This is a genomic window from Streptomyces sp. NPDC046197 (assembly GCF_040646295.1).
Classification (GTDB): domain Bacteria; phylum Actinomycetota; class Actinomycetes; order Streptomycetales; family Streptomycetaceae; genus Streptomyces.
This window is the reverse complement of record NZ_JBEYZY010000001.1, coordinates 198780-254868: the sequence shown is the minus strand read 5'-3', so window position 1 is coordinate 254868 and position 56089 is coordinate 198780. Positions and strand designations below refer to the sequence as shown.

At 70.5% G+C, this 56089-nt stretch carries 55 protein-coding genes and 2 pseudogenes (2 of these 57 only partly in view); 27 read left to right on the top strand and 30 right to left on the bottom strand.

The annotated features are described in order from the left end of the window. The 4 genes and pseudogenes from AB0A61_RS01165 to AB0A61_RS01150 all read left to right on the top strand — a co-directional run. Positions 1–68, top strand: the end of a protein-coding gene (locus AB0A61_RS01165; protein ID WP_361284122.1) for a helix-turn-helix domain-containing protein. The gene continues 880 nt to the left of window position 1, outside the view; 68 of the gene's 948 nt are visible here — the last part of the coding sequence; the start codon falls outside the window, past its left edge; the stop codon is at positions 66–68. A 66-nt stretch (positions 69–134) separates the two neighbouring features. Further along, complete coding sequence (locus AB0A61_RS01160; RefSeq protein ID WP_361284119.1) at positions 135–719, top strand: hypothetical protein; 585 nt, start codon at positions 135–137, stop codon at positions 717–719. Then, entirely contained in the window at positions 716–1645 is a 930-nt protein-coding gene (locus AB0A61_RS01155) for a hypothetical protein (RefSeq protein ID WP_361284117.1), read from the top strand. The genes AB0A61_RS01160 and AB0A61_RS01155 overlap by 4 nt, the downstream gene beginning before the upstream one ends. A gap of 166 nt (positions 1646–1811) precedes the next feature. Next, positions 1812–2048, top strand: a pseudogene (locus AB0A61_RS01150) (hypothetical protein); the annotation flags it as partial. 183 nt (positions 2049–2231) lie between these two features. Here the strand turns inward: AB0A61_RS01150 and aspS are convergent. Further along, positions 2232–3995 carry an aspartate--tRNA ligase gene (gene aspS / locus AB0A61_RS01145; protein ID WP_361284114.1) on the bottom strand — a complete coding sequence of 588 codons (1764 nt, stop codon included), beginning with the start codon at positions 3993–3995 and terminating at the stop codon, positions 2232–2234. A gap of 197 nt (positions 3996–4192) precedes the next feature. Between aspS and AB0A61_RS01140 the strand changes: the two genes are divergently transcribed. After that, positions 4193–6364, top strand: a complete 2172-nt coding sequence (locus AB0A61_RS01140) for a SpoIIE family protein phosphatase (protein WP_361284111.1) — start codon at positions 4193–4195, stop codon at positions 6362–6364. Positions 6365–6439: 75 nt separating this feature from the next. Here AB0A61_RS01140 and AB0A61_RS01135 read toward each other — a convergent pair whose 3' ends face one another. The 5 genes from AB0A61_RS01135 to AB0A61_RS01115 all read right to left on the bottom strand — a co-directional run bounded on the left by AB0A61_RS01135 (position 6440) and on the right by AB0A61_RS01115 (position 12732). Further along, positions 6440–7492, bottom strand: coding sequence for an AI-2E family transporter (locus AB0A61_RS01135; RefSeq protein WP_361284108.1), 1053 nt, complete (start codon positions 7490–7492; stop codon positions 6440–6442). 99 nt (positions 7493–7591) lie between these two features. Beyond that, on the bottom strand, positions 7592–8365 hold the full coding sequence (locus AB0A61_RS01130; RefSeq protein WP_361284105.1) for a 2OG-Fe(II) oxygenase: 774 nt from the start codon (positions 8363–8365) through the stop codon (positions 7592–7594). An 81-nt stretch (positions 8366–8446) separates the two neighbouring features. Further along, positions 8447–9709 carry an amidohydrolase gene (locus tag AB0A61_RS01125; RefSeq protein ID WP_361284102.1) on the bottom strand — a complete coding sequence of 421 codons (1263 nt, stop codon included), beginning with the start codon at positions 9707–9709 and terminating at the stop codon, positions 8447–8449. 55 nt (positions 9710–9764) lie between these two features. Continuing rightward, entirely contained in the window at positions 9765–10556 is a 792-nt protein-coding gene (locus AB0A61_RS01120; RefSeq protein WP_361284099.1) for a PhzF family phenazine biosynthesis protein, read from the bottom strand. 148 nt (positions 10557–10704) lie between these two features. Then, complete coding sequence (locus tag AB0A61_RS01115) at positions 10705–12732, bottom strand: tetratricopeptide repeat protein (RefSeq protein WP_361284097.1); 2028 nt, start codon at positions 12730–12732, stop codon at positions 10705–10707. A 496-nt stretch (positions 12733–13228) separates the two neighbouring features. Between AB0A61_RS01115 and AB0A61_RS01110 the strand changes: the two genes are divergently transcribed. Further along, positions 13229–13672 carry a hypothetical protein gene (locus AB0A61_RS01110; RefSeq protein ID WP_361284094.1) on the top strand — a complete coding sequence of 148 codons (444 nt, stop codon included), beginning with the start codon at positions 13229–13231 and terminating at the stop codon, positions 13670–13672. Positions 13673–13835: 163 nt separating this feature from the next. On the opposite strand, the gene AB0A61_RS01105 is transcribed toward AB0A61_RS01110, so the two are convergent. Continuing rightward, positions 13836–14807 (bottom strand): pirin family protein, encoded by a 972-nt coding sequence (locus tag AB0A61_RS01105; RefSeq protein ID WP_361284091.1) that lies wholly within the window; start codon positions 14805–14807, stop codon positions 13836–13838. 112 nt (positions 14808–14919) lie between these two features. After that, the gene (locus AB0A61_RS01100) at positions 14920–15393 is read right to left on the bottom strand and encodes an SseB family protein (RefSeq protein WP_361284088.1); all 474 of its coding nucleotides are present in this window, start codon (positions 15391–15393) and stop codon (positions 14920–14922) included. 170 nt (positions 15394–15563) lie between these two features. On the opposite strand from AB0A61_RS01100, the gene AB0A61_RS01095 reads away from it, so the two are divergent. From AB0A61_RS01095 to AB0A61_RS01085, 3 genes are all read left to right on the top strand, one after another. Beyond that, positions 15564–17390: an acyl-CoA dehydrogenase gene (locus AB0A61_RS01095; RefSeq protein WP_361284085.1), complete on the top strand. Its 1827-nt coding sequence runs from the start codon at positions 15564–15566 to the stop codon at positions 17388–17390. Between the two features lie 139 nt (positions 17391–17529). Further along, positions 17530–18852: a M18 family aminopeptidase gene (locus AB0A61_RS01090; protein WP_361284082.1), complete on the top strand. Its 1323-nt coding sequence runs from the start codon at positions 17530–17532 to the stop codon at positions 18850–18852. 137 nt (positions 18853–18989) lie between these two features. Continuing rightward, positions 18990–19241: a DUF6458 family protein gene (locus AB0A61_RS01085; RefSeq protein ID WP_361284079.1), complete on the top strand. Its 252-nt coding sequence runs from the start codon at positions 18990–18992 to the stop codon at positions 19239–19241. A 66-nt stretch (positions 19242–19307) separates the two neighbouring features. Here the strand turns inward: AB0A61_RS01085 and AB0A61_RS01080 are convergent, their stop codons facing one another. Continuing rightward, on the bottom strand, positions 19308–19757 hold the full coding sequence (locus tag AB0A61_RS01080) for a cupin domain-containing protein (protein ID WP_361284076.1): 450 nt from the start codon (positions 19755–19757) through the stop codon (positions 19308–19310). A 52-nt stretch (positions 19758–19809) separates the two neighbouring features. Here AB0A61_RS01080 and AB0A61_RS01075 point away from each other — a divergent pair, with 52 nt between their 5' ends. Together AB0A61_RS01075 and AB0A61_RS01070 are read left to right on the top strand one after the other, a co-directional pair. Next, positions 19810–20826 (top strand): helix-turn-helix domain-containing protein, encoded by a 1017-nt coding sequence (locus AB0A61_RS01075; RefSeq protein ID WP_361284073.1) that lies wholly within the window; start codon positions 19810–19812, stop codon positions 20824–20826. After that, positions 20823–21323 carry an LURP-one-related family protein gene (locus tag AB0A61_RS01070; RefSeq protein ID WP_361284070.1) on the top strand — a complete coding sequence of 167 codons (501 nt, stop codon included), beginning with the start codon at positions 20823–20825 and terminating at the stop codon, positions 21321–21323. The genes AB0A61_RS01075 and AB0A61_RS01070 overlap by 4 nt, the downstream gene beginning before the upstream one ends. A 12-nt stretch (positions 21324–21335) precedes the next feature. Here the strand turns inward: AB0A61_RS01070 and AB0A61_RS01065 are convergent, their stop codons facing one another. Beyond that, entirely contained in the window at positions 21336–22139 is an 804-nt protein-coding gene (locus AB0A61_RS01065; RefSeq protein ID WP_361284067.1) for a carbon-nitrogen family hydrolase, read from the bottom strand. A 220-nt stretch (positions 22140–22359) separates the two neighbouring features. Between AB0A61_RS01065 and AB0A61_RS01060 the strand changes: the two genes are divergently transcribed. Then, complete coding sequence (locus AB0A61_RS01060) at positions 22360–23184, top strand: maleylpyruvate isomerase family mycothiol-dependent enzyme (RefSeq protein WP_361284065.1); 825 nt, start codon at positions 22360–22362, stop codon at positions 23182–23184. Between the two features lie 196 nt (positions 23185–23380). Here the strand turns inward: AB0A61_RS01060 and AB0A61_RS01055 are convergent, their stop codons facing one another. Continuing rightward, complete coding sequence (locus AB0A61_RS01055; RefSeq protein ID WP_361284063.1) at positions 23381–24697, bottom strand: MFS transporter; 1317 nt, start codon at positions 24695–24697, stop codon at positions 23381–23383. Then, positions 24694–25344 carry a GntR family transcriptional regulator gene (locus AB0A61_RS01050; protein ID WP_361284061.1) on the bottom strand — a complete coding sequence of 217 codons (651 nt, stop codon included), beginning with the start codon at positions 25342–25344 and terminating at the stop codon, positions 24694–24696. The genes AB0A61_RS01055 and AB0A61_RS01050 overlap by 4 nt, the downstream gene beginning before the upstream one ends. A 202-nt stretch (positions 25345–25546) precedes the next feature. Here AB0A61_RS01050 and AB0A61_RS01045 point away from each other — a divergent pair, with 202 nt between their 5' ends. Continuing rightward, positions 25547–26449: a D-alanyl-D-alanine carboxypeptidase gene (locus AB0A61_RS01045; RefSeq protein WP_361284058.1), complete on the top strand. Its 903-nt coding sequence runs from the start codon at positions 25547–25549 to the stop codon at positions 26447–26449. 309 nt (positions 26450–26758) lie between these two features. Here the strand turns inward: AB0A61_RS01045 and AB0A61_RS01040 are convergent. After that, positions 26759–26857, bottom strand: a pseudogene (locus tag AB0A61_RS01040) (TetR/AcrR family transcriptional regulator); the annotation flags it as partial. A 195-nt stretch (positions 26858–27052) separates the two neighbouring features. Between AB0A61_RS01040 and AB0A61_RS01035 the strand changes: the two are divergent. After that, a complete protein-coding gene (locus AB0A61_RS01035) occupies positions 27053–27553 on the top strand; it encodes a hypothetical protein (RefSeq protein WP_361284055.1) in 501 nt (166 codons plus the stop codon). 192 nt (positions 27554–27745) lie between these two features. On the opposite strand, the gene AB0A61_RS01030 is transcribed toward AB0A61_RS01035, so the two are convergent. Further along, the gene (locus AB0A61_RS01030) at positions 27746–28099 is read right to left on the bottom strand and encodes an alpha/beta fold hydrolase (RefSeq protein WP_361284052.1); all 354 of its coding nucleotides are present in this window, start codon (positions 28097–28099) and stop codon (positions 27746–27748) included. A gap of 145 nt (positions 28100–28244) precedes the next feature. Between AB0A61_RS01030 and AB0A61_RS01025 the strand changes: the two genes are divergently transcribed. Both AB0A61_RS01025 and AB0A61_RS01020 read left to right on the top strand, forming a co-directional pair. After that, complete coding sequence (locus AB0A61_RS01025) at positions 28245–28592, top strand: GntR family transcriptional regulator (protein WP_361284049.1); 348 nt, start codon at positions 28245–28247, stop codon at positions 28590–28592. After that, the gene (locus AB0A61_RS01020) at positions 28589–29596 is read left to right on the top strand and encodes a DUF1648 domain-containing protein (protein WP_361284046.1); all 1008 of its coding nucleotides are present in this window, start codon (positions 28589–28591) and stop codon (positions 29594–29596) included. The genes AB0A61_RS01025 and AB0A61_RS01020 overlap by 4 nt, the downstream gene beginning before the upstream one ends. Here AB0A61_RS01020 and AB0A61_RS01015 read toward each other — a convergent pair. Beyond that, positions 29529–29750 carry a DUF397 domain-containing protein gene (locus tag AB0A61_RS01015; protein ID WP_361284043.1) on the bottom strand — a complete coding sequence of 74 codons (222 nt, stop codon included), beginning with the start codon at positions 29748–29750 and terminating at the stop codon, positions 29529–29531. The genes AB0A61_RS01020 and AB0A61_RS01015 overlap by 68 nt on opposite strands. Positions 29751–29753: 3 nt before the next feature. After that, positions 29754–30635, bottom strand: a complete 882-nt coding sequence (locus AB0A61_RS01010; protein WP_361284040.1) for a helix-turn-helix transcriptional regulator — start codon at positions 30633–30635, stop codon at positions 29754–29756. A gap of 237 nt (positions 30636–30872) precedes the next feature. Between AB0A61_RS01010 and AB0A61_RS01005 the strand changes: the two genes are divergently transcribed. The 7 genes from AB0A61_RS01005 (at position 30873) to AB0A61_RS00975 (ending at position 35962) form a co-directional block, all read left to right on the top strand. Further along, complete coding sequence (locus AB0A61_RS01005) at positions 30873–31307, top strand: ATP-binding protein (RefSeq protein ID WP_361284037.1); 435 nt, start codon at positions 30873–30875, stop codon at positions 31305–31307. Positions 31308–31399: 92 nt separating this feature from the next. Then, on the top strand, positions 31400–31828 hold the full coding sequence (locus tag AB0A61_RS01000; protein ID WP_361284972.1) for a WXG100 family type VII secretion target: 429 nt from the start codon (positions 31400–31402) through the stop codon (positions 31826–31828). A 54-nt stretch (positions 31829–31882) separates the two neighbouring features. Further along, on the top strand, positions 31883–32197 hold the full coding sequence (locus AB0A61_RS00995) for a WXG100 family type VII secretion target (RefSeq protein ID WP_361284034.1): 315 nt from the start codon (positions 31883–31885) through the stop codon (positions 32195–32197). Positions 32198–32400: 203 nt separating this feature from the next. Then, positions 32401–34128: an RNase A-like domain-containing protein gene (locus tag AB0A61_RS00990; protein ID WP_361284032.1), complete on the top strand. Its 1728-nt coding sequence runs from the start codon at positions 32401–32403 to the stop codon at positions 34126–34128. Positions 34129–34138: 10 nt separating this feature from the next. Continuing rightward, positions 34139–34864: a hypothetical protein gene (locus AB0A61_RS00985; protein WP_361284030.1), complete on the top strand. Its 726-nt coding sequence runs from the start codon at positions 34139–34141 to the stop codon at positions 34862–34864. Positions 34865–34935: 71 nt separating this feature from the next. Then, positions 34936–35235, top strand: a complete 300-nt coding sequence (locus AB0A61_RS00980; protein WP_361284027.1) for an RNase A-like domain-containing protein — start codon at positions 34936–34938, stop codon at positions 35233–35235. Between the two features lie 37 nt (positions 35236–35272). Beyond that, the gene (locus tag AB0A61_RS00975) at positions 35273–35962 is read left to right on the top strand and encodes a contact-dependent growth inhibition system immunity protein (RefSeq protein WP_361284024.1); all 690 of its coding nucleotides are present in this window, start codon (positions 35273–35275) and stop codon (positions 35960–35962) included. A gap of 104 nt (positions 35963–36066) precedes the next feature. On the opposite strand, the gene AB0A61_RS00970 is transcribed toward AB0A61_RS00975, so the two are convergent. Genes AB0A61_RS00970 through pdhA (AB0A61_RS00960) form a run of 3 tightly spaced genes read right to left on the bottom strand, consistent with a single transcriptional unit; the run spans position 36067 to position 39656 of the window. Further along, entirely contained in the window at positions 36067–37482 is a 1416-nt protein-coding gene (locus AB0A61_RS00970; protein ID WP_361284021.1) for a dihydrolipoamide acetyltransferase family protein, read from the bottom strand. A gap of 9 nt (positions 37483–37491) precedes the next feature. Beyond that, positions 37492–38472: an alpha-ketoacid dehydrogenase subunit beta gene (locus AB0A61_RS00965; RefSeq protein ID WP_361284018.1), complete on the bottom strand. Its 981-nt coding sequence runs from the start codon at positions 38470–38472 to the stop codon at positions 37492–37494. Positions 38473–38474: 2 nt separating this feature from the next. Then, the gene (gene pdhA, locus AB0A61_RS00960; protein ID WP_361284015.1) at positions 38475–39656 is read right to left on the bottom strand and encodes a pyruvate dehydrogenase (acetyl-transferring) E1 component subunit alpha; all 1182 of its coding nucleotides are present in this window, start codon (positions 39654–39656) and stop codon (positions 38475–38477) included. A gap of 501 nt (positions 39657–40157) precedes the next feature. On the opposite strand from pdhA (AB0A61_RS00960), the gene AB0A61_RS00955 reads away from it, so the two are divergent. Further along, complete coding sequence (locus AB0A61_RS00955; protein WP_361284012.1) at positions 40158–41201, top strand: phosphotransferase; 1044 nt, start codon at positions 40158–40160, stop codon at positions 41199–41201. 259 nt (positions 41202–41460) lie between these two features. On the opposite strand, the gene AB0A61_RS00950 is transcribed toward AB0A61_RS00955, so the two are convergent. Then, entirely contained in the window at positions 41461–43071 is a 1611-nt protein-coding gene (locus tag AB0A61_RS00950; protein ID WP_361284009.1) for a protein kinase, read from the bottom strand. 364 nt (positions 43072–43435) lie between these two features. Here AB0A61_RS00950 and AB0A61_RS00945 point away from each other — a divergent pair, with 364 nt between their 5' ends. After that, a complete protein-coding gene (locus AB0A61_RS00945; protein WP_361284006.1) occupies positions 43436–45091 on the top strand; it encodes a protein kinase in 1656 nt (551 codons plus the stop codon). Positions 45092–45190: 99 nt separating this feature from the next. On the opposite strand, the gene AB0A61_RS00940 is transcribed toward AB0A61_RS00945, so the two are convergent. Together AB0A61_RS00940 and AB0A61_RS00935 are read right to left on the bottom strand one after the other, a co-directional pair. Further along, positions 45191–45730 carry a bacterial proteasome activator family protein gene (locus tag AB0A61_RS00940; protein ID WP_361284003.1) on the bottom strand — a complete coding sequence of 180 codons (540 nt, stop codon included), beginning with the start codon at positions 45728–45730 and terminating at the stop codon, positions 45191–45193. A 110-nt stretch (positions 45731–45840) separates the two neighbouring features. Further along, complete coding sequence (locus AB0A61_RS00935) at positions 45841–46398, bottom strand: helix-turn-helix transcriptional regulator (RefSeq protein WP_361284001.1); 558 nt, start codon at positions 46396–46398, stop codon at positions 45841–45843. Positions 46399–46560: 162 nt separating this feature from the next. On the opposite strand from AB0A61_RS00935, the gene AB0A61_RS00930 reads away from it, so the two are divergent. Further along, entirely contained in the window at positions 46561–47274 is a 714-nt protein-coding gene (locus AB0A61_RS00930) for a hypothetical protein (RefSeq protein ID WP_361283998.1), read from the top strand. Positions 47275–47281: 7 nt separating this feature from the next. Here AB0A61_RS00930 and AB0A61_RS00925 read toward each other — a convergent pair whose 3' ends face one another. The 6 genes from AB0A61_RS00925 to pdhA (AB0A61_RS00900) form a co-directional block, all read right to left on the bottom strand. Further along, on the bottom strand, positions 47282–48262 hold the full coding sequence (locus AB0A61_RS00925) for an NAD(P)H-quinone oxidoreductase (protein WP_361283995.1): 981 nt from the start codon (positions 48260–48262) through the stop codon (positions 47282–47284). Positions 48263–48421: 159 nt separating this feature from the next. Further along, entirely contained in the window at positions 48422–49915 is a 1494-nt protein-coding gene (locus tag AB0A61_RS00920) for a molybdopterin molybdotransferase MoeA (RefSeq protein WP_361283992.1), read from the bottom strand. Continuing rightward, positions 49912–50838, bottom strand: coding sequence for an NTP transferase domain-containing protein (locus AB0A61_RS00915; protein ID WP_361283989.1), 927 nt, complete (start codon positions 50836–50838; stop codon positions 49912–49914). The genes AB0A61_RS00920 and AB0A61_RS00915 overlap by 4 nt, the downstream gene beginning before the upstream one ends. A 65-nt stretch (positions 50839–50903) precedes the next feature. Further along, positions 50904–52472: a dihydrolipoamide acetyltransferase family protein gene (locus AB0A61_RS00910; RefSeq protein ID WP_361283986.1), complete on the bottom strand. Its 1569-nt coding sequence runs from the start codon at positions 52470–52472 to the stop codon at positions 50904–50906. Continuing rightward, entirely contained in the window at positions 52472–53476 is a 1005-nt protein-coding gene (locus tag AB0A61_RS00905; protein ID WP_361283983.1) for an alpha-ketoacid dehydrogenase subunit beta, read from the bottom strand. The genes AB0A61_RS00910 and AB0A61_RS00905 overlap by 1 nt, the downstream gene beginning before the upstream one ends. Beyond that, positions 53473–54618 carry a pyruvate dehydrogenase (acetyl-transferring) E1 component subunit alpha gene (gene pdhA / locus AB0A61_RS00900; RefSeq protein ID WP_361283980.1) on the bottom strand — a complete coding sequence of 382 codons (1146 nt, stop codon included), beginning with the start codon at positions 54616–54618 and terminating at the stop codon, positions 53473–53475. Before pdhA (AB0A61_RS00900) ends, AB0A61_RS00905 begins: the two co-directional genes overlap by 4 nt. Before the next feature lie 190 nt (positions 54619–54808). On the opposite strand from pdhA (AB0A61_RS00900), the gene AB0A61_RS00895 reads away from it, so the two are divergent. After that, complete coding sequence (locus tag AB0A61_RS00895) at positions 54809–55288, top strand: Lrp/AsnC family transcriptional regulator (RefSeq protein WP_361284969.1); 480 nt, start codon at positions 54809–54811, stop codon at positions 55286–55288. A 30-nt stretch (positions 55289–55318) separates the two neighbouring features. On the opposite strand, the gene AB0A61_RS00890 is transcribed toward AB0A61_RS00895, so the two are convergent. Further along, a complete protein-coding gene (locus AB0A61_RS00890) occupies positions 55319–55909 on the bottom strand; it encodes a TetR/AcrR family transcriptional regulator (RefSeq protein ID WP_361283977.1) in 591 nt (196 codons plus the stop codon). After that, positions 55906–56089: the end of a 3-hydroxyacyl-CoA dehydrogenase gene (locus AB0A61_RS00885; protein WP_361283974.1), read on the bottom strand. The gene runs 1331 nt beyond the window's last position; the window shows 184 of its 1515 coding nt (coding positions 1332–1515); the start codon falls outside the window, past its right edge; the stop codon is at positions 55906–55908. Before AB0A61_RS00885 ends, AB0A61_RS00890 begins: the two co-directional genes overlap by 4 nt.

Sequence of the window (56089 nt, the reverse complement as noted above, 5' to 3'; positions counted from 1 at the left end):
AGGGATGCGCGCCAAGGAAGCAGCTACCCGAAAGCGCTGACGACCCCGAAGCCACTCCGGCAGGATGACCCGTACCTCCCCGGCCCCGACCGATGCGACGACGCTCCGACACCTGGCACCCGACAGGACCTCATATGCCGCCCACCTTCGCCGCCAACGGATTCCTCCCCCTGGGCCGGTACTCGGTCTCCTTCGACGAAGCAGAGTCCATGCTGGTCAGCGCGCGGGAGTTTCAGGACTCCGCGACCCGCACAGCACTGTGGGACGGCTTACTCAGCTATGTCGATCGTTTCCTCACACTGGAGGACATGTACGCAAGCGTCCTTGCCGGCCTTCCGCTGATCCACCGGATATGGCTCGGTGGCAGCTTCGTCAGCACGAAAACCGACCCTGGGAACATCGACGCGACGCTTCTGATCGACACCCGGGCCGAGCGTGCGGTACGCGGCAGACCCGGCTCCAAATGGCTGACCACCGCCTTCCAGAGTCGGGACAGAATGAGGGAGAAGTTCGGCGTCTCCCCGCTCCGCATCGGGTACCAGCCGGTGGCCCACATTTTCGAGCCGGAGCGCTTCACGCCTGAAGAGCGGACATACTTCACGCAGCGGGGTGTGTGGGACGACTGGTGGCAGCGCTGCAGGCTGCCCGGCCAGGCCGACCGCTCACCATCGGAGCAGAGTGCCGCCCCGGCGCGCGGATACCTGGAGGTGCGACTGTGAACGGCGACAGCTGGCGCGAGCGCAGGCGCGCGCTCCTGGGTGACGATCCGGGCGCGGCGGACCACGCGGCCCGGCTCCTGGACGAGCTGGGCACCGAAGACAGGGACGACGAAGAGATCGAGGCCGAGCACCGGGCCAGTCGTCTCGCCGCCGCACGCGAGTACGCGCCCGGCGCCCGACTCGACGAGGAGCTCCTGCTGCGCCTGACCGGTCCCGACACCGAGGCGGGAGCTCTGCGCTTTCAATGGGGGGACGCCCTCCTGCACCCGGTGGAGGCAGCGATCTCCGCTGCCGCGGGCACGCCCGTCCTTCTGGAACTCACCGGCGTCTCGGCGGGCAGCACTGTGGTGCACGCCCGGCCTGTCACCACCGGTGGCTCCCCGGAGCCGGACGCCATTGAGGCCCCCACCACCTCTGCTGCCGGCACGGGCATGCGCACGCTCACCGAGTTGCTGACCGCGCTGGAGTCGGAGGGCGATGTCCGCGAGTGGGCCCGGCTCTTCGACGCCGTGGAGTCGCTGTCCCGCGCCCTGGGTAGGTACAGCCTCGACCTGGGGATGACCTGGTACGCCGCCGACGGAGGCATGCGCCGCGCGCAGCTGACCGAACGAGGCAGGCACTACGTGGAACGGTTGCGGGAGACCCGGGACCGCGACCAGGAGATCACGATCTCCGGTCGCATCACCGAACTCCGCGAGAGCGGCTGGGTGAAGGTCAAGACGGGGACCGCCAAGAATGCGTATGCCTACGACGTCCGGTTCGAAGAGCCGGAAGAGTTGCTGCGCATGCGCCCGGGGCTCGGCGACAACGTCCATTTCCGCGTCCGCTTCCGCCAGCGGCTGGACTCTGTGGGCATCGCACGATCGACCGAGTACACCTACATCGGCCCGGCGGCCGAACAGACATCCCTTCCGCTCGATCGGTAGACGCGTCCCGCCCGCCCACAGTGTGTATACGAGCGCTTTCCGGAGGCCTGCCATGAGCCACCCACGCTGGGACATCACCGACGCCGACCGGGCACAGGTGGGATACCAGGAGGCCCGCCGCGCGTACCTATTCGACAGAGCCGTCCGTGACACCTGTGGAGAAAGACTGGTGGCCGTGGACCTCTCCTTCTACAAGTCAGATCTCTCCGAAGAGATCCGGGACGAGGGCCGGGCTCAGCGCGCCGCCGAAGACGTCCTGGACATCCTGGAAGTGCGCGGCATCGACGTCCCCGAAGCGGTCCGGGAACGCGTCACCGGCTGTGGCGATCCCGAGATCCTCCGCCACTGGCTGCGGCGGGCCGTCACGGCCCCGACGGCCGAAGACGTCTTTGCGGACGAGTAGCCCCAGTCCACGCCGGGCGCCGGAAGAATGTGACAGGAGGCCGGAACGGCGTTCGCCGTGAAGCCGTCACCGGACCGGCGGCCGCAATCACACCCGCGCCCGCCAAGGGACGAAAAAAGTGGCCCGGAACCGATGTCGGTTCCGGGCCACTGCCGGTGCCGGCTGCCGTTCCGGTGCCGCGGCCTACTTCGGCTGCGGCTTGCGGATCGACAGGTGCAGCTCGCGCAGGCGGGCCTCGTCGAGCTCGGTCGGCGCGCCCATCATCAGGTCCTGGGCGTTGCCGTTGAGCGGGAAGGCGATGGTCTCGCGGATGTTGGGCTCGTCGGCCAGCAGCATGACGATGCGGTCCACGCCCGGCGCGATGCCACCGTGCGGCGGGGCACCGAAGCGGAAGGCGCGGAGCATGCCCGCGAACTTCTCCTCGACCGTCTCCCGGTCGTAGCCCGCGATCTCGAAGGCCTTGAGCATGATCTCCGGCTCGTGGTTCCGGATGGCACCGGAGGACAGCTCGACGCCGTTGCAGACGATGTCGTACTGCCAGCCCAGGATGTCCAGCGGGTCCTGGGTCTGCAGGGCCTCCAGGCCACCCTGCGGCATGGAGAAGGGGTTGTGCGAGAAGTCGATCGCGCCGGTCTCCTCGTCCTTCTCGTACATCGGGAAGTCGACGATCCAGCAGAAGCGGAAGACGCCCTCCTCGAAGTGGCCGGCGCGCTTGGCGGCCTCGACGCGGACCGCGCCCATGATCTTCGAGACCTCGTCGAACTCGCCGGCCCCGAAGAACACCGCGTGTCCGGGGGCGAGCGAGAGCCGCTTGGTCAGTTCGGCGACGTTCTCCTCGGTCAGGAACTTGGCGATCGGGCCCGAGAGCGAGCCGTCCTCACCGACGCGGACCCAGGCCAGGCCCTTGGCGCCCTGCGCGACGGCGTAGTCGCCGAGCTGGTCGAAGAACTTGCGCGGCTGGTCCTGCACGGCCGGCACGGGCAGCGCGCGCACGTGCTTGCCGGCGAACGCCTTGAACTCCGAGCCCTCGAAGACGTCGGTGATGTCGACGAGCTCCAGCTTGGCGCGCAGGTCCGGCTTGTCCGAGCCGTACTTCAGCATCGCCTCGCGGAACGGGATCCGCGGGAAGGGAGAGGTCACGTGGCGGCCGTTGCCGAACTCCTCGAAGAGCTCCGTCATCAGCTGCTCGATCGGCTGGAAGACGTCCTCCTGCTCGACGAAGCTCATCTCGACGTCGAGCTGGTAGAACTCGCCCGGCGAGCGGTCTGCGCGCGCGTCCTCGTCGCGGAAGCAGGGCGCGATCTGGAAGTAGCGGTCGAAGCCGGAGATCATCAGCAGCTGCTTGAACTGCTGCGGGGCCTGCGGGAGCGCGTAGAACCGGCCCGGGTGCACTCGCGAGGGGACCACGTAGTCGCGGGCGCCCTCGGGAGAGGTGGCGCTGAGGATCGGCGTCGCCATCTCGTTGAAGCCCATCGCGGCCATCTTCTGACGGATCGACGAGATCACCGCCGTACGCAGCATGATGTTGCGGTGCATGCGCTCCCGGCGCAGGTCCAGGAAGCGGTACTCCAGGCGCCGCTCCTCGTTGACCCCGTCCTCGCTGTTGATCGTGAAGGGGAGCGGGGCGGCCTCGCCGAGCACCTCGACCTCGCCGACCTCGATCTCGATCTCGCCGGTGGGCAGCTCCGGGTTGATGTTCTCGGCGCCACGGGAGACGACCTTGCCGTCGACGCGGACCACCGTCTCCTTGGACAGCTTGTCCAGCGCCTCGTACGCGGGCGTGCCGGGGCGGGCGACGAGCTGCGTGATGCCGTAGTGGTCCCGCAGATCGATGAAGAGGATGCCGCCCAGGTCGCGCCGATTGTGCAGCCAGCCACTGAGCCGGACGTCGGTACCGACGTCAGAGGCGCGGAGCTCGCCGCAGGTGTGGGACCTGTACCGGTGCATCGTCGTTCATCGTCCTTCGGTTCGGGTGGTGCCGAGGTGGCTGCCCTCGGCACGATCGGGCACGGCCCGGACCTACCAAGGGTACCGGCCACCCCAAGATCGGCTCCCCACCATTACCGGCGGCCCGGAACGGCGGGGGCCCCTCACTGCCGCGTCATCGGTGGCAGCGGTCGATCCCCTGTTCTTACAGTGGGGCAATGCGCACTGGTGAGCCCCTGCCCGCCCTGGGGGACGTCCTCGCCGCCCTCGCGACCGGGCTGTGGCACTGGGACACCGCCACCGGGCTGGTCTCGGTCGACGCCGAGGCTGCACGGCTGCTCGGGCTGCCCGCGGCGCAGGCCTCCCTCACGGAGGCCCAGGTGCGCGCCCGCATCCACCCCGTCGACTGGAACGAGATCACGGGCGTCATCCAGCTGGCCGCCACCGAGGGCACCCTCGCCGAGGTACGGGTCCGGATCATGGACGAGCGGGGCCGGATCATCCGGGTCGTGCGCAGCCGCTCCAAGCCCTCCTTCGACCCCCGCAAGAAGGCGTACGAGCTGACCGGCACCCTTCAGGAGGTGACCGAGCCGACGCCGGGCTCGCCGGCCGGGCGCAGCGCGGTCACCGGCGACTGGCGGCGCTCCCGGGAGGCCTTCCTGCTGGACGCCGGCCGGGCGCTCGCCGAGGCGCGGTCCACGGCGGAGGTGCTGCGGGTCGCGGCGGGACTGTCGATGCCCGGCTTCTCGCCCGACGGGCTGGCCGTCTTCGGGGTGGAGGGCGACCGGCTGACGATCATCGGTCACCACGGGCAGAAACCCGGCGACGAGGGCCCGTTCGTGCACATGTCCCTGGAGACCGACTACCCGGCCGCCGAGGTGGTCCGCACCGGCCGTGCCGTCTACCTCTCCTCCCCGTCGGAGTACAAGGAGCGCTATCCGCTCACCTGGCCGCTCGCCGAGCGCTTCGGCCGCCAGTCCTGGGCGTTCCTGCCACTGACCGTCGCGGGGCGCACGATGGGTGCCTGGATGGCCGCCTTCGCCTACCCGGTGACCTTCGCCCCCGACGAGCGCTCCGTGCTGACCACGGTGGCCCGCATGCTCGCCCAGGCCCTGTCCCGAGCCGGGACCGCCGAGTCCGAGCGGGAGCTGAGCGAAGGGCTCCAGCGCTCGATGCTGCCGGTGCTGGGCCCCGAGATGCCCGGCATGGACGTCGCCGCCCGCTACGTCCCCACCGGCGGCGGTCTCCAGGTCGGCGGCGACTGGTACGACATGATCCCGCTGCCCGCGGGCGCCTCCCGGACCAGGGCGGGGGGAGGCCGTACCGCCCTGGTCATCGGCGACGTCCAGGGCCACGACGTGCGCGCCGCGGGTCTGATGGGCCAGCTGCGCATCGCCCTGCGCGCCTACGCGTCCGAGGGGCACCGCCCGGACGCGGTCCTCTCCCGCGCCTCCCGCTTCCTGCACGGCATCCTCGACCGGGGCGGCGAGGGCGCCGACAACGACAACGACGACGCCGCCGCCGACCCGCGCTTCGCCACCTGTCTCTACGTCGAGGTGGATCCGCGCAGCGGCGTACTGGAGATCGCCCGCGCCGGGCACCCCGACCCGGTGATCCTCATGGCGGACGGAACGGTCCTGATGCGGCCGACGGCGGGCGGGCTGCCGCTCGGCATCGACCCGGACGCCGACTACCCGACCACCCGGTTCACCCTGGAGCCCGGCGAGACCCTGCTGCTGTGCACCGACGGCCTGATCGAGACCGGCGGCCACGACCTGGACACCGGCTGGCGGCGTATCCGTACGATCCTGGAGCAGCACCAGGGCGAGACGGAGGAGCTGGCCGACGCGCTCGTCCAGGCCGTGCACGGGCCCTCCTCTCACCACACCACGGGCCCGTTGGCCGACCGCCGTGAGGACGACATCGCCGTGCTGCTGCTGCACCGGCGCGCCCTGGGCCGTGGCGAGTCCGAGGCCGACGGCGGGGAGGCCCGGCGCACCCTGCTGACCGTGGCGCAGGCCGAGCCCGAAAGGATCGCGGTGGCCCGGCAGCAGTTGCGGCAGCTGCTGCACGACTGGTACTCGCCCGACCAGGTGGACTCGGCGGTGCTGCTGCTGTCCGAGCTGCTCACCAACGTCCTCGTGCACACCGACGCGGAGGCGCTGCTCGTCGCGGAGGTCAGGGGCGAGGGGGACGAGCGGCGGATGCGGGTGGAGGTCACGGACAACTGCGACGATCTGCCGCACCGGCGGCGGCCGGGGGAGCTGGCGTCCTCCGGGCGCGGGCTGTTGCTGATCGAGCTGCTCGCCGACGCCTGGGGCGTCGATCCGCAGGGCCGCGGCAAGAGCATCTGGTTCGAGCTGTACGAACCGACTGCCGCGAGACGGTGACCGGGGCCTCGGCCACGGCCCCGGGACAAGGCCCCGATCACGGGCCACAGCTCCGGCTTCGGTCCACAGCTGCGGCTACCCCTCCCCGGAGGCCTGTGCCTGGGGCGCGTACCGGGCGCGCAGCTCGTGTGCGACCCCGAAGGCGGCCGCCGTCAAGGGCACCGCGAGCAGCATGCCGACGATGCCGGCGACCGACGCCCCCGCGGTGATCGTCAGCATCACCACCGCCGGGTGCATCTGCACGGTCCGGCTCTGGATCACCGGCTGCAGCACGTGCCCCTCCAGCACCTGCACGGCGAGGACCACCCCCAGCGTCCACAGGGCGATGACGAATCCGCGGTCGGCGAGGGCGACCAGCACGGCCACGGCACCGGAGAGGAAGGCGCCGAGGTAGGGGATGTACGCCCCGACGAAGACCAGTGCGCCGAGTCCCACCGCTCCCGGCACGTCGAGGACGAGCAGGCCGACGGTGATGCAGGTGGCGTCGATCAGGGCGATGAGGGTGGTGCCGCGCATGAAGCCCTCGACGGCACGGAAGGCCCGCCGCGCGGTCGCCTCCAACGTCCCGGCGGCGCCGGGCGGTGCGAGGGAGCGCAGGGCCTCGGCGGCCCGGTGGGAGTCGCGAAGGAAGAAGAAGACCAGCAGCAGGGCCAGTACGGCCATGGCGATGGACTCGCCGACCACGCTGACCCCGCTGATCACGTTGGAGGCGGCCGTGCCGCCGAACCTGCTCAGCAGTTCCCTGGCGTGGGAGGCGAGGTCGTCCAGTGAGGTCCCGGCCGCGCCGAAGTGGTCGGCGAGCGACCGCGCGGCGGTCCTGAGCGAGGCGAGGATCTGGTCGCCGCTGTCGATCAGCGCGAGGACCACGATGTACACCGCCCCGCCGACCACGGCCACGACGGCGACACAGGTGAGTCCGGAGGCCAGCGACCGGTTGACCCCGGCCCGCACCAGCCGCTGGAAGAGGGGCCGCAGCAGGGCGGTTCCCAGCAGGGCCAGCAGTACCGGCGTCACCGCGGTCCGGAACACCACGCACAGCCGGATGCCGATCCAGACCACCCCCGAGGCCAGCAGCACGACGGCGCACCAGGCGGCAAGACGTCGAACGGGCTCGGGCAGCAGCTGCACCCCTCCACCCGAACACGCCACGGCCGGCCTGTCCTGTGCGAACGGCCCGGCCGGGTGACGGGGCGTCAGGCCGGTGGCTCCACCCCTGGCCCCTCGTCCTCAGGCGAAGAGGGCCAAGGGGTCCTCCGTGCCGCGCACTCCCAGGAAACACGCCATGGTGACGCGCCGGCCCCGTGACAGGGCGCGCACACCGTGCACCCGGGAGGCGTCGAAGATGAACAGGTCGCCGTCCGAGGGGTGGACGACCCAGTCCGGCGCGTCGAGGTCGGCACGGTTCAGGCCGTAGTCCCGGCGGCGCCGCGCCCGGTACTCCAGCTCGTCCTCGACCAGGGCGTCCCACAACTCCAGGTCGCCCCCGCCGCCCTCGGGGGGCACCTCCAGGTAGACGTTGACGCCGAGCCGCCTGCGGAACACGTAGTCGCCGAGGATCTCGGAGTTGCGCTGGTCGATGTGCGGGTTGGCCTGGCCGCCCGCCGTCCACCGGCGGATCACGTTGGGCAGGACCGGCTCGCCCCCGGACAGGGCGATACCGGCACCCCTCGGCCATACGTCATCGAGCTGAGCCAGTAGCCGGTCCATCGGCGACACGACTCCGGCGAACAGGGTCTCCCTGATGAGGGCCGTGGTGGCCGCCGCCTCGGCCACGTACTGCTTGGCCTTCTCCGCGCTCTCGTTCGCCTCGCCGATGGAGACCCCGACGCACTGCAGGTCCTGGGTCAGGGTGTAGGTGGACAGGTCGCAGGCGGCCTGGATGCGGGGCCGTGCCACCGCGTAGGTCTCGGGGGGACAGTAGGCCCGGCACCGGATCAGATCGAGCTCGCCGTCGATCAGCGATGTCAGCGAACCGAATGAAAGGTGCTCAGAAACACGCAACTCCCGCACACTCATCCCCCCTGCTGGTGCTGACCTGTGGTGCTGCCCTGTGTGTCTGAGCCCTTCAGCGCACGACGCGGGTCAGCGCAGCAGCGCGGCGGTGGCCAGCAGGCGGGTGGCCACGCCGATGGCCCGCTCGTCCACGTCGAACAGTCCCTGATGCAGATCGAGGGTCCGCTCCACCCCCGGGCTCCTGACGCCCAGGCGGGCCATCGCACCCGCTCTCTCCCGCACGAACCAGGCGAAGTCCTCGCCGCCGAGGCTCTGCTCCGTGCTCGTCACGCCGGGCTTGCCGAGCACCTCCTCGGTGGCACGGCGGAACAGGTCGATGCTCATCGCCTCGTTGACCACCGGCGGGATGCCCCGGGTGTACTCCAGCTCCGGGACGACTCCGTACAGGGCACAGATGCTGTCGACGGCGTTCCGGAAGAGCGGCTCGGCCAGTTCCCACGCACGCTCGTCGATGCACCGGATGGTGCACTGCAGGAAGCCGTCGCCGGCGGCACGCTCGTCCCCGCCGTCGGTGAGGGCGTTCGCCGTCACGTGCCCCCACACGATGGAGATCCCCGAACCCGTGGGAACCTGCTGGCTCACCGCGGACGGCACACCGGTGACGAGGGCGGAGACCGCGTTCACCACGTTGGGCGGTGCCGCGTCCATGACGCCCTCACCGGCCCGCACCGTGAGCTTGACCAGGTCGCAGGCGGAGGTCAACGGGCCCTCCTTGAGGCCCACCTGCCCTACGTCGATCTTGGGGTCGCAGTGCAGGGCGAGGATCCGGAACACCCCGTCGAGAACACCCTTGTCGATCATGTACAGGGCGCCGGCGATCTTCTCCTCAGCCGGCTGGAAGACCAGCCGTACGGGGGCGGGCAGTGCGTTGGCCGTCGCGAGGCGGGCGAGGACCAGGCCGGCTCCGAGAACACCGGCCGTATGAACGTCGTGGCCGCAGGCGTGGCTGAATCCCGGTACCGTCGAACGGTAGGGAACGGCCTTTTCGTCCTGCACCGGAAGGGCGTCGAGATCCGCTCGGAAGGCCGTCATCGGCGCGCCCGGTTCGAGGCCGGGAATATCGCAGAACAGGCCGGTGGAGTTCGGCATCAGCCGGGGCCGCAGTCCGGCCTTTTCCAGTCGCTCGGCGACCTTACGAGTGGTGCGGAATTCCTGATTCGACGCCTCGGGGTGCTGATGCAGATCGCGCCGGAACGCAATCATTTCCTGCTCGATTTCCAACGCATACTGATCGAGCAATGCTTTCGTACCGTCAGACGGTGCGGCACTCCAGGCCTTGACGTTGAGCGGCGTACCGACGGCAAGCTCAACACCCTTGGCGACAGCGTTCATTGGGCCAGACTAGAACAAGATCGCTTTTTGCGGAAACCGCCGTACCGATGGCCCTTCATGCCAGCAGCTCCCCCTTCAGCACCGACACTGCCTGGCCCCCCAGACGTACCCGGTCACCCTGATGACACAGCCGCACCCGGCCGCCTCTCGGCGAAGCCTGTTCCGCCATCATCTCGGTGACACCGAGAATGGGCGACCACCAACTGGCCAATGTGCAGTGGGCCGAACCAGTGACGGGATCTTCCGGAACTCCCACCCCCGGATAGAAGCAACGGCTGACGAACGAACGGTCCTCGTATCCACTGCCGGTGACGATGAGACCGCGCGCGGACATCCGTTCCGTGAGCTTCGCGATATTGGCGAAGTCCGGCTCCAGGTCCCTGACGTGCCGCTCCGTCGGCACCTGGACCAGAAGGTCGTCCTTGCCCCGCGCGACCGCCTCGAACGGCACGCCCGCGAAGCACGCGGCCAGACCGTCCGGGACGTCCAGCACGGACAACGGGTCCGCGGGGAAGTCCATGTCGACCCATCCGTCCTGGGCGACGCACGTCAGGCGACCACTCCTGTGGGTGATGAACTCGGTGGTGCCGCCCAGGACGTGGGCGGCGGCCAGCGTGGCGTGCCCGCACAGATCGACCTCGGCGACCGGCGTGAACCACCGCAGCGGCACCGCCTGCTCCCGCGACCGGTCATCCAGGACCAGAAAGGCCGTCTCCGAGTGCCGCATCTCCGCGGCGACACTCTGCATCCAGGGCTTGGACCGCTCCTCGGGCAGGATCACCACCGCGGCGGGATTCCCCTGGAAGGCCACGTCCGTGAAGGCGTCCACCACATGAATTTCGGTCACCGCTGTCCTCCGCGTCACCGCACGATCCATCCGACCTGACACCTCGTCAGGATGACGGAGCCTACCCCCGCCGCAGGCCACGACCCACTCTTGAACAGGACTGAATCCACTCCGCCGAGCAGGACCGACTCCACACCGCCGAACAGGACTAACTCCACTCCGCCAGAATTCCCCGGGTGAGGACGGTCTCGGCGTGCTCCGGGCCCATGTTGACCTCCTGCCAGGAGAGAACCTCCTGGAGTTCCCAGACCCCCTCCTCGATCCTCCCCACGGCGCACAGGCTCTGGCCGCGCAGGCGCCTGGCCTGTGCCACCTCCGCCCTCGCGCTCCAGTGCTTGCTGTCGTACTCCTTGAGCAGATCGGTGATCTCCAGCAGCGCGCCCTCGGGCTCTCCGCGCAGCAGCATGATCTTCGCGGCCGTGATCCGGGCGAACAGGTTCTCCGGGTGAGGGTGCGGCCGCCGACGCCACGCCTCCAGCACGGCTCCGATTTCCTCCGCCGCCTCGTCGAGCCGCAGATGGCCCTGCCCCACCACCGAGCGCACCAGGCTGTGCCAGACGGTCAGGGTGTCCGGGTCGTCGGGATTCCTCCGGCGCTCGTAGGCGAGAATTTCGCGCAGGTTCGCCTCGGCCCGCTTCCACTGTCGTTGTTCGAGCATGCAGCGGGCGAGTTTGTGCCGGGTCGCCATGGTGTCCGGGTGGTCGCCGCCCAGCTCCCTGTTCCGGTTCCGCTGGTCGAGCACCCAGGTCAGCTCCTGCGCCGCCTCCGTCAGTCTGCCCTGCTCCAGCAGGCAGCGTCCGTACTCATGGCGCAGGGCCACCACCTCACCGCGAGTCCGCCAGGCACGGGGGAGGGCGGCCAGGCAGTCCTCCAGGAAGAGCTGCGCCTGCCGGGGCAGGCTGCGGGCCAGCAGATACCTGCTGACCTTGCGGATCACCCCGAAGGCCGCGGAGACCAGGGGGTCCTCCGGCATCCCCTGCTTCTCGCACCAGCGCACGAAGTCGAGCACGGGACCCGCGCAGTGCGGAGCGAGTGCGGACCACCCGGTCCACGCGTCCGGGTCGTCCGGGTCCAGGTCCCGGACCGTGTCGTCGAGCAGGTCGATCATCATGCGGCGCAGTTGCAGCGCGTCCTGCCCGCCCTGCTTCTCCAGGACCACGTCCCGGACGAGGGGATGCAGGGTGAGCGTGTAGCCGTACACGGGGCCGGCCGAGGGATTGCGGCCCCGGCTGATGAGGGTGAGCCCGTCGAGCGCGTCCACCAGCAGGCGGATACGGCTTTCCGATATCTCCCCGAAAAGCGATGAGCGGGACATGAGTTCCCGATTGAGTACAGCCCCGTAGGGAATGGGCCGCGCCGCCATGAATGCCAGTACGACGAGCAGCGGCCGCGCATCGGACTGGCCTCGTTCGTCCAATAGGGAAAGGGACATCTCACAGGTGCTGTGCACAGCGGCCAGCCCCAGTTCCTCGGTCAGCCGGCGCTGGTTCACATACGGCCGTCCCTCGTCGAACCGGTGGACCAGCACATCGTGGTAGTCGCGGATACTGCGAATGGCCTGACTGCCGCGGAAGACGGGGCCGTGGTTCACCTTCTGCAGATATGCTCCGGCCGCCTGGAGCGCCACGGGAAGGCCGCCGAGCCGTCGGGAGAGTTCACTCGCGTCGGCCACCTCCTCGGGAGATGCCCCGTCGCCCCTGCCCGCGTAGTCGAGGAGAATGCTGGCGCCGTCGGCCGGATCCAGCGGACCGATGCGGTGCCGGGCCGGCCAGGCCCCCCAGACGGACCTTTCACCGACCCGCGAGGTCACCACGACCATGCCGCGCGGTGTCCGCGGCAACCGCAACCAGCCCACCCCGTCGGAGACCTGCCGGTCGGTGTCGGCCAGGAACTCCGGCCAGTCCGCGTTGTCCAGCACCAGCAGCCACGGCGCCGGCGCGTCGTTGAGCATCTCCCACACCAGGTCCGTGGCACTGGCCCGGCCCGCCCAGGCCTCGTCCACCCGGGGCTGCGGCGCCCCGAGCTGGGCCGCGACCTCGCGCATGCCGCCACCTATCGAGGCCTGTCCTCCCGCGTGCACCCACCACACGTGGACGCCCGACGCCCGCGCCGCCTGGCCGACCTCCCAGGCGATCTCGGTCTTCCCGCAACCGCTGAGGCCGTAGAGGATGTGCACGCCACCCTGGCCGCCGCCGTGTTCACGACCGGGCCCGGCGGCGCCCGGCAGGCAGTGGACGAGATGGCGGGTGACGGCGTCGCGGCCGTGCAGCCTCAGGTTCCCGCGTCGCGATTCCGGAATTCTGACGGAACTCCGGCCGGGACTCGCGTCTCCCCATCCGGTCGGCGCGGCTAAGGACAGGTCACGGCCGGCCACATAACTGACGGCATGCCCATTGGTATCGATATTCTGCTCTATTTTCGAACGAGCACCGTCGTGATTGCCATCGACCACTGCAGCGATCCTAGCCATAAAAGGACATTGTGCGACCGAGAGCGTTACAGGCTAGCACACTGCCGACCGGGACAATAGGGGTCGTTGCTTGTTGAACAAAAGTTGCTGGAGCGGCTTATGAGCCTGCAGTGGAAACGGTCCTGTTTATGCGCTCGCCGACGTATACGCAGAACCGCTCACACCCCCTAAAGTGCTGGACGCGCACTGAGCGGAGGTAAATGTGGACCCCATCATCCTGACCGCCGGCACCGCCCTGGTCTCGGCAATGGCCACGGACGCCTGGCAGCGCACCGCCGCGGCCATGGCGAACCTGTGGAAGAAGGCGCGCAACACCGAAGGCGATGCGGTGAATTCCGATCAAATCTCGAACGAACTGGAAACCTTGCACAACAGTGTCGTGCAGGCTCGGAGCCATTCCGATCCCCAGCGGGAGGAGGCGCTGGCGGTGCTGTGGCGCGTCCGGCTGCAGGCACTCGTCGAACAGAACCCCGAACTGGCTGCCGATCTGCGGACGCTGCTCCAGGAGCACCTGCTGCCGAACGCCGACAGCCGGGACCGCGCCCGCATCGAGACCCTCGTCAAGCAGAACGTGAAGACCACCGGAGGCACCGTCTACGTATCCGGCCGTGACATGCACGTCCAGCCAAGCAGGGACACGCCCTGACAACGTGCCCTGACAGCGCGCCCTGACACAGCACCACGGCGGAGCGCCCTGACGCACGGGTCTCCTCTCGTCGGGTTTCCGGCCCGGAGGTCCGGGCCGGAAACCTCTCGGTGAGCCCGTCCGTCTCCGGACGGGACTCGTCCGCATGTGGCCCTCGCGAGCCCTACAGTCCGCCCTCGGTCATCCCGTGCACGGCCGGGATGGTCCCCAGACGGCCCTTCTGGAAGTCCTCGAAGGCCTGCATGAGTTCATCGCGGGTGTTCATGACGAACGGGCCGTAGTGGGCCATGGGCTCACGGATCGGCTGCCCGCCCAGGAGTACGACCTCCAGGTCCGGCGTGTGCGAGTCCTGCTTGTCGTCCGCGCGGACGGTCAGCGAGGAGCCGGCGCCGAAGACGGCGGTCTGGCCCAGGTGGATCGGACGCCGCTCGGCGCCCACCGCGCCCCGGCCGGCCAGGACGTAGGCGAGACCGTTGAAGTCCTCCCGCCAGGGCAGGGTGATCTCCGCACCCGGCGCCAGCGTCGCGTGGATCATCGTGATCGGCGTGTGCGTGATACCGGGGCCCTGGTGGCCGTCCAGCTCACCGGCGATGACCCGCAGCAGCGCGCCGCCGTCGGGGGAGGTGAGCAGCTGGACGTTGCCGCCGCGGATGTCCTGGTACCGGGGCGCCATCATCTTGTCCTTGGCCGGAAGGTTCACCCACAGCTGCAGGCCGTGGAAGAGACCGCCCGACATGACCAGCGACTCCGGCGGCGCCTCGATGTGCAGCAGGCCCGCGCCGGCCGTCATCCACTGGGTGTCGCCGTTCGTGATGGTGCCGCCGCCACCGTTGGAGTCCTGGTGGTCGAAGACGCCGTCGATGATGTAGGTGACGGTCTCGAAGCCGCGGTGGGGGTGCCAGGGGGTGCCCTTGGGCTCGCCCGGCGCGTACTCCACCTCGCCCATCTGATCCATCATGATGAACGGATCGAGGTGGCGGTAATCGATCCCGGCGAACGCCCGGCGCACCGGGAAGCCCTCGCCCTCGAAACCGCTCGGCGCGGTCGTGACGGCGAGCACGGGGCGTGCCACGGCGTCGGCCGGCGCGGCCACACGGGGCAGCGCCAGCGGGTTCTCGACGGTCACTGCAGGCATCTCGGTACCTCCTTGGTGGGCCAACTTTAGTTGAGTATTGAACTTTCTGCCAGACCCAACAGAGAGAGCCCGGAGGGAATTCCCTCCGGGCCCGCTGCGAGGTCGGGGCGGCTCAGCCGTACATGCGCCGCATGGCGAAATCGACCATCTGTTCGACCGCCTTCGCGTCGAAGACGATGCGGTGCTCGCCCTCCATGTCGAGGACGAAGCCATAACCCGTGGGCAGCAGGTCGATCACCTCGACACCGGTGATCACGAAGTACTTCGACTCCTTGCCGGCGTACCGGCGCAGCTCCTTCAGCGAGGTGAACATCGGGATCACCGGCTGCTGGGTGTTGTGCAGGGCGAGGAAGCCGGGGGTGTCGCCGCGCGGGCAGTACACCTTGGACGTGGCGAAGGTCTGCTGGAAGTCCTCCGCGGTCATCTGCCCCGTGGTGAAGGCACGCACCGCGTCGGCGAGCGACGGCGGGGACGGCTCCGGGTACAGGGGCGGCTGCTGGCCGTATCCGCCGACGCCGCCGGGCATCTGCTGCTGCGGCGTGGTGTAACCCTGCTGCGCACCCACGCTCTGCTCGTAGCCGTACATGCCCGCAAGGGTAGTCAAAGGCCCGCCTCGGAGTAGAGCCTCGTCACAGATGACCCGATCGGGGTTGCTTCTTATTACCGACGGGTAGCATCATCGGAGCTACTTGTTGGTACGTCAACCAGTTGCGAGGATCCAGTGCCTCGCCGAGTCCTCTTACGGGAGCCGTCGCCATGGGGCACTACAAGTCGAATCTCCGCGACATCGAGTTCAACCTCTTCGAAGTACTCGGACGCGACAAGCTCTACGGCACCGGCCCGTTCGAGGAGATGGACACCGAGACCGCCAAGAGCATCCTGGAGGAGCTGACCCGGCTCGCCGAGAACGAGCTGGCCGAGTCCTTCGCGGACGCCGACCGCAACCCGCCGGTGTTCGACCCGGAGACCAACACCGCGCCGATACCCGACAGCTTCAAGAAGAGCTACAAGGCCTTCATGGACTCGGAGTACTGGCGCCTGGGCCTGCCCGAGGGGATCGGCGGCACCACCGCCCCGCCGTCCCTGATCTGGGCGTACGCGGAGCTGATCCTCGGCTCGAACCCGGCCGTGTGGATGTACTCCTCCGGCCCGGCGTTCGCCCGCATCCTCTTCGAGGAGGGCACCGAGGAGCAGAAGAAGATCGCGCAGATCGCGGTCGAGAAGACCTGGGGCTCCACCATGGTCCTCACCGAGCCCGACGCGGGCTCCGACGTGGGCGCCGGCCGCACCAAGGCGGTCCAGCAGGAGGACGGCTCCTGGCACATCGAGGGCGTGAAGCGCTTCATCACCTCCGGCGAGCACGACATGGAGGAGAACATCCTCCACTACGTCCTCGCCCGCCCCGAGGGCGCCGGCCCCGGCACCAAGGGCCTGTCCCTCTTCCTCGTCCCGAAGTACCTCTTCGACTTCGAGACCGGTGAGCTCGGCGAGCGCAACGGCGTGTACGCCACCAACGTCGAGCACAAGATGGGCCTGAAGGCCTCCAACACCTGCGAGATGACCTTCGGCGACCGTCACCCCGCCAAGGGCTGGCTGATCGGCGACAAGCACGACGGCATCCGCCAGATGTTCCGCATCATCGAGTTCGCCCGCATGATGGTCGGCACGAAGGCGATCTCCACCCTCTCCACGGGCTACCTGAACGCGCTGGAGTACGCCAAGGAGCGCGTCCAGGGTCCGGACCTGGCCAACTTCATGGACAAGACCGCGCCCAAGGTGACCATCACCCACCACCCGGACGTGCGCCGCTCGCTGATGACGCAGAAGGCGTACGCCGAGGGCATGCGCGCCCTCGTCATGTACACCGCCGCCGTCCAGGACACGATCGCGGTCAAGGAGGCCGGCGGCGAGGACGCCTCCGCCGAGGAAGCCCTCAACGACCTGCTCCTGCCGATCGTCAAGGGCTACGGCTCCGAGAAGGGCTACGAGCAGCTCGCCCAGTCGCTGCAGACCTTCGGCGGCTCCGGCTTCCTGCAGGAGTACCCGATCGAGCAGTACATCCGCGACGCCAAGATCGACACTCTGTACGAGGGCACCACCGCGATCCAGGGCCAGGACTTCTTCTTCCGGAAGATCGTCCGCAACCAGGGCGCCGCGCTGAACTCGCTCGCCGAGGACATCAAGAAGTTCCTGGCGCTCGGCACCGGCGGCGAGGAGCTGGCCGGCGCCCGCGAGCACCTGGCCAAGGCGGCCGTCGAGCTCGAGGCGATCGTCGGCCTGATGCTGACCGACCTCGCGGCCACCGAGCAGGACGTCAAGAACATCTACAAGGTGGGCCTGAACACCACCCGCCTGCTGCTGGCCTCCGGTGACGTGATCGTCGGCTACCTGCTGCTCAAGGGTGCCGCGGTCGCAGCGGAGAAGCTGGAGACCGCCTCCAGCAAGGACAAGGCCTTCTACCAGGGCAAGATCGCGGCGGCGAAGTTCTTCGCCGCGAACGTCCTGCCGGGCGTCACTCTGGCCCGGAAGATCTCCGAGCAGGTCGACCTCGACCTGATGGAGCTGGACGAGGCCGCCTTCTAGGCAGCACACAGGGCCGTCCAGGCACCGCACAGGGCCGTCCAGGCACCACGCAGGGCTTTCCGCAAACTCCACAGCGCCCTCACGAGGGCCCGTTCCCGACCACAGGGAACGGGCCCTCGTCCGTCGTTAAGGTGAACCCATGAGTACAAGCCAGCGCTTCGACCGCGGCCACACCGACGACCTCATGTCCTTCCTGGCGGCGAGCCCGTCGCCCTACCACGCCGTGGCGAACGCCGCCGAACGGCTGGAGAAGGCCGGCTTCCGCCAGGTCGCCGAGACGGACGCCTGGGACGCGGAGACATCAGCGGCTTCGGCCGCGGTGAGCGGCGGCAAGTACGTGGTGCGCGGTGGCGCGATCGTGGCCTGGTACGTCCCCGAGGGCGCCGCGCCGCACACCCCGTTCCGTATCGTCGGCGCCCACACCGACTCGCCCAACCTGCGGGTGAAGCCGCTGCCCGACACCGGCGCGCACGGCTGGCGCCAGGTCGCCGTGGAGGTCTACGGCGGGCCGCTGCTCAACTCCTGGCTCGACCGCGACCTGGGTCTGGCCGGCCGGCTCACCCTGCGCGACGGCTCGACGCGACTGGTCAACATCGACCGCCCGCTGCTGCGCGTCCCGCAGCTCGCCATCCACCTGGACCGCTCCGTGTCGGCCGACGGCCTCAAACTCGACAAGCAGCGGCACATGCAGCCGGTGTGGGGCCTGGGCAACGACGTCCGCGACGGCGACCTGATCGCCTTCCTGGAGGAGGAGACCGGGATCCCGGCCGGCCGGACGGCCGGCTGGGACCTGATGGTGCACTCCGTGGAGCCGCCCGCCTACCTGGGCCGGGACCGGGAACTGGTCGCGGGCCCGCGCATGGACAACCTGCTGTCCGTGCACGCCGGCGCCGCCGCGCTGGCCGCGGTGGCGAACGCCGGGGGCCCGCTGCCGTACATCCCGGTGCTGGCCGCCTTCGACCACGAGGAGAACGGCTCCCAGTCGGACACCGGCGCGGACGGCCCGCTGCTCGGCGGCGTGCTGGAGCGTTCGGTGTTCGCGCGCGGAGGGTCGTACGAGGACCGGGCGCGCGCCTTCGCGGGCACCGTCTGCCTGTCCTCCGACACCGGCCACGCCGTCCACCCCAACTACGCCGAGCGGCACGACCCCACGCACCACCCGCGCGCCGGCGGCGGCCCCATCCTCAAGGTCAACGTCAACAACCGCTACGCGACGGACGGTTCCGGCCGCGCGGTGTGGGCGGCCGCCTGCGAGAAGGCCGGCGTCCCCTTCCAGTCCTTCGTCTCCAACAACTCCATGCCGTGCGGCACCACCATCGGCCCGATCACCGCGGCCCGGCACGGCATCAGGACCGTCGACATCGGCGTGGCGATCCTGTCGATGCACAGCGCCCGTGAACTGTGCGCCGTGCAGGACCCGTTCCTGCTGGCGAACGCACTGGTGGCGTTCCTGGAGGGCTGATACGCACCAGCGACCGCACCACCCATGAGGGATCGCCTCCGCATGTCCAGGCGACCTGCGGGTACCCGGAGTTGACCGGAAGGGACCGGATCAGACCGGAACCGCCGGATCCGACACCGGACAGGGAGGCGACAATCATGGGCCTCGGCGGATGCATCATTCTCATCGCCGTGGGAGCCATCCTCACGTTCGCGACCGACTGGCACATGCACGGGGTCAACCTCGACCTCGTCGGCATCATCCTCATGATCGTCGGACTGATCGGCGTCACGACGTTCAGCAGCATCGCCCGGCGCCGCCGCGTCATGGTGCCGCCCTCGACGACGGTCGTCGAGGAGGAACGGCACCACCACGCCCGGGACGGCTACACCGACGGATACGGCGTGTGACCCGCAGGCCCGCCGCCTGGAAGGCCAGTGCGGTCATCGGCCAAGGCCGCCATCCGCCGCCGCCGTTCAGCTCAGCGCACGCCCCGTCGTCACGTCCACATGGGCCGGCACCTTCTCGTGGCGGTCGCCGACGGTGAGGGTGCCGGTGGGCTCGAACAGGAGCAGGGCGGTGGGTACGGGGGCGTAGGGCCGGTGCTCCGTGCCGCGCGGGACCGTGAAGGCGGAGCCCCTGGGGAGCACGACCGTGCGTTCGCCGGCCGGCTCGCGCAGCCCGATGTGCAGTTCGCCGTCGAGGACCAGGAAGAACTCGTCGGTGTGGTCGTGCACGTGCCATACGTGTTCGCCCTCGACCTTGACGATACGGACGTCGTAGTCGTTGACGGCCGTGACGACACGGGGGCTCCACAGGTCCCCGAAGGAGGCGAGCGCCCGGTCGAGGGAGACGGGTTCCCCTGGTGCGGTGGGCGCCGTGGATGCGCTGGATGCGGTGGATGCGCTGGGCGCGGTGGATTCCATGGAGCCATCGTCACGGATGTACCGGGCGCCGGACGAGTGCTAGGAATCGCATATGGCGCAACGATCCTCGCAGTCGTCCGTCCGGTGCCCGCGGCCGCACCGCGTCGTCGTGATCGTCGACGAGAGCACCAACCCCTTCGAGGTGGGTGTGGCCACGGAGCTGTTCGGGCTGCCCCGGCCCGAGCTCGGTCTGCCCGGGCCGTTGTACGAGGTGAGCCTGTGCACGCCCACGCCCGAGGTCCGGATGAACCACGGGTTCTTCGTCCTGAGCGGCGTGCCCGGTCTGGACGCCGCGGACGAGGCGGACACCCTGGTCGTGCCCGGCCGCCCGGACAACGTCGTCCCGCGCGGGCCCGCCGTCGTGGAGGCGATACGTCGCGCGCACGCGCGTGGCGCACGCGTGATGAGCTTCTGCACCGGCACCTTCGCGCTCGCCGAGGCCGGGCTGCTCGACGGGCGGCGGGCCACGACCCACTGGCGCTGGGTGGACGACTTCCGGGAGTTGCACCCGAAGGTCCTGCTGGAGCCCGACGTGCTCTTCGTCGACGAGGGCGACGTGCTGACCGCGGCCGGCAGCGCGGCGGCGCTCGACCTGGGTCTGCACGTCTGGCGCACGGACCACGGCGCCGAGATGGCGAACGCGGTGTCCCGCCGGCTGGTGTTCGCCGCGCACCGTGACGGCGGGCAGCGGCAGTTCGTGGAGCGGCCGGTGCCCGAAGTGCCGGACGAGTCGCTCGGGCCGCTGCTGGCGTGGGCACAGGAGCGGCTGGCCGAGCCGCTGACGGTGGCGGAGCTGGCCGCGCGGGCGGCCGTGTCCCCCGCGACCCTGCACCGCCGCTTCCGCACGCAGCTCGGCACCACGCCCCTGGCCTGGCTGACCGGGGAGCGGGTGGCGCTCGCCTGCCGGCTGATCGAGCGCGGCGAGGCACGGCTGGACGTGGTGGCCGCGCGCAGTGGCCTCGGCACGGCCGCGAACCTGCGGGCCCGGCTGCGGCGCGAGACCGGCCTCAGTCCGTCGGCCTACCGGCGGCGTTTCGGACCGGTCGCCGGGGAAGCGGTGAGGGCATGAGATTCCTCGTACGCGACCGGATCCTCGGCATCGGTGACGACTACTGGATCGAGGACGAGCAGGGCCACAAGGTCTTCCTCGTCGACGGCAAGGCGATGCGGCTGCGGGACACCTTCGAGCTGAAGGACGCCCACGGCCGGATCCTGATCGACATCCACCGGAAGATGTTCGCCCTGCGGGACACGATGGTGATCGAGCGGGGCGGCGAGGCCCTGGCGAAGATCAGGCGCAAGCGGCTGTCGCTGCTGCGCAACCACTACCGGGTCTCCCTGGTGGACGGCACCGAGCTCGACGTCAGCGGCAAGATCCTCGACCGGGAGTTCGCCGTCGAGTACGACGGTGAGCTGCTGGCGGTGATCTCCCGGCGCTGGCTGAGCGTGGTGGAGACGTACGGCGTCGACGTCGTACGGGAGGACGCGGACCCGGCACTGCTGATCGCGGTGGCGGTGTGCGTGATCCACCTGGCGGAGAAGGAGCGGGAGGAACGGGACCAGTAACCCGGGCGCTGGTCAGGGTGCGCCGCGGCGCGGCGGTTCCAGGCCCAGCACCCTGTCCTTCAGGGCCGGGAACTGCTGCCGTGTCGTGGCGACCCTCCCGGGGTCGAACTCGACGGTGAGGACCTCGTCGCCGGGCCCGGCCTCGGCCAGGACCTCGCCCCAGGGATCCACCACGATCGAGTGACCCGACTGCGGAACTCCGGCGTGCGTCCCGGCCGTTCCACACGCGAGCACGAACGCCTGGTCCTCCACCGCCCGCGCCCGGGCCAGCAGCGTCCAGTGCGCCCGTCGGCGCTCGGGCCAGCCCGCGGGGACCACCAGGGTCTCCGCCCCGGCGTCGACCAGCCCGCGGAACAGTTCGGGGAAACGGAGGTCGTAGCAGGTGGCCAGACCGAGGGTCGTCTCCGGCAGGCGGACCGTCACCAGTTCGCGCCCCGCGCCCATCAGCACGGCCTCGCCCTGGTCGAAGCCGAACCGGTGGATCTTGCGGTAGGCGGCGGCGAGCTCACCGGAGGGGGTGAAGACCAGGGAGGTGTTGTAGAGGGGGCCGTCGGGGTCCCGTTCGGGAATGGAACCGGCGTGCAGCCACACCCCGGTGTCGCTCGCCGCCTTCGCCATCGCCTCGTACGTCGGCCCTTCGAGCGGCTCGGCCTCCCGCCCGAAATCCTCGTAGGCGAAGGCTCCGGTCGTCCACAGCTCCGGCAGCACGACGAGGTCCGCTCCCGTCTGCTCCCGGACCAGGGCGGCCACCCGCCGCCGCCGGGATTCAACCGATTCGCCCTCGTCTACGGCGATCTGGATCAGCGAGGCGCGCACACTACCACCGTCCTGGCATTCGAGCCGTCCACACGGGCCTACGATCGTCACACGAAAGCACTGCCGGGGTGCCTCACAGCAGCGTAACTTGGGGGTCCCCCGTGTTCGAGCGAAGTCGAGAGCCTGGGGGAGTTCCAAGACATCCGCCGAGTGCAGCCACCTCCCACTGGCAACGCCGCCACAACCCGCCCGTGTACCAACCGCCGAGGGGTCCCCTTCCGTGAGTCTGCATCCCACCCTCCAGCCCTATGCCGATGCCTGGACCCACTCCGTCGAAGCGATATCCGAGCTGGTCCAGCCGCTCGTGGAGGGCGAGTGGAACCGGCGGACCCCCTGCCCCGGCTGGTCGGTCCGCGACATCGTCTCGCACGTCATCGGCATGGACTGCGAGCTGCTCGGCGACCCGCGTCCCATCCACTCGCTGCCGCGCGACCTGTTCCACGTCACCAACGAGCACCAGCGCTACATGGAGATGCAGGTCGACGTCCGCCGTCACCACACGGCGCCTGAGATGACGGCCGAGCTGGAGTACACGATCATCCGCCGCAACCGCCAGCTGCGGAACGAGTCGCGCGACCCCGGCACCAAGGTGCGCGGGCCGCTCGGCACGGAGATCACCCTCGAAGAGGCCATGCGCTACCGGGCGTTCGACATCTGGGTGCACGAGCAGGACCTGCGCGCGGCTCTCGGCCGCCCCGGCAACCTGGACTCGCCCGGCGCGCAGATCGCCCGTGACCACCTGCTCGCCGAACTCCCGGACGTGGTCGCCACGAAGGCCGACGCCCCGCGCAGTTCGGCGGTCGTCTTCGACGTGCACGGTCCGCTGGAGTTCCTGCGCACGATCCGCGTGGACATCCAGGGCCGCGGCACGCTGGAGACGGCCCCGGCCCTCGGCCCGGCCGCGACTCTCACCCTCGACTGGGAGACGTACGTCCGCCTGGCGTGCGGTCGCGTCACACCGGAGGCGGTGGCCGACCGGCTGAAGACGGAGGGCGACCCGGAGCTGGCCGCGGCGATTCTGCGGAACTTCACGGTGACGCAGTAAGGGCATATGCAGTAGGGGCACATTCAGTAAGAGCAAAAGGGGACAATCGGCACATTCGGGACGTCCCGGCGATCGAGGACGAGGCCGTTCAGGCCGAAGCGGGGCCTGGGGGCGGCAGCCCCCAAAGGCCCGCACGGGCCGCACGGACCCGCACCGGTGCTTACCGACGCCGGGTGCCGGGTTCCCGGGGCCCGTCCTATGCCGGGACGTGCACCGTCTCCACCCGGCTGGCCACCAGCCGTTCCCGCTCCCGCCGGGCCGCCCGCCTGCGCAACCGCAGGATCTGCCCGACGCCCAGCGCCTGGAGCACGAACACCACCGAGAAGGCGACGGTGTAGTCGTCCCCGGTGGCGTCCAGCAGTGCCCCGATCGCGAACAGCGTCGTCATGGAGGCGATGAAGCCACCCATGTTGGTGATGCCGGAGGCGGTCCCCTGCCGCTCCGGCGGATTCGCCGGCCGGGCGAAGTCGAACCCGATCATCGAGGCCGGCCCGCACGACCCGAGCACTGCGCACAGCACCAGCAGCAGCCACATCGGCGCCCGCCCGCCGGGATACTCCAGCGTCACGGCCCACATGGCCGCGGTCGCCGCCACGGTCCCGAGCGCGAGCGGCAGCCGGGCCGCGTGGTGCCGGGCGATTATCTGCCCGTAGACGAGTCCCACGACCATGTTGGACAGCACCACGAGGGTGAGCAGTTCACCGGCCGTCGCCCGCGACAGGCCCTCGGCCTCGACCAGGAACGGCAGTCCCCACAGCAGCAGGAACACCATCGCCGGGAACTGGGTGGTGAAGTGCACCCACAGCCCGAGCCGCGTCCCCGGCTCCCGCCAGGCCGCGGCGATCTGCCGGCGTACGTACGCGGCGCCCCGGTGCGGCTGCGGCTCCGGCTCGTACCCCTCGGGGTGGTCCTTCAGGAACAGGAGCAGCAGTACGAGCACCACGACGCCGGCCAGCGCGCTGCCCGCGAACGCGGGTGTCCAGCCGAAGCCGTGCAGCAGCCGGGCCAGCACCAGCGTGGACACCAGGTTGCCCGCCATGCCGACCAGTCCGGCGAGCTGGGCGACGAGCGGCCCGCGCCGGGCCGGGAACCACCGGGTGCCGAGCCGCAGCACACTGATGAACGTCATGGCGTCGCCGCACCCGAGCAGCGCCCGCGAGGCGAGTGCCGTGCCGTACGACGGCGAGAGGGCGAAGCCCAGCTGGCCGGCGGTGAAGAGGACGACACCGATGGTCAGCACCTTCTTGGTGCCCAGAGCGTCGACCAGCAGGCCGACGGGTATCTGCATGCCCGCGTAGACGAGGAGCTGCAGGATCGAGAAGGTCGACAGCGCCGAGGCGTTGACGTGGAAGCGGTCGGCGGCGTCGAGGCCGGCGACCCCCAGTGACGTACGGAAGATGACGGCGACGAAGTAGACGGCGACACCGATGCCCCACACGGCGACGGCGCGCCGGCCGCCCGGCGGATCGCCCGGCAGGGAGAGAGGGACTCCCGAGGAGGACGAGCCGCTCACCGCACCTCACCCCGCGCCAGGTGCGAGAACCAGCTGACGTGCCGGTGCACGACGCCGACGGCCGCCTCGGCGTCCCCGGCGCGCAGCGCCTCCAGGATCTCCTCGTGCTCGGCGAGCGTCTTGGCGATCCGGTCGGGGTGGGAGTGCATGACGGCAACGCCCATGCGCAGCTGGCGGTCGCGCAACTGGTCGTAGAGGCGGGAGAGGATCTCGTTGCCCCCGCTGCGGACGATCTCCGCGTGGAAGCAGCGGTCGGTGACGGCGGCCCCGGCCAGATCCCCGGCGGCGGCCTGCCGCTTCTGCCGGGCGAGCAGTTCCTCCAGCCGCTCGACGAGCCCGGCCGGGGCGGGCACCGCCTTGCGGGCCGCGTGCTCCTCGACGAGCAGCCGGGTCTCGACCACGTCCGCGATCTCCTGGGCGGAGACCGGCAGGACGAGGGCTCCCTTTTTCGGGTACAGCTTGATGAGCCCCTCGACCTCCAGCCGCAGCAGTGCCTCGCGCACCGGAGTGCGCGACACCCCGACGGCCTCGGCCAGCTCGCCCTCCGTCAGGAGCGCCCCGCCCTCGTAGCGGCGCTCCAGGACTCCTTGTTTGACGTGGGTGTAGACGCGGTCGGCGGCAGGGGGTTGCTTCACGGCCAGGCTCATGGCCACAGCATAGATACAACACGTACACAAGACTGGCCCGTTCCAGCATGCGGACCGGCCGGACAGAGGGGGAACCCGGCTCAGCAGCCGCACAACCATGTGTGCTAGTTACGTGTCAGACACGTGCGGCCCCCACTCCACCTTCGTGGGCACTCAACTCCGCCGCACCCTAGGGGCATTCGACGTAATCGGGGTACCTCACTTGAAAACCGGCATCCAGGGCATCCGTATCCGCAGAACCGCCGCCGTGGCCGTGACCACCGGGGCCGTGCTCGCCGCCGGAGCCTTCACCGCGGCCCCCGCTCAGGCCGTGGCAACGCCGTCGATCGTGGCCAAGGGCGGCTACGTGATGAACAACGCGGACGGCACCACGCTGTACACCAAGTACGCGGACACCACGCGCTCCACCGGCTCCACGACGAAGATCATGACCGCGAAGGTCGTGCTCGCACAGCCGAACCTGAACCTCGACAGCAAGGTCGTCATCCAGAAGGCGTACAGCGACTACGTCGTCAGGAACCACGCCTCGCAGGCACACCTGATCGTCGGCGACCAGGTCACCGTCCGCCAGCTCCTGTACGGCCTGATGCTGCCGTCGGGCTGCGACGCCGCGTACGCGCTGGCCGACAAGTTCGGCTCGGGCTCGACGATGGCCGACCGCGTGAAGTCCTTCATCGGCAAGATGAACACCACCGCGCAGAGCCTGCACCTGGCGAAGACGCACTTCGACTCGTTCGACGGCATCGGCAACGGCAACAACTACTCCACGCCGCGCGACCTGACGAAGCTCGCCAGCAGCGCGATGACGAACTCGATCTTCCGCTCGATCGTGAAGACGAAGTCGTACACGGCCCAGACCATCACCAAGACGGGCAGCACCCGCACGATGGGGACGTGGACGAACACCAACACGCTGCTCAGCAGCTACAGCGGCGCCATCGGTGTGAAGACCGGCTCCGGCCCCGAGGCCGGCGCCTGCCTCGTCTTCGCCGCCACCCGCAACGGCAAGACCGTCATCGGCACGGTCCTGGCCTCCACCACGTACGCGCAGCGCGCGGCCGACGCGACGAAGCTCCTGAACTACGGCTTCGCCCGGCTGGGCTGACACCCGCCCCGTCTGCCGAGGGGCCTGCCGCACACCGCGGCAGGCCCCTTCGTCGCAGGGGCGTAGGCTGATCGCGACATGCGCATCCCGGCGAACGGCGCGGCCGGGCGTTCGTCCGCGAGGTCGCCGAGCGGGCGGCACTGCGCTGGGTTCTGTCTCTTTCACTTGGGTGAGTGCCCGGATGACGTGCTCGGTCAAGGTGTCGAGACACTCGGTCTCCGGCAGGCCGAGATGGAAGACCAATCGGCGTTCGAACCCTACCCACTGGCAGCGCATCGGGCTCCCCTGGGCACCCGCGCCGGGCCCTTGTGGCGGCCAGTCGGAGGCGGGGTCCTCGGCGAGCGGCGGCCGGAGGACGCCGAGGACCGCGCCGACGCAGACGTCGCGCAGCTGGGTGCGGGTACAGCTTCAACTGACGTTCATGTAGAGGGGCTTGGTGTCGGCATGAGCTCTGGCGGGGAATCGCTGATGGCCGGTTAGCGGCCGTTGACGCGGCACGGGACGGGGTGGAGTCTTCCCCTCGGTATCGGCGGAGCGGCCCCCTTTGCCGGGTCTGTCGGCTGTGGGCGGGGCCTCACCATGCGATGTGATGGAGGAACAGTGATGAAGCGTTCATCGATTGCCGCGCTGGCTCTCGTACTTGCGTCCTCAGCGGGACTCGCCGCGGCTCCCGCCGCGCAGGCCTTGCAGTCCCCGGCGGCCTCGAAACCGGGACAGGCTGTCATCCCGGCCTTCAAAGGCAGCCATCCTGAGCTGAACGGTCTGCGTGTGAAGGGGGTCGGTTCCCCGGCTGTCTACCTGATTCTCGACGGGCGGCGTCGTTGGATCCCCAACCCGGCCACGTACAACAATCTCTTCCGCGACTGGAACGGCATCCAGTCGGTCGTCGACATCGGCAGTATCGACGCCGGCAGCGCGCTGTCGGACGGGGCTTTCCTCGGCAAGGCTTCCAACGCTCCCGCGGTGTATTTGTTCAGCAACGGCGTCAAGCGCTGGATCACCAGCCCGGCCGCGATGGACAAGTACTACTTCGACTGGCAGAAGATCCAGACGCTGCCGCCCGGGGCCGTTTCCTCGATCCCCACAGGCGCCCCTATCTCCTGAACGCTCCTCCGGCCCGGGTCATGTGGACGACGGCGTAATTGGTTCCGGCCGCGAATCCGTGAGTTCCGCCTCCGGCCGGACGGAGGGGTCGGCGACCCGATGGCGGAGCAGGAAACAGGTGAAGGCGGGCCGGTGCCGGAGCACGGCGCGACCGATGAACGGGTACTCCACGAACGCGGTGAACCACAGCCGTCACAGGTTCGGCAGCACGGCCCGGTGCCGCGGCCACGGGTGGGACATGTTGAGCGCCAGATACCCGGTGAACCTTTCCGGCGCCCGCAGGCACAGCCGGAAACCCGGGTGAGCACCCCAGTCGTGGCCGACCAGCCCCACCCGCTCCAGCCCGAGCGCGTCGAGCAGCCCGAGCATGTCCTCGGCCAGGCCCTCCATGTCGTAGCCGCGCCGCGTCCGTCCGGACCAGCCGAATCCGCGCAGGCTGGGCACCGCCGGCTGGAAGTGCGGGACACCCGGTTGCACGTCGCCGAGTACGGCACGGGCGAGCCGGTCCTGCCCCTTCGTCCACAGGCAACGGCCTGTTCGACACAACCATGTGCGGTGCCGTACGGGCCCCTCTCAGGTCGGTGCGGATCCCCGTCGGTTCCGCATCGACACGCCAGGAGTCGGGGCCGGGACGAAAGGTTCCCCCCGCAGGGCAGCCAATGAACAAGCTGGTGCTATCGTCACTATCACCATGCTGCTGCGATTGGACAAGACGGACACCAGGCCCCTCTACGAACAGCTCGCGGCCGCCGTCCGGCGTGCCATCGCTGAGGGCGAGTGCCGTCCGGGCGACCGCCTGCCGTCGGCACGCGACCTGTCCCAGGCGCTGGACATCAACGTCAACACGGCCCTGCGCGCCTTGCGCGACTTGCGGGACGAGGGACTGCTGGAGTTCCGCAGAGGCCGGGGAGTGACCGTGGCGGAGGGGGCCGGCCGGCGCTCCGGACTGGACATCCGGGTGCGCGAGCTGGTGGCCGAGGCGGCCCGCCTGGGCTACAGCAGAAGCGATCTCATCGAAATGATCAGGGGGACACAGTGAACGACCGGAGGGCGCCGGGGCACGGGACGTGGTGGGGTTTCGCGGTCTGGACGGCCGGCACGGCCGCCCTGATCGCGGCGCTCCCGTGGGCCGCGAGCGGACGGCTGCCGGACCGGGTGGCAACCCACTGGAGCCAGGGCCGGGCAGCGCCTGACGGCTCGATGCCGCTCTGGGCCGCCTCCCTGTTTCCGGCGCTGATCTGGGTGGCACTGGTGCTGGGCGTGGCCGTGGCCCGGTGGCGCGCCGGAGGAGACGCCCGAGCCGCGACACCCCCGTGGGCGGTGGCCACGCTCTTGTCGGTCGGCATCGGCATCGGCGGTGCCCAGGCCTCCGTCATCCGGTCGAACTTGGACATGACTGACTGGCACGAGGCCCGCCGGCAGTCCGGTTGGACGACGGCCCTTGTCGTGGCGGTGGTCGTCGCCGGGATCGTCGCGTGGCTGCTGAGCACCCGGCGACGGGGGGCCGGCCCGGCGCTCACCGGACAGGACGGCCACGGACCCGCGCTGGACATTCCGGAGGGCCAGCGAGTGGTCTGGTTCTCCCGGACCACCAACCCGTGGCTCCACGGGCTGGCCGCGGTGACCGGCCTGGCGGCCGTGGCCGCCGCCGTCGCCCTGATCGGCGGCCTCGCCGAACCCACTCAGGGATGGACGCTGTTGACACTCTGCGCGGTGGGCTCCCTGACGGCGACCGCCTGCGGCTCCGTCCAGGCGCGCGTCACGGAACGCGGCCTCGAGGTGGCCTTCGGCCCACTCGGCTGGCCGGTGCGGCGCTGGGCACCCGACGCGATCGAGACGGCACGCGCGGAGAACCGCACGCCCGCACAGGTCGGCGGCTGGGGCTACCGCCTCAGCGGCCTGGGCACCACGATCATGCTGCGCGCCGGGGACTGCCTGGTCATCCGTGCCCGGGGGCGCCGAACCGACTTCGCGGTCAGCGTGGACGACGCGGAACGCGGAGCCGCCCTGCTGAACACCCTGCGAGCACCGCATACGCCGTGAACTCACTCCAGGCATCCGGGCCGAGGGTGACTATCGGCCCGTCCACGTCCTTGGAGTCCCGGACGGCGACGGTGCCGGGGATGTTGCGGGCGACTTCGACGCACTCGCCGTTGCCGCTACTGTAGGTGGACTTGGCGAACTCGAAGTGCGGCACGGCTCACAGCTCCTTGCGGATGCGTTCGATCAGGGCAGTGGAGTCCCGAAGAGCGAGCCCGCTGCGGGCAATCCGCTCGAAGGTGGTGTTGTGGCGTGCGGCGTCCGCCTCGCTCTCCAGCCACAGCGTAGAGGAGGTCGTGTCCATGTAGACCACGTCCATGGCGCCGGGTTCTGCGAACGACACGACGCTGAAGGCGCTGGTCATCCCCGGGTGGGAGCCCGCAATGAAGGGAACCACCTGGAGCTTGACGTTGGGCAGCCGGGACATCTCGACCAGATGAGCCTGCTGCGCACGCATGACCTCGCGGCCGCCGACGAGCTGACGCAAGGCTCCCTCACCGACCACCGCCCACAAGGTGAGCGGGTTGTCGTCGGCGAGGCGGGCCTGCCGGGCGATCTTCGCTTCGACAAAGCGCTCGACCTCATCGGGGTCGTCCCAGTCGGCGTTGCCGACGGCCAGGGCCCTGGCATAGTCCGGCGTCTGCAACAGGCCGGGCACGAACGCCCCTTGCCAGGTGCGGACGCCGGTCGCGATGTCCTCCAGAGCCACATATTCGACCAGAGACCGCAACTCGGGGTACTGGTTCCACCAGCCCTTGGCCTTGCGGCGCTCACGGTCCGTCCTGGCCAGGGCCAGCAACCGCGCCACGGCCTTCGGGTCGGTCACACCGTAGAGCTCGCAGAGGATCCGGATGTCCGGGTCCCGGAACGGCACCCATCCCCGCTCCATCTTGGCGACCTTTGCCGCAGTCGCGGACAGCGCCTCCGCGGCCTGCGGCTGTGTCAGCCCGGCCGCATCGCGCAGCCGTAGCAGCTCGCCGCCCAGCTTGCGGGCCAGGACCGTGGATACCCGGGTGCCGCGTGTGAACTGGCTTGCCGTCACCTCGCCCACCTCCTGAATCGGGCGCCAGTCTGCATCCCGTCGGCGCGGCTTCACAAACCCTGCTGGAGACATATTTCCCCGAGACTTGTTGCACACGGATACCCAACACGGCTACTTTCAGTTGCGAACCACTCACTGAGCGAGGCCAGTTGGCGAAAGCGCACCGTGCTGCCCAGACCCCTCACGCACGGCGAAGCCACCGCATCTGCCCCGCACCGCACCAGGAGGCGCGCCGAGATGACCGACGCCTGCCCGCTCCCCACACCGAAGTCGTACGACCGTTACGACGCCGTCAGCTACACCCCGTACCCGCAGGCCATCCCCCGCGCCCGTCGACGCGTCGCGCAACTGGCCGTCGCCTGGGGTCGTCCCGGCGCCGCGGACGACGCGGCGCTGCTCGCCAGCGAGTTGTGCACGAATGCCGTGCTGCACGGGTGCCTGCGCGACCGCCTGTTCAGAGTCGAGACGTCTCTCCGGGGCAACACCCTGCGGATCGCCGTCACGGATCCGAGGGGCGAACGCCTCCCGGTAGCACGCCCGAGCGGTGCCGACGACCAGTTCGGCCGGGGGTTACTGATCGTGCGAGCCCTCGCGGACAGGTGGGCGGTGGAGCGGCTGACGGTGGGGAAAGCCGTGTGGGCGGAGCTGGACACCGCCACCAGATCAAACTGAGGTTCCCCCGACCGCTGGTGCCAGTAGGATTTCATTGCAGCAGCAAGGAAGTTGGGCTGCGGCAGTGACGGGGACGGGGGTCCGACGTGAGCATGCACGGAACAGGCGGCACCGGTCAGGGGGGTGGCCCCGATCTGCGGGTGTCCGGCGAAGGTCTGACCAGGCTCGCCAACGACCTGGACGACATGCAGGACCATTTGGACAAGCAGGTCAAGCGCATGGACGGGCTCGTCGACCGGATCGAGGCGGGCTGGCGGGGCCCGGCGGCAACCGCGTACCGCGACTTCCACCGGGCGGCGGCCGAGGACGCCGTCCGCATCCGTGAAGTGATGAAGCTGCTGGAGCAGGCCGTCCGGCTGAGCCGGGACGGTTTTTCCCGGCACGATCTCGGCGTACTGGAACAATTGCGGGCAGTCCGGGTGGACGTCGACAGCGAGGTCGCCAAGCTCTCCACCCCCAATTCGCAGGCCGGGCCGGAACCCACACCGCCGGCGCCGCGCAGCAGCCTCGACTCCTACTGACACCGGCCAGAAACCCAAGCACCGCAGCCCCAGTTGCCGACACCAAGGGAGATCATGCCGACCGGGCCCGCCGACGACGACCACATAGCCGTCTCCTTCGCGACCCTCCACGAACTGGCCACCGAGCTGGAGGACATCCTCAAACAGCTCAACGGCAAACTCGACGGCCTCTACGAGCGCGTCGAGCCCGTGGTGCTGTCCTGGAAGGGCGAGGCCCGCGAGGTCTTCGTCCAGAAGCTCGACGAATGGGACCGCTCGGCCCAGGACCTCCAGGCGGCCCAGAAGTGGCTGCACGAATACGTCACCACCGGCCACGCCAACTACGCGGCGGCGCACCGGGCGGTGCTGCGCGGCTGGGGGGCTGCCTGATGAGCACTCCGCCCTCCCCCTCGCCGAGTCCGTCCGCCAGCCCCTCGGCCGCCGACACACACCCTGACCCCACACCGAGCACCCCACATCCGGAACCCAGCCCCGGCACGTCCCCGGACCCCCATCCCGAACCCCCGCCCCCTCCGGCCACCGGGTCCGACGGGCGCCCCTCGGACGCTCGCCGAAAATGGGAACGGGAGCAGTTGAAGCAGCCCGCGCCCGACAGCGGGGGCCGGTTCGACGTCAAACCCGGACACGTCTACTACACCTCCACGGTGATCCGCGACGAGCAGTTCACCTTCCACAAGACGGCCGTCCAGCTGGTGCACGACGTCGACCACCGGCAAGCGGCAGGAAAGGGCAGCGGCGCCGACGACTTCTCCGGGGCCTACGCCGAAGTGGCCAAGGAGTTCCTGGAGACGTGGGCACGATGCGTGGCAAGCATCGGCGGCGTCTCGCTCGGGCTGACCAACACCGCGAACAACTACATGGCGGCCGACTGGCACTCGCGGGGCATCTACGGGCCACCGCCCCGAAGGGAGCCACCCATCGGCGTCGGCAAGGTCTCGTACGGCCCCGTCGCCTCCATCAAGTGGACCGGCACCGGGGACGACTCCGACATCCCCTTCGTGGCCGCCATCGGCGACGTTCCCGACTTTCTGGCCGACCTGATCAAACCGGCGATCGAGGAGGGCCTCCGCCTGGGCAAGACCCATGAGATCACTCCGGGCGCCGAGACGGACAGTCTCCGCGGCATCGGGGACGCGTGGGCGGCGGCCGGCCAGGCGGCACAGAAATCAGCCGACGCCTTCACCCAGGACATCGAATACCTGACGGATGGCAGCAACAGCCAATGGCAGAGCGCGATGAACGCATTCTGCCAGTCGATCTGGGGCACCACTGCCTGGGGTGGCAGACGCGACGAGGACAACAACGCCGTGCCGCCGTCCCAGCCCGGCGGCCGCGACTGGCGCACGAGTTTCGACACCGCACCCTCCGCCCGCAGGCCCGTCATCGAGGTCCTGAAGAAGACCGGTGACGACGTCAAGCAGATCTTCCACGACGTCGCGGACGCGGCCGAGAAGTGCCGGAAGACCACCGAGCGGCTGGCCTGGCAGGCCACAAAGGCGACCGTGAAGGACATGGTCCCCGACGGTTTCTCCTGGGACGAACTCACCAAACTGAACGTGTACGCGACCTTCGCCGACATCGTCCTCAAGTTCCGGTCCCACATGGACAAGGCCGGATGCGATGCCGCCGTCGAGGCTTACCACAAGGCATTCCACGACGGTGCCGACCGCCTCCGCAAGCTGCTTCCCGAACTGAAGGAAGCAGCCATCAGTGCTCCGACGTACGAGGCCGAGGAGGCCCGCGCCGAGGCGTTCGGTGCGCGTTCCCTGACCGATTTCAAGCCCGGACACGTGTGGACCACCCCCGGCGACACCGACAAGGGTGTATACAAAGTGGACCTGGCGTCCACGGAATGGCTGGAGAACTCCCACACGGTCTCGAAACACGTCGGTCTGACGGACGACCAACTGGCCCAGCGCCTGCGCGACGACCTGAAGAAACCGCCGAGGCCGGGCACCGACTGGCCTTACGGGCAGCCCAAGGTCGCGGAGGCGTCCTCCTTCAAGGACCTCGATTCCGCACAGCGGATGACGCAGTACAACATCGACAAGAACGCCGATGACATCAAAACGTGGATAGCGAGCAAGCCGAAGAAGGGGGACCGAATAGACATCCGTGTCCCCGAGACGCCTTATGGTCACAGTGGCCGAAGTATCAGCAAGGATGCGATCAAGACCGATCCGTTCCCCGCCGGGAAGGCGGACGACGTAAATGGAGTCGAGACGCGACTTCTTTACGACCCGGATCTGGACCCGCCCTTCACGGTCATGACGTCGATGCCGAAGAACGTGAAGAAGTAGGATGGCGGGTATGACAGATCAGGGTTCCGTCGAATACACGCATCTCGCGGGTGCCCGTGTGCTCCTGGAGCCTTACGACGGCTGGAGCCGGAGAATACCGGACGATGCCGCCGAATGGCAGAAGAAGCTCTATCCGCTGATTCGCGGGATCCGGACCGCGGAATTGGACGGCGGTCGCACACTGTGTGAGATCGCAGCTGAACTGCGTGTGGCCGCGGACCTCTTCGAGACCCATCCCGACGGTTCCCACCCGGCACTCGGAAAAATTCCGCGGGCGGCGACCGAATCGCGTACGCCTGAGACGCTTCGGGAGATTGCCCGCCACTTGGAGAACTGGAACACCGACTGGCGGACCTACGGCGAAACTCCCATGGACGTCTGGGAACTGAGTCTGCGTTTTCCGCGCTTCAGTCAGATTCTGCCCATCTATTTCGGTCAGGACGGCGTCGCCATCAGCGACGACATGCACGATGCCACCTCGGAGGACGGCATCCGTATGTATATCGAGCAGACGCACCCACGCTGCCCCTGGGTGCTGCCGAGCGTGGTCGCCGAGTGCCACCAGGCGGTGGCCCTGTTTCACACCGAGGACCAGATGGACCGGTTCTTCAGCCAGGCCGCCATGGCGGGCGGCTCGGGCAGCGAGGACTTCACCGACTTCTTCCCCCTCTTCGCCCGCCTGTGCGTCGAGCACCTGAGGGAGGCCCATTCCCCCCTTTGGGAACCGGCCAAGTAGGAACCAGGAGCACCCCCTGGAACCGGGCAAGAGACAGCACCTAGAACCGGGCAGGAGACAATCGGTCCACCATGCGCACCCGTTCCGCCACCTACCCCGACCGCGAAACCGCCCAGTGGGCCACCCAGCAGGTCGTCACCGCCAACGAACAGAACATCCACCGCTGGCTCGCCCGGTCCACGCGCCCGCGCCTGACCATCGAGGCGTCCTGGCCGTCCCGGTCCGAGCCGGTGGGGCGGGTGCTGCTGCAGGCGATGATGCTGGCCGGGCGGGAGCCGGTGGACGTGCGGGCGGCCCGAGTCATCCTCAAACGGGATCCCTCCCGCCCCCACGGCTTCGCCGTCCACGCCACCTTCCCCGTCTACCTGTAAGACCCGTAGAAGAGTAAAGACGTAGAGGCTGACCACCGTGCCCCTGAGCCCCCTCGAACACGACCGCCGCTACGGCGAGCTCGACCAGGTGATCCGCGCCTACGTCGGACAGCCGGCGGACGACACCCCGGACCAGCCCAGCCGGGCCCTGATCGCCTATCTGCGGCAGACGTGGCACAGCCGCCCCTGGGCCCTTGCCAGCGCGGAACAGCAGTTGCGCGAGTACGCCGACAACCCACCGGGACGGCTTCGGCTGCGCCTCGGGGAGTTCTACGCGATTCCCGACGTCGGCCTGCCCGAGGGCGAGATCCAGCAGTGGCTGTACTGCCTCGCCGACCACATCAGAGGCAGCATCGAGGAAGGGGCGGTACCGGAGCCTGCCGCCCCCGCCACCCACTGGGAGTGGCACGCCCGCTTCCCGGAACTGGGCCAGTTCCTCGGCGGCTGGTTCTCCCAGGACATGCCGGACGAGTTCGACGACCACGAGGCGGCCGTCGACGACTACCGGGCCACCGCCGACGCGCAGTTGGCAGCCCGTCTCGTCGGCGAGCTCCACGAACTCCTCGCCCTCGGCCTCGACGAGTCCGACTACGCCCTCGCCGTCGCCGAACTGGGCATGGAGGTCGACCCCCCGGCGCCGTACTCCCCCAGCGGCTGGCTCACCCTGGTCACCGAACAGCTCACCGCACCTCGCCCCGACTACGGCTCGCCGGTCGGCGAGGGCTGATCAGCGGGCCGCACCGACGGCAGAAGCCGCACACCCACGTCAGGTGTGCGGCTCCGCTCGGTCCGGCCGGGTGACCTGGGGTCAGGTCCAGGTGCTCTCCCGTGTCACGCCCAGGTGATCAGCCGCTTCGGCTGTTCCAGGATTGCTGCGATGTCGGCCAGGACCTTCGAGCCCAGCTCGCCGTCGACCAGGCGATGGTCGAAGGAGAGGGCCAGGGTGGTGACCTGGCGGGGCTTGACCTTGCCCTTGTGGACCCACGGCTGGAGCTTGATGGCGCCGACCGCGAGGATCGCGGACTCTCCGGGGTTGAGGATCGGCGTGCCGGTGTCGACGCCGAAGACACCGACGTTGGTGATGGTGACCGTGCCGCCCTGCATCGCGGCCGGGGACGTCCTGCCCTCGCGGGCCGTCGCCACCAGCTCGCCCAGCGACCGCGACAGTTCCGGCAGGGGCTTGGCGTGCGCGTCCTTGATGTTCGGCACGATCAGGCCCCGGGGAGTCGCCGCTGCGATACCCAGGTTCACGTAGTGCTTGAGCACGATCTCCTGGTTGGCCTCGTCCCAGGACGCGTTGATGTCCGGGTTGCGCTTGATCGCCACCAGGAGGGCCTTGGCGACCAGCAGCAGCGGGTTCACCCGCAGGCCCTCGAACTCCTTGTCCTGCTTGAGTTCCTCGACCAGCCGCATGGTCCGCGTCACGTCCACCGTCACGAACTCCGTGACGTGCGGGGCGGTGAAGGCCGAGCCGATCATGGCCTGTGCGGTGGCCTTGCGGACGCCCTTGACCGGGACGCGGGTCTCACGGGCACCGTCGTACGTCACCGTCGGCGCCGGGGCGGCCGGGGCAGCGGCGGCGGGTACTTCGGTCACCGGCTCCGGGGCCTTCGGCGGGGCCGCCGTCGTCGACACCGCCGCGTGCACGTCCTCGCGCGTGATGATGCCGTCCGGGCCCGACGGAACCACCGTCGACAGGTCCACGCCCAGGTCCTTGGCCAGCTTGCGCACCGGCGGCTTGGCCAGCGGGCGGGGCCCGGCCACGGCCACGGCGGCCGCGCCATGGCCATTGAGCTCGGACTGGACCGCCGCCGACGCCTGCGCCACCGTGACCTCGGGGCCCTTGCGCGGACGGCGCTTGGTGGAGGACGTCGACACTCCGTACCCCACCAGCACGGGCTGGCGGCCCTCCGCCTTCGGCTCATCGGTCTTCGGCGCCTGAGCGGCCTGGGCCGGTGCCTGGACGGGTACCTCGGCGGCCGCCCCGCCCGTCACGTCGACCGCAATGATGGACGTGCCCACGTCCACCGTGGTGCCCTCGGGGAAGTGGAGCGCGCGGACCACGCCGTCGTAGGGAATGGGCAGCTCGACGGCCGCCTTGGCCGTCTCGACCTCGCACACCACCTGGCCGTCGGTGACCGTGTCGCCCGGCTGGACGTACCACTTGAGGATCTCCGCCTCGGTGAGCCCCTCGCCCACGTCTGGCATCTTGAACTCACGCACGGACGCTTCCGTCATCGTCGTCACGACCTCTCCTCAGTACGCCAGCGAGCGGTCGACGGCGTCGAGCACGCGGTCCAGGTCGGGCAGGTACTCCTCCTCCAGGCGCGCCGGCGGGTACGGCGCGTGGTAGCCGCCGACCCGGATCACCGGAGCTTCCAGGTGGTAGAAGCAGCGCTCGGTGATCCGGGCGGCGATCTCCGCGCCCGAACCGAAGAACACCGGTGCCTCGTGGACCACGACCAGGCGGCGCGTCTTCTCCACCGAGGCCTGGATGGAGTCGAAGTCGAGCGGGGAGACCGAGCGCAGGTCGAGGACCTCGAGCGACTTGCCCTCCTCGGCGGCCGCGTTCGCGACCTCCTGGCAGAGCTTCACCATCGGGCCGTAGGCGGCCAGCGTGAGGTCCGTGCCCTCGCGGACGACCCGGGCCTTGTGCAGCGGGTCCGGGATCGCCTCGGTGCTGACCTCGCCCTTGTCCCAGTAGCGCCGCTTCGGCTCGAAGAAGATCACCGGGTCGTCGCTCTGGATGGCCTGCTGCATCATCCAGTACGCGTCCGACGCGTTCGAGGGGCTGACGATCTTCAGGCCCGCCACGTGCGCGAACAGGGCCTCGGGGGACTCCGAGTGGTGCTCGACCGCACCGATGCCGCCGCCGTAGGGGATGCGGACCACGACCGGCAGCTTGACCTTGCCCAGCGAGCGAGCGTGCATCTTCGCGAGCTGCGTGACGATCTGGTCGTACGCCGGGAAGACGAAGCCGTCGAACTGGATCTCCACCACCGGGCGGTAGCCGCGCAGCGCCAGGCCGATCGCGGTGCCGACGATGCCCGACTCGGCGAGCGGGGTGTCGATGACGCGGCTCTCGCCGAAATCCTTCTGCAGGCCGTCCGTCACCCGGAACACGCCACCGAGCTTGCCGACGTCCTCGCCCATGACGAGGACCTTGGGGTCCGACTCCAGGGCACGGCGCAGCGACTCGTTGATCGCCTTGGCCAGGGCCATCTTCTCCGCAGCCATGCTCAGACCCCCTCTGCGTCCGCGAACGACGCCTGGTAGGCGGCGAACTGGGCGCGCTCCTCGTCGACGAGCGCATGCCCGTCCGCGTACACGTTCTCGAAGATGGCGAAGTGGTCCGGGTCCGGCATGGCACGGACCGCTTCGCGCACTCGTTTGCCCAACGCCTCGCTCTCGCGCTCCAGTTCCGCGAAAAATCCCTCGTCCGCGTGGTTTGAGGCCTCCAGGTAGCGGCGAAGACGCAGGATCGGGTCCTTCGCCTCCCAGGCGAGCCGCTCCTCGTCGCCCCGGTAACGGCTGGGGTCGTCCGAGGTGGTGTGGGCGCCCATGCGGTAGGTGTAGGCCTCGACCAGGGTCGGGCCCTCGCCGCCGCGGGCGCGCTCCAGCGCCCACTTGGTGACCGCCAGGCAGGCCAGCACGTCGTTGCCGTCGACGCGGACGCCGGGGAAGCCGAAGCCCTGTGCGCGCTGGTAGAGCGGGACGCGGGTCTGCCGCTCGGTCGGCTCGGAGATCGCCCACTGGTTGTTCTGGCAGAAGAACACGACCGGGGCGTTGTAGACCGCGGAGAAGGTGAAGGACTCCGCCACGTCGCCCTGGCTGGAGGCGCCGTCGCCGAAGTACGCGATGACCGCCGAGTCCGCGCCGTCCTTGGCGATGCCCATCGCATAGCCCGTCGCGTGCAGCGTCTGGGAGCCGATGACGATCGTGTAGAGCTGGAAGTTGTTGCTGTTCGGGTCCCAGCCGCCGTTGTTCACGCCGCGGAACATGCCGAGCAGGTTGGTGGGGTCGACCCCGCGGCACCAGGCGACGCCGTGCTCGCGGTAGGTCGGGAAGACGTAGTCGTCCTCGCGGGTGGCCCGGCCGGAACCGATCTGGGCGGCCTCCTGGCCGAGCAGGGACGCCCACAGTCCCAGCTCGCCCTGGCGCTGCAGGGAGGTGGCCTCGGCGTCGAAACGGCGGGTGAGCACCATGTCGCGGTACAGGCCGCGGAGCTCTTCCGGGGTGATGCCGGCGACGTACTTGTCGTACTCGGCGTTCTTGACGCGCTTTCCTTCGGGCGTCAACAGCTGCACGAGGTCGGGGTCGGCGCTCTTCGTGGCGCCCCCGCGGCCCTTGGGGCCGGTGGTGCCGGTCTTGCTCCCGGCGCTGCGTCGCGGTGTGCGCGCGGCAGTGCTCTCCACGGTCACGTGTGCTCCTCCGTCGGTCCGGCCCCCGGGGTTGCCGGATGGCCAGTACGGCTCGCCTGGATCCGTCCATCGGGCACGGGGTGGGTGCCACTCGGCCGGGAACAGGCGTGACAGGTGCCCCGGCGAGCGCCCTGCAGCAGCCACGTTACCCAGTGCTCCACAATTCTGGGAAACCTCTCCTGACCTGCGTTTTTTCTTGGATTTCCAAGTACTTTTGCTAGGTAATCCAAGTACCGCGCAGAGCATTCGGGGCAGCCGCTGGTCACAGCCCTGCAGGGTGCCGGAACACGGGCACGTTATCCCGGCCACCCCGGAGACGGGAAGGGTCAACGTATGGCCGAACTCGTCCTTGCGGAGAATGGCGCCGGGTGGTCGGCCGGGCGTGGACGGAGGGTGGAGAACAACTGGCACGGCGATCTCAAGTGACCGAATGCGACTGACGGAGACTGTCTGCGACAACCCGCAGCTCACGGGCTCGGCCGTTGCCCTAGCATCTGGCGCGTGCCGCGCCCATGTGTACCACCCCCAGCACCTCCTGCGCCCCCGCTGAGCGCCTTACTGCGCCGGTACGCCGCCGGCTCCGCCCTCACCTGCGAGCCCGTCGACCAGGGGCTGCTCAACCGGGGCTACCGGCTGTGCACGACACGTGGCCGCTACTTCCTCAAGCACCACTTCGACCCCGACACCGCCGACCCGGCGGCGATCGCTCGCCAGCACCGGGCCACCCAGCGCCTGGCCGACCTCGGCGTCCCGGTGGCGCCCCCGCTGGCCGGGCGCGACGGGCGCACGGTCGCCGTCATCGGTGGCCACGCCTACGCCCTGCACCCCTGGATCGACGGCCGGCACCGCCACGGCGGCCAGCTCACCACCGGCCAGTCCGCACGTCTGGGGGCGCTCTTGGGGGCGGTGCACGCCTGTCTGGAACGCGTGATGCCCCCGAAGGGGCGCACCCGTCCCGCCACGAGCCCCCACCCCGTGGAGAGCGCCGATCCCGCCGACACCTTCGCCCTGATCGACGACCTGCTCGCCCACGTCCGCCGCCACCGGCCGGCCGACTCCTTCGACGAACTGGCCCGGCACCGGCTCCTGGAGCGGCGGGCGCTCCTGGAACAGCACGTGGGCCGGCGTCCCCCGCCCGGCGGCCCGGTGGGCTGGGTGCACGGCGACTTCCATCCCTTCAACCTGCTGTATCAGGGGGACGCGCCGGCCGCGATCGTCGACTGGGACCGGCTCGGCGTGCAGCCGCGCGCCGAGGAGGCCGTGCGCGCCGCCGTCATCTTCTTCGTCCGGCCCGTCGGGGCCCTCGACCTGCCGAAGCTCGGGGCGTACGCGCGCGCGTACCGGCGGGCGGCCGGTGCCACGTCCTCGGAGCTCGCGGCGGCCGTGCACCGCGTGTGGTGGGAGCGCCTGAACGACTTCTGGATGCTGCGCTGGCACTACGAGCGCGGCGACACCCGCGCGGACCCGCAGTTCCCGGCCGCCTCGGCGCTCGCGGTGTGGTGGACGCGGGAGTACGACGCGGTGTGCGCCGCGTTCGCGGAGTGACGCGTGGCGTTCGGGGACAGCCCCGGGCGCATGGTCTTCGGGTACAGCCCCGGCTGGCCCCCGGGTGCAGCCCGGGACGCATGGTCTTCAGGTACAGCCCCGGACGCATGGCCTCCGGGTGCAGCCCGGGACGCATGGTCTTCAGGTACAGCCCCGGACGCATGGCCTCGCATGGTCTTCGGTACGGGGCCCCGTACGCCACGCGCGCGTGGAGCCCGTTACGGCCCTACGCGCGCGTGTGTGTGGTCCACGTGCGGGGTCACCCGCCGGCGACACCCGCGCTGTCCGCTCCCTGGGTCGTGCCGAGGGTGTCACCACCGCTGCCGCTGGTCCCGTCGGTCGGGTTTCCTCCCGGGTCCGCGGACGCCGACGGAGTGGTCTGGGTCGGCGGCGCCTGGGAACTCGGCGGGTTCGACGGCTCGTTGGACGGCTGGTCCGGGGCCGACTCCGACGGCGTGTACGACGGCTCGTACGACGGCGAGTAGTCCGAACCGGAGCCGCCCGACCCGGAGCCTTTGTCGGTCGACGTGTCCGACGGCCCGCTCGACGCCGAGTCGCTCGGCGTGGTGCTGGACTGCTGGTCCTTGGTGGAGTGGGTGGCCGCCGGCGGCTTGCTGGTCTCGCCGTCCTTGCCGCTGCCGGCGGATCCGGTGTTGTGCAGCGCCAGCGCCACACCCGCCGCGATGGCGATCACCGCGAGCACGGCGAGGATCCACAGCTTGCCGCGGCCGCTGCCCTTGTTGCCGTGCCCCTCGAAACCGCCGTCGTCGCGGTTGCCGTACCCGGCGGGCAGGATCGGCTGCGGGATCTGCGCGGTGCCGGCGCCGGGGTCGCCCGGGTGCGGCATCACGGCCGTGCCGGCGAAGCCCGCCGCCGGCGTGTGCCGGCCCTCGTGCATCTCCACCGGGCCGGTGTTCCAGGTGCCGGTGTGGCCGCCCTGGTCGTACAGCATCTGCAGCGCGTACTGGACCAGCCCGCGCATCTCCTCGGCCGTCTGGAACCGGTCGTCGGGCTCCTTGGCCAGCGAGCGCATGACGAGGCCGTCGAGCTCCGGCGGGCACGCCCCGTCCGACGTCTGGGACGGCGGCACGGGAATGTCCTGCACGTGCTGGTAGACCACGGACAGCGGGGTCTCGCCGGTGAACGGGGGCCGCAGCGAGAGGAGTTCGTACAGCAGGCAGCCCGTCGCGTACAGGTCGGAGCGGTGGTCGACGGCCTTGCCGAGGGCCTGCTCGGGGGAGAGGTACTGCGGGGTGCCCATGACCATGCCGGTCTGCGTCATCGTCGTGGACGCCCCGTGCAGGGCACGGGCGATGCCGAAGTCCATCACCTTCACGGCGCCGTTGTCGGTGATGATGACGTTGGCCGGCTTGATGTCGCGGTGCACGATGCCGTGCTGGTGCGAGTAGGCCAGCGCCTCCAGGACACCGGAGACGATGATCAGGGCCTGCTCGGGGCCCGGCGCCTCGGCGTTGAGCAGCAGGTCGCGAATGGTGCGGCCCTCGACCAGCTCCATCACGATGTACGGCACGGACTGGCCGCCCACGTAGTCCTCGCCGGAGTCGTACACGGCGACGATCGCGTGGTGGTTCAGTCCGGCCACCGACTGTGCCTCGCGGGTGAACCGGGCCTTGGAGACCGGGTCTTCGGCGAGGTCGGCGCGCAGCAGCTTGACCGCGACGGTGCGTCCGAGGCGCACGTCCTCGGCGGCGAACACCTCGGCCATGCCGCCCCGGCCGAGTCTGCGGGTCAGCCGGTACCGGCCGTCGCCGACAAGCCCGCCGTTGCCCCACATCTCCGGCGCGTCCGACATGCCGCCGCCAGACGCCTCGGGGTCGGACGGGCCCTGGGCGCGCTGCGTCTGTGCCATCAGTCCTCGCCGTCGTTTCTGCCCGCGGTGCGCGCGGTGTTGTTACGGTCTCCGTCGGCCACGCTACAGGCTCCGCGCAAGCCACCGGTCCAGAAGCGTCGCGGGGCCGGCTCCAGACGGACCGGCCATCAAACCTCGTACAGGTGGTGTCGTGCAAATTCCGTGCACCTGTCGTACGACCGCTGTAACGCTTCCGCGACGCTTCTTTCGCGTACGGTCACGGAACGGGCACCGAACTTGACGTGTCAGTGCCCTCGGGCAGACTTGGCCGGGAATAACACATTCGATCATCGGATCCGGTCAACGGACAGTCGATCGCGGGAGCGCAGCAGCCGCTTGCGCCGCGCTATGGGGGACGCAGAACATGAGCCAGGACGGCGCACAGGGCCGGTTCGTGGGGCGGGGGCTCGCCGGCGGCCGCTACCAGCTGCGCGACTTGCTCGGCCAGGGCGGCATGGCCTCGGTGCACCTCGCCTACGACTCGGTACTGGACCGGCAGGTCGCAATCAAGACACTCCACACCGAGCTGGGCCGGGAGCAGGCCTTCCGCGAGCGGTTCCGCCGCGAGGCCCAGGCAGTGGCGAAGCTCACTCACACGAACATCGTCTCGGTCTTCGACACCGGCGAGGACGACGTGGACGGCATGACGACGCCGTACATCGTCATGGAGTACATCGAGGGACGGCCGCTGGGCTCGGTCCTGGACGAGGACATCCGGCAGCACGGCGCGATGCCCGCCGACAAGGCCCTGAAGATCACCTCGGACGTGCTCGCCGCGCTGGAGATCAGCCACGAGATGGGTCTGGTCCACCGCGACATCAAGCCGGGCAACGTGATGATGACCAAGCGCGGCGTGGTCAAGGTGATGGACTTCGGCATCGCCCGCGCCATGCAGTCCGGGGTCACGTCGATGACGCAGACCGGCATGGTCGTCGGCACCCCGCAGTACCTGTCGCCGGAGCAGGCCCTCGGCCGGGGCGTGGACGCGCGGTCCGACCTGTACTCGGTCGGCATCATGCTGTTCCAACTGGTCACCGGGCGCCTGCCGTTCGACGCGGACTCACCGCTGGCCATCGCGTACGCGCACGTTCAGGAGGAGCCGGTGGCTCCTTCGTCGATCAACCGCTCGCTTCCGCCGGCGGTGGACGCCCTCGTCGCCCGGGCGCTGAAGAAGAACCCGAACGAGCGCTTCCCCAGCGCCGAGGCCATGCGCGACGAGTGCCTGCGCGTGGCGGCCTCCTTCCAGGCGGCCCCGCCGAGCATCGTTCCCGGCGCCCAGACCCCCAGTGGCGCGGGCGTGGGGTCTGCGGTGTTCCCGCCGGTCGACGCCACCCCGGCGCCCACGGGCAACGTCCAGACCCCGTACCAGCCGGCTCCGGCCCCGAACCCGTACGCCACCGGGGCGCCCGCGGCGCCGTCCGCACCGTCCCCGGCGTACGGCTACCCGCAGCAGGCCGGCTACCAGACGCCCGGCCCGTCGCCGTACGCGCAGCAGCAGGCCTCCACCCCGCCGCCGTACACCATCTCGCCGCAGGCCACGGGCCCGGTCGGCGGACCGGGAGGCGGCGGCAGGAGCAACCGGCCGGTGATCATCGGGTCGATCTCGGTCGCCGTCATCACGGTCGTCGGCCTGATCGTCGGCCTGGCCCTGAACAATGACGGCGGGACCGACCAGCCCACGGGCGGCGGCAGCAGCAGCGCCTCCTCCTCGGCGGTCGCGGGTCACCGGGGGCCGGACACCTCCAAGACCATGGAAACCAGCGAGTGCTCGGAACCGCAGGAGTCCTACAACGACCCGAAAAAGATCCGGGTGCCGAACTTCCAGTTCAAGTACATCAATTCGGTCAAGGAGTGCTTCCAGGCGGCGGGCTGGAAGATGAAGATCAAGTACGTCGACGAGAACACCTACGGCGAGGGCGCGGTCATGGACCAGTTCCCGGCGGCGGACACCGACGTCGACCCGAAGAACGTTCCCGAAATCCAGCTGAGCGTGTCGACGGGGAACCCGCCGTCGTCCTGATGGCCGTGCCCGGCCGGGGATTCGGTCCCGGTCGGCAGGAAGGCCCGGCAGTGCGACTGCCGGGCCTCTTCGCTTACGCGTTCACAGGTGCGGAACGGCCTACAGGTACGGCCCACCGGAGTGGCCGCCGGTCCGGTGTTCGTCGCCCCCGTCGACGCCGATGCCCGGGGGAAGCGCGCGCCGCATCTGCTCCAGCTGGGCCCGTGCGGCCATCTGCTGGGCGAACAGGGTGGTCTGGATGCCGTGGAACAGCCCCTCCAGCCAGCCCACCAACTGTGCCTGTGCGATGCGCAGTTCGGCGTCGCTCGGGGTGGCGTCGTCCGTGAACGGCAGGGACAGCCGCTCCAGCTCCTCCACGAGCTCCGGCGCCAGGCCGTCCTCCAGTTCCTTCACCGAGCTCGCGTGGATCTCCTTCAGCCGTACCCGGCTGGCCTCGTCCAGGGGAGCCGCGCGCACCTCTTCGAGGAGCTGCTTGATCATGCTGCCGATCCGCATGACCTTGGCGGGCTGCTCGACCTGTTCCGTCACCGGGATCTCGCGGGGGTCGTCGCCCCCACCGCCGCCGAGCGTCATACCGTCCTGGCCCACGACCAGGATCTGCGGATTCTCCGGCGACCGTTCGTTCCTCGGCATCTCCATGCAGCCATTCTCTCGTACGCGTACATCTCATCTGGGTGGTACCCCCGCGGGCGGTGATCCACCGCGTGAGCGGGGGTGGTTTCTGTCTCCGCGGCGGGCCGGGACCCGTCTCACTCCTCGGCGGAGGCGTCCCCCGGGCGGCGCAGGCGCAGCAGGCGGGCCTCGCAGTGGTCCAGCCAGCGGATCTCGGCCTCCGCGTGACAGATCAGCTGCTCCAGGAGCAGCAGCCGGGCCAGTTCGCCGGGGCGTACGGGGGAACGGGCCAGCACCTCGGCCCGCTGCCGGACGTAGTCCTGCAGGGCACCGGACAGGTACTGGCGTTGCGCCTCGACGACCTCGCGCACGTCGACACCGGGCGCCTGCACCGCCAGCACCAGCTTGACGGTCAGCTCGTCGCGGGGCGGGCCGGCCCGCCGCACGGGCCGCGCGTACCAGTCCCGTAGTTCGGCTCGGCCCGCCCGAGTCAGCGCGTACAGGACGCGACCGGCCGGGTCCACGCCCTCCCGGACGACCATGCCGTCCCGTTCCAGGCGGCCGAGCGTGGCGCAGACCCGGCCGATGGCCGGCGGCCGGTCCGTTCCGGTCCGCGCCCCGAACTCGGTACGCAGCCGTGAGCCGTAGCGGGGGCCGTCCTCCAGGAGCGCCAGCAACCCGTGACATAGCGACATAAGCGGATTGTGCAGTGGGGTCGACCCGCTGGCCGAACCCGGAATGCCGGATTGGTCCGGTGATGTGAGTGTTATTCCACTGATCCACTGACCGCTGATCCGCTGACCGCTGATCCGCTGATCGCTGATCCGCTGACCGGGCACCATGAGGGGGTCCCCGACGTGACTCCATGGCTGCGCAACGCGCTGCGCGTGACGGGGCTGCTCATCCTGCTGGGAGCGGTGGTCCTGCCCTGCGGCTCCGCCGCGTCGTACAGCCCCGCTTCCGCCCCCCGCCGGAGTACGACGTCCGAACCCCCGGAATCCGCGGCCCAGGCATCCGCGGCCTCGGCGGGCTCGTCGTCCACGGCCTCGCCGTCCACAGTCTCGCAGTCCTCGGCCCAGGCGCCCGCGGCCCAGGCACCCGCTGCTGCGGCTGCGGCGTCCGCGTCACACGCCCCGGCCCGTCCCCCGGTCCGCTCGGCGTCCTCTCCCACCGCCGGATCCCCTGTCACGGCCTCGCCCGAGCCGTCCCGGGCCGGGAGCCGCGCGGGCGAGGGGCGGCAGCGGCCGGGACGTCCCGAGGGGCCGGCGGCGGAAGTGGAAGGCGACGACACGGACGAGCCGCGGGCGGATCACGACGAGAACGAGGACGGCAGGACCGCGACCGGCAGGCCCGCGACCGGCAGGCCCGAGGCGACGGCCACCTCGCCGTCAGCCGAGCCGGCCGTTCCGGTACCGTCCACGCCGCCCCCGGTCACCCCTTCCCGGCCGGTCGCGCAGCCCGGGCGCTCCGCCGAACCGGTGCAGCGCATGCTGCCCCTCGGCGGCGGACTGGTGCTGATCGGCCTCGGTCTGGGTCTCGCGTTCGTCGGGCTCCGGTTGCGCCGGGGTTAGCGCCGGGTCAGGGCACCACCAGGAGGACCTTGCCGATGTGGCCGCTTTCCTCCACCAGCCGGTGGGCGGCCGCGGCGTCGTTCACGGGCACCTCCCGGTCGACGACCGGACGGACATGACCGGCGGCGACCAGCGGCCAGACGTGCTCGCGCACGGCGGCGACGATGGCCGCCTTCTCGTCGAGCGGACGGGCGCGCAGCGAGGTCGCGGTGATCGCACCCCGCTTGCCGAGCAGGGCACCGATGTTGAGCTCGCCCTTGACCCCACCCTGCAGACCGATGATCGCCAGCCTGCCGTTGACGGCGAGCGCCTTGACATTCCGATCCAGGTATTTCGCACCCATGTTGTCGAGGATGACGTCGGCGCCCGCGCCGTTCGTGGCCTGTGCGATCTCGGCGACGAAGTCCTGCTCGCGGTAGTTGATCAGGATGTCGGCGCCCAGTTCGGCACAGTAGTCCAGCTTCTCCTTGGTACCGGCCGTGACGGCGACCTTCGCACCGACCGCCTTGGCCAGCTGGATCGCCATCGTGCCGATGCCGCTGGAGCCGCCGTGCACGAGCAGTGTCTCACCGGGGCGGAGATGGGCGATCATGAAGACGTTGGACCAGACGGTGCAGGTCACCTCGGGCAGTGACGCGGCCTGCCTGAGGTCGACGCCTTTGGGCAGGGGGAGCAGCTGACCGGCCGGAACGGCGACCTTCTCGGCGTAGCCGCCGCCCGCGAGCAGGGCGCACACCTCGTCGCCGACGGCCCAGCCGGACACACCCGGCCCGAGCTCGGCGATGCGCCCGGAGCACTCCAGACCGGGGTACGGGGAGGCGCCGGGCGGCGGGTTGTAGAACCCCTGCCGCTGCATGATGTCGGCCCGGTTGACGGCACTCGCCACCACCTCGACCAGCACCTCGCCCTCGCCGGGCACCGGATCCGGCACCTCCGCCCACACCAGAGCCTCGGGCCCACCAGGTTCGGGAATCGTGATCGCATGCATGGAGCCGACGCTACTCCTCACCCCGCCCGTACGACTGTGATCGGGGGGCCGTCAACTGCCGCGCGCCGGTGGGCGGATCGACGTACCGAGTACCCCGTGGACCACGAGAGGTTCGTGCCCCTGGCGGGCCGTCACGTCATGGCTCGTGGCCCGGACGTTTCACGTGAAACACACCCCGATTCCGGCGGCGGCCCACGGCAGATCGAGAAGCTCGGCCTCCTGATCGGGACGGGCGCCGCCCGGCGGCACGACGGCGAGGGCATCGGCCGCCGCGATGCCGCGCAGCATGGCCGGACCGTTGTAGTGCAGCAGGACGGCGTGATCACCACGCAGCACGACGGGAACGAGCCGGGTGTCGTACGGGTGCCCGTGCACCGCCTCCCTCAGGGGCAGCACGTAGGGCTCCGGGGCCGGACGCGCGGCCAGGGTGCGCAGCAGCGGCTCGGCCAGCGTGAGCAGGCCGGAGACGGCGGCCAGCGGGTTGCCGGGCAGCCCGACGAGGTGCTGGTTCTCCTTGGTGCGGGCCAGCAGCATGGGGTGCCCGGGACGCACCTTTACGCCGTTGACCAGCAGTTCGGCACCGATGCGGCGCAGGGTGGGATGGACATGGTCGACGGGGCCGGCGGCGGTTCCCCCGGTGGTCACGATCAGATCGGCCTCGGACTTGGTGACCGCCTTGTACAGGGCCTTCGCGTCGTCGCCGATCCGGCGCACGGCGGTGACCTCGGCGCCCAGCGCCCGCAGCCAGGGCGGCAGCATCGGGCCGAGCGCGTCCCGGATCAGACCGTCGTGCGGCAGACCCTCGGTGAGCAGCTCGTCGCCGAGCACGAAGACTTCGGCGCGGGGGCGGGGGACGGCGGTGAGGCTGTCGTACCCGGCGGCCGCGGCCAGGCCGAGCACGGCGGGCGTGACGAGGGTGCCGACGGGCAGCAGCTGGTCGCCGCTGCGGCACTCCTGCCCGCGGGGGCGGATGTCCTGGCCGTGACCCACCTCCCGGGCCGCGTGCAGCCGGCCCTTGGCGTCCGTGCGGCCGTGTTCGCTGCGCAGTACGGCGGTGGTGTCCTGGGGAATGCGGGCGCCGGTCGCGATCCGGACCGCCTCGCCGTCGGTCAGCGGCTCGGGCTGCGCGTGTCCGGCCAGGGCGCCCTCGTCCCGTACGTCCCAGGGGCCGGGCCCGGCGACCGCCCAGCCGTCCATCGCGGAGGTGTCGAAGGAGGGCAGATCGGTGAGGGCGGTGAGCGGGGCGGCGAGGACGAGGCCGAGGCAGGAATCGAGGGGCAGCGAGACCGTGGCGCGGCGACCGGCGGCCCGCGCGGCACGGGCCGCGATCTCTCGGGCCACCGGCCAGGAGGTGGCCTGGTGGGCCGCGTCCGGGTGCTGCGGGGCGCCATGACCGGCCGTCCCGGCTGCGTGTCCGGCGTGTTCTCCCCCGGGAGAGGCCGGTCCGGGGGTGCGGGCGCCGTCGTGCGCGGGTCCGCCGTGGCCCGGGGGCGGAACGCGACCGCCGGGCGGGCCGCCTCCGTCCCGGCTGCCGCTGCCGCCGCCGTGGTCGCTGCCCGGTGTGTGGCCGTTGCCTTCCTTCACGAGGGCGAGTACCTCCTCGACGTCGAGGTCCTCGGCGTCCTCGCCGGTCCGGACGCCGCGGGCGGTCATCCGGCGTCCGGGCGGGTGTCGGGCGTGGCGTCGGGGGCGACGTCGCCGTTGCCGCGGGCGGTGTCCTCGTCGGCCCACCGCAGGGCGAGGGCGGCGGCCTTGCGGGCGGCCTCGGCGACCGCTTCGGGGCCGCCCTTGCCCTGTGCGGCCGCGTAGCCGACGAGGAAGGTGGTCAGGGGCGCCGCGGGCCGGGCCACGCCGTGGGCGGCGTCACGTGCGAGGTCGAGCAGAACGCCGGTGTCGACGTCCAGGTCGATGCCCAGTTCGTCCTTGACTGCGGAAATCCATTCATCCAACACATGCCCATGCTCCCTGATACGCGCCCGGGCGGCGGCGATGTCGTCCCAGGTGTCGCAGTCGAACGACGCGACCGGGTCCGGGACGCGGGTGAGCTCCAGGGCGGCGGTCAGCCGGCGCAGCGGCAGCCCGGTGAGGGTGCCGTGCTCGTCGGCCAGAACCGCCAGTTCACGGCGCAGCGCCTGCGTACGGTAGGCGGCCACCAGCGGCTGGTCGCGTCCGTCGGCGTCGATGACCAGCGCACCCTCGGCGCGGCCCTCGCGCAGGGCGCTCAACAGCTGCCGGACCGTGGCTTCTTCCAGGAACGGCAGGTCGGCGGAGAGCACCACGACGTACTCCTGCGTGGTGCCGCGCAGCCCGGCGTCGAGCGCGGCGAGCGGGCCCGCGCCGGGGGGCTCCTCGCGTGCCCACCGCACGGGCCGCGCGGTGGGTCTGGGATCGGCCACGACCACGGTCGTGCGGGCGTCCGCGCAGGCTGCGAGCACCCGGTCGAGCAGTGCGCGGCCGCCCACCCGCAGGCCGGGCTTGTCGGCGCCGCCGAGCCGTCGGGCAGCGCCGCCGGCGAGCACGACGGCGTCGTGGGCGAGGTGTGTGCGGGCAGCGTCGGGGGGCTCGGTGGCGGTCACCCTCCGAGTATGGGCTCGGCCCCGTGGTCGCATGGACCCGGAACCTCACACCGTGCCCGCGGCCGTCACACCGTTCGCAGCAGCACCGCCGGCTGCTCCACGCAGTCGGCCACGTACCGCAGGAAGCCGCCCGCCGTGCCGCCGTCGCACACCCGGTGGTCGAAGGTGAGCGAGAGCTGGACGACCTGCCGCACCGCCAGTTCGCCCTCGTGCACCCAGGGCTTGGGGACGATGCGGCCGACGCCGAGCATGGCCGCCTCGGGGTGGTTGATGATCGGCGTGGAGCCGTCGACGCCGAACACTCCGTAGTTGTTCAACGTGAAGGTGCCGCCGGTGAGTTCCGCCGGGGTGAGCGCGCCCGTGCGGGCCGCCTCGGTCAGCCGGGCGAACTCTGCGGTCAGCGACTCGGCGTCCCGCGCGTGCGCGTCCCGTACGACCGGGACGACGAGCCCGCGCTCGGTCTGGGCGGCGAAGCCGAGGTGCACCTCGTCGAGCCGGACGACCTCCCTGGCCTCCATGTCGACCGTCGAGTTCAGCTCCGGGTAGCGGGCCAGGGCGGCCGTGCAGATCCGGGCCAGGAGGGCGAGCAGGGAGATCTTCGGTCCCCCGGCCGCGTTCATGGCCGCCCGGGCGCGCATCAGCTCCGTGGCGTCGGCGTCCACCCAGCACGTGGCGTCCGGTATCTCGCGCCGGCTGCGGGAGAGCTTGTCGGCGACCGCACCGCGCACACCCTTGAGGGGGATGCGGGTGCCAGAGGCTGCGCGCCCGGGAGTGCGCGGGCCGCCGGCGGCCCGGCCGGATGCCTGTGGCAGACCGGTGGCGGTCTGCGAGAGCGCGCCGGACAGGGGGGTGACCGCATCGGTGGACGCGGCCGCCGCGGCGGGCTCGAACCGGAGCATGTCCTCGACGTCCGCCCGCAGGATCAGTCCGTCGGGCCCGGAGCCCGCCAGCTGCCGCAGGTCGACGCCGTGCTCCCGGGCGAGCCGGCGTACGAGCGGTGAGATGACCGGGACGGGGCCGTCGGCGGAGCGCTCGGCCCGGGCGTGCCCGGCCGCGCTCGGTCCGCCCGCCGCCCCCTGCGCGTGGCGTGCGCCGCGAGCGGCCCGTACATGGCCGCCGTCGTGCGCTCCGCGTCCCGGGGCATTTCCCGCGGCACCCGGGCCGACACCGGTGGACATGGCTCGGGGGGCTGACCCGCCCGAAGCCACGTCGACCGTGGGTGTGCCCGCGGCGGTCGGCACGGAACTGCCGTTCGCGGTCGGCGCCGCGTCCCGCGGGCCCGGCCCCATCGGCGCGGGACGTACCCGTCGGCGTCGCGCCGGAGGTGCCCCCGTGCCGTACCCGACCAGTACGTTGCCGGAGCCCTCTGTCTCGTCGGCGGCGGCCGGTTCGCCCACCGCGACCGTCAGCAGGGGCGCGCCCACGGGAAGTTCCGTGCCCTCCTCGCCGAAGCGGGCCGTGACCACCCCGCCGTAGGGACACGGCACCTCGACCATCGCCTTGGCCGTCTCGACCTCGACGACCGGCTGGTCGACGGTCACGACGTCTCCGACCTCGACCAGCCAGCGGACGATCTCCGCCTCGGTGAGCCCCTCCCCGAGGTCGGGGAGCTTGAACTCCAGCACCTGTGCCATCAGCTCTCGGCCTCCCACTGCAGACGCGCCACGGCGTCCAGGATCCGGTCGACGCCGGGCAGGTGGTGGCGCTCCAGCATCGGCGGCGGGTAGGGGATGTCGAACCCGGCCACGCGCAGCACCGGAGCTTCCAGGTGGTGGAAGCAGCGCTCCGTGACGCGGGCGGCGATCTCCCCGCCCGGGCCGCCGAAGGCGCCCGACTCGTGCACGACGACCGCGCGCCCGGTGCGCCGCACCGACGCGCAGACCGTCTCGTCGTCGAACGGCACCAGGGAGCGCAGGTCGACGACTTCGAGGTCCCAGCCCTCGGCCCGCGCGGCCTCGGCGGCCTCCATGCAGACGGGTACGGACGGGCCGTAGGTGATGAGCGTGGCGCTGCGGCCCGGGCGCCGCACCACGGCGCGGCCTATGGGTTCAACGGTCTGCGGGTCCTCCGGGTTCCACGAGTCCTTCGACCAGTACAGGCGCTTGGGTTCCAGGAAGACGACCGGGTCGTCGGAGGCGATGGCGGCGCGCAGCAGCCCGTAGGCGTCGGCGACGGTCGCGGGCATGACGACGTGCAGCCCGGGGGTCGCCATGTAGTACGCCTCGGAGGAGTCGCTGTGGTGCTCGACGCCGCCGATGCCGCCGCCGTAGGGGACCCGGATGGTGATGGGCAGGGGCATCCTGCCGCGCGTGCGGTTGCGCATGCGTGCGACGTGGCTGACGAGCTGTTCGAACGCCGGGTAGGCGAAGGCGTCGAACTGCATCTCGACGACCGGCCTGAGGCCGTACATCGCCATGCCGACGGCGGTGCCGAGGATGCCGGCCTCGGCCAGCGGCGTGTCGGTGCAGCGGTCCTCGCCGAACTCCTTGGCGAGCCCGTCGGTGACGCGGAAGACGCCGCCGAGGGTGCCGACGTCCTCGCCCATGACGTGCACGGAGGGGTCGGCGGCCATGGCGTCGCGCAGCGCGCGCGTGAGGGCCTGGGCCATGGTGGCCGGCTTGAGCGCGACGGTGGTCATCGGACCGTGCCTTCCTGCGACTCGGCCTCGGCCGCCAGCTCGGCCCGCAACTGGGCCTGCTGTTCGCGCAGCTGCACGGTGGGCTCGGCGTAGACGTGGGCGAACAGATCCATGGGGTCCAGTACCGGGTCCTGGTTCATGCGTGCGCGCAGCCCGGCGGCCATGGTCTCGGCGTCCTCGCGGGCGGCGGAGATGCCGTCCTCGTCGATCAGCCCGCGTTCGGTCAGCTCCCGCTCCAGCAGCCCGATCGGATCGTGCTCACGCCAGGCCTCGACCTCGGCGTCGCCGCGGTAGCGGGTGGCGTCGTCGGCGTTGGTGTGGGCGTCGATGCGGTAGGTCACCGCCTCGATCAGCGTCGGGCCGCCTCCCGCGCGCGCGTGCCGTACGGCGTCGGCGAGCACCTCGTGTACGGCCGCCGCGTCGTTGCCGTCGACCAGGCGGCCCGGCATGCCGTACCCGACGGCCTTGTGGGCCAGGGAGGGTGCCGCGGTCTGCTTGTCGAGCGGGACGGAGATGGCGAAGCCGTTGTTCTGGACCAGGAAGACGACCGGGGCCTGCCAGACGGCGGCGAAGTTCAGCGCCTCGTGGAAGTCGCCCTCGCTGGTGCCGCCGTCGCCGACCATGGCCAGCGCAACCACGTCGTCGCCCTTGAGGCGGGCCGCGTGGGCCAGACCGACGGCGTGCGGGAGCTGGGTGGCGAGCGGGGTGCTCAGGGGGGCGACACGGTGCTCGTAGGGGTCGTAGCCGGTGTGCCAGTCGCCGCGCAGCAGCGTCAGGGCCTCGACGGGGTCCACGCCGCGGGCCACGGCGGCGAGCGTGTCGCGGTAGCTGGGGAAGAGCCAGTCGCGCTCCTCAAGGGCGAGCGCGGCGGCGACCTCGCAGGCCTCCTGGCCGGTGCTTGAGGGATAGACGGCGAGGCGGCCCTGCTTGGTCAGGGCGGTGGCCTGCGTGTTGTACCGGCGGCCGAGCACCAGCTGCGCGTACAGCCGGCGCAGCAGCTCCGGGTCGGCCTTCGCGGCCGCCTCCGTGCCGAGGACCCGGTACGGCTCCGGGTCGGGCAGCAGCGGCGCGGGGTCGGTACGGGGCTGCCAGGCGGGCGGCGGCGATGGCCGGTACGCGCCCCGCTGCTCCATGACCGTCATGACGGCACCTCCTCGTGGGAGCGGCTACGGGAGGCGCGTCGCCTGTGACTCGCCTCACCTACCGATTGTTCGGTCGTCGACACATTTTGGCTACAGGCGGCCCCAGGCTGTGGACAAACGGTTCTCCACAACCTGAGATGGACGCACTACGTCCACGAGGGAGAGGCGGGGGGACATGGCAGCTGAACAAATGGCCGAGAGCCCGGACGGCGCCGCCCCGCCGCCCCGCCCGCTCGACGCCATCGATCAGGACATCCTGCAGATGCTCCAGACGGACGGCCGCGCCTCGATACGGTCGGTCGCCGAACGGGTCCACGTCTCACGGGCCAACGCCTACGCCCGGATCAACCGCCTCCTCGATGACGGCGTCATCCGCGGCTTCGGAGCCCGCGTCGACCACGAACGCGCGGGCCAGGGCACGTCCGCGTACGTCACGCTGAAAATCGTGCAGAACTCCTGGCGCACGGTGCGCGAGCAGCTCAGACAACTGCCCGGCGCCTCCCACATCGCGCTGGTGGGCGGAGATTTCGATGTGCTGCTGCTGGTGCACACCCCCGACAACCGGGCGCTGCGCGAGCTGGTGCTCACCCGGCTGCAGGCGATTCCCGAGGTGCTCAGCACCCGCACGCTGCTGGTGTTCGAGGAGGAGGACCTGGAGCCGCAGGGATGACTCCGCAGGCGTGACCCCTGCGGGGGGGGCTCACGCCTGCTTGCGCAAGCCCCCGAAGACCACCTGCACCACCGCGTCGGCCACCTCGCGCTCGCCCGTCCCGCGCCCGTCGGGCCGGTACCACTCCGCGATGGAGTTGATCATTCCGAAGACGAGCCGGGTCGCCAGCCGCACCTCCACGTCACCGCGCACGTCACCGTCGGCCGCCGCCGCCTTGAGCAGCTCGGCAACCCGGTGGTCGAAGTGCCGGCGCCGTTCCAGCGCCCAGCGCTCGGTGTCCGTGTTGCCGCGCACGCGCAGCAGCAGCGTCACGTACGGCAGTTCGGTGATGAGCACCTCGACCATGCGCCGCACGACGTACTCCAGGCGCTCGGCGGCACACCCCACGCGCGCGTGCTCCTCGTCGAGGATCCCGAAGAGCCCGTCCAGCGCCCGGCTGACCGCGCGGCGCAGCAGTTCCTCCTTGCCGGCGACATGGTGGTAGATCGACGACTTGGAGATGCCGGCCGCCCTGGACAGGTGCTCCATGGAGGTGCCGTCGTAACCGCGCTCGTTGAAGACCTGCACGGCGACCGAGAGCAGTGTCTCGGGGGTGTACGTGTCCCGTCTGGCGGTGGTCATGAGGTGCCCTCCCGCTTCTCGGTGGCGTACGCGTGGCGGTAGAGCGCCAGCGACGGCGAGTAGCGCCCGGACGGATCGCGCAGGTGCAGGTCGTCCAGGAGGTCGTAGGCCCAGGTCCGGCCCAGCCTGCGACTCCACTCGAAGGGGCCGAGGGGGTAGTTGACACCCAGGCGCATCGCG

Bases quoted from the DNA above. Each gene is read 5' to 3' on its own strand.
- AB0A61_RS01160 (WP_361284119.1), top strand. From the start codon at position 135: ATGCCGCCCACCTTCGCCGCCAACGGATTCCTCCCCCTGGGCCGGTAC.
- aspS (WP_361284114.1), bottom strand. From the start codon at position 3,995: ATGCACCGGTACAGGTCCCACACCTGCGGCGAGCTCCGCGCCTCTGAC.
- AB0A61_RS01140 (WP_361284111.1), top strand. From the start codon at position 4,193: ATGCGCACTGGTGAGCCCCTGCCCGCCCTGGGGGACGTCCTCGCCGCC.
- AB0A61_RS01125 (WP_361284102.1), bottom strand. From the start codon at position 9,709: ATGAACGCTGTCGCCAAGGGTGTTGAGCTTGCCGTCGGTACGCCGCTC.
- AB0A61_RS01105 (WP_361284091.1), bottom strand. From the start codon at position 14,807: ATGCCTGCAGTGACCGTCGAGAACCCGCTGGCGCTGCCCCGTGTGGCC.
- AB0A61_RS01100 (WP_361284088.1), bottom strand. From the start codon at position 15,393: ATGTACGGCTACGAGCAGAGCGTGGGTGCGCAGCAGGGTTACACCACG.
- AB0A61_RS01095 (WP_361284085.1), top strand. From the start codon at position 15,564: ATGGGGCACTACAAGTCGAATCTCCGCGACATCGAGTTCAACCTCTTC.
- AB0A61_RS01090 (WP_361284082.1), top strand. From the start codon at position 17,530: ATGAGTACAAGCCAGCGCTTCGACCGCGGCCACACCGACGACCTCATG.
- AB0A61_RS01085 (WP_361284079.1), top strand. From the start codon at position 18,990: ATGGGCCTCGGCGGATGCATCATTCTCATCGCCGTGGGAGCCATCCTC.
- AB0A61_RS01080 (WP_361284076.1), bottom strand. From the start codon at position 19,757: ATGGAATCCACCGCGCCCAGCGCATCCACCGCATCCAGCGCATCCACG.
- AB0A61_RS01075 (WP_361284073.1), top strand. From the start codon at position 19,810: ATGGCGCAACGATCCTCGCAGTCGTCCGTCCGGTGCCCGCGGCCGCAC.
- AB0A61_RS01070 (WP_361284070.1), top strand. From the start codon at position 20,823: ATGAGATTCCTCGTACGCGACCGGATCCTCGGCATCGGTGACGACTAC.
- AB0A61_RS01050 (WP_361284061.1), bottom strand. From the start codon at position 25,344: ATGAGCCTGGCCGTGAAGCAACCCCCTGCCGCCGACCGCGTCTACACC.
- AB0A61_RS01035 (WP_361284055.1), top strand. From the start codon at position 27,053: ATGAAGCGTTCATCGATTGCCGCGCTGGCTCTCGTACTTGCGTCCTCA.
- AB0A61_RS01025 (WP_361284049.1), top strand. From the start codon at position 28,245: ATGCTGCTGCGATTGGACAAGACGGACACCAGGCCCCTCTACGAACAG.
- AB0A61_RS01005 (WP_361284037.1), top strand. From the start codon at position 30,873: ATGACCGACGCCTGCCCGCTCCCCACACCGAAGTCGTACGACCGTTAC.
- AB0A61_RS01000 (WP_361284972.1), top strand. From the start codon at position 31,400: ATGCACGGAACAGGCGGCACCGGTCAGGGGGGTGGCCCCGATCTGCGG.
- AB0A61_RS00995 (WP_361284034.1), top strand. From the start codon at position 31,883: ATGCCGACCGGGCCCGCCGACGACGACCACATAGCCGTCTCCTTCGCG.
- AB0A61_RS00985 (WP_361284030.1), top strand. From the start codon at position 34,139: ATGACAGATCAGGGTTCCGTCGAATACACGCATCTCGCGGGTGCCCGT.
- AB0A61_RS00980 (WP_361284027.1), top strand. From the start codon at position 34,936: ATGCGCACCCGTTCCGCCACCTACCCCGACCGCGAAACCGCCCAGTGG.
- AB0A61_RS00965 (WP_361284018.1), bottom strand. From the start codon at position 38,472: ATGGCTGCGGAGAAGATGGCCCTGGCCAAGGCGATCAACGAGTCGCTG.
- AB0A61_RS00950 (WP_361284009.1), bottom strand. From the start codon at position 43,071: ATGGCACAGACGCAGCGCGCCCAGGGCCCGTCCGACCCCGAGGCGTCT.
- AB0A61_RS00945 (WP_361284006.1), top strand. From the start codon at position 43,436: ATGAGCCAGGACGGCGCACAGGGCCGGTTCGTGGGGCGGGGGCTCGCC.
- AB0A61_RS00940 (WP_361284003.1), bottom strand. From the start codon at position 45,730: ATGGAGATGCCGAGGAACGAACGGTCGCCGGAGAATCCGCAGATCCTG.
- AB0A61_RS00935 (WP_361284001.1), bottom strand. From the start codon at position 46,398: ATGTCGCTATGTCACGGGTTGCTGGCGCTCCTGGAGGACGGCCCCCGC.
- AB0A61_RS00925 (WP_361283995.1), bottom strand. From the start codon at position 48,262: ATGCATGCGATCACGATTCCCGAACCTGGTGGGCCCGAGGCTCTGGTG.
- AB0A61_RS00920 (WP_361283992.1), bottom strand. From the start codon at position 49,915: ATGACCGCCCGCGGCGTCCGGACCGGCGAGGACGCCGAGGACCTCGAC.
- AB0A61_RS00910 (WP_361283986.1), bottom strand. From the start codon at position 52,472: ATGGCACAGGTGCTGGAGTTCAAGCTCCCCGACCTCGGGGAGGGGCTC.
- AB0A61_RS00905 (WP_361283983.1), bottom strand. From the start codon at position 53,476: ATGACCACCGTCGCGCTCAAGCCGGCCACCATGGCCCAGGCCCTCACG.
- pdhA (WP_361283980.1), bottom strand. From the start codon at position 54,618: ATGACGGTCATGGAGCAGCGGGGCGCGTACCGGCCATCGCCGCCGCCC.
- AB0A61_RS00895 (WP_361284969.1), top strand. From the start codon at position 54,809: ATGGCCGAGAGCCCGGACGGCGCCGCCCCGCCGCCCCGCCCGCTCGAC.
- AB0A61_RS00890 (WP_361283977.1), bottom strand. From the start codon at position 55,909: ATGACCACCGCCAGACGGGACACGTACACCCCCGAGACACTGCTCTCG.